The 54,647-nt window shown below is 66.3% G+C and carries 59 protein-coding genes, 1 tRNA gene and 2 pseudogenes (2 of these 62 running past the window's edge); 25 read left to right on the top strand and 37 right to left on the bottom strand.

Features of this window, described 5'->3' with window-relative positions; genetic code table 11:
- The 4 genes in view from N415_RS00610 to N415_RS00595 are tightly spaced (at most 14 nt apart) and all read right to left on the bottom strand, a layout consistent with a single transcriptional unit that may run on beyond the window.
- On the bottom strand, positions 1 to 46 hold the 5' portion of the coding sequence (locus N415_RS00610; protein WP_068175876.1) for an amidohydrolase family protein. 1,235 nt of this gene lie to the left of the window's left edge; 46 of the gene's 1,281 nt are visible here — the first part of the coding sequence; the start codon lies at positions 44 to 46; its stop codon lies beyond the left edge, outside the window.
- 14 nt (positions 47 to 60) lie between these two features.
- A complete protein-coding gene (locus tag N415_RS00605) occupies positions 61 to 1,275 on the bottom strand; it encodes an amidohydrolase family protein (RefSeq protein WP_068175873.1) in 1,215 nt (404 codons plus the stop codon).
- Between the two features lie 6 nt (positions 1,276 to 1,281).
- Entirely contained in the window at positions 1,282 to 2,085 is an 804-nt protein-coding gene (locus N415_RS00600; RefSeq protein ID WP_068175871.1) for an acetoacetate decarboxylase family protein, read from the bottom strand.
- Complete coding sequence (locus tag N415_RS00595) at positions 2,082 to 3,011, bottom strand: SDR family NAD(P)-dependent oxidoreductase (protein WP_239645409.1); 930 nt, start codon at positions 3,009 to 3,011, stop codon at positions 2,082 to 2,084. The genes N415_RS00600 and N415_RS00595 overlap by 4 nt, the downstream gene beginning before the upstream one ends.
- 65 nt (positions 3,012 to 3,076) lie before the next feature.
- On the opposite strand from N415_RS00595, the gene N415_RS00590 reads away from it, so the two are divergent.
- On the top strand, positions 3,077 to 3,988 hold the full coding sequence (locus N415_RS00590; protein ID WP_068175869.1) for a helix-turn-helix domain-containing protein: 912 nt from the start codon (positions 3,077 to 3,079) through the stop codon (positions 3,986 to 3,988).
- A gap of 47 nt (positions 3,989 to 4,035) precedes the next feature.
- Here N415_RS00590 and N415_RS00585 read toward each other — a convergent pair whose 3' ends face one another.
- From N415_RS00585 to N415_RS00540, 10 genes and pseudogenes are all read right to left on the bottom strand, one after another.
- Positions 4,036 to 4,347, bottom strand: coding sequence for a hypothetical protein (locus N415_RS00585; protein ID WP_068175866.1), 312 nt, complete (start codon positions 4,345 to 4,347; stop codon positions 4,036 to 4,038).
- A gap of 12 nt (positions 4,348 to 4,359) precedes the next feature.
- Complete coding sequence (locus N415_RS00580) at positions 4,360 to 5,205, bottom strand: TauD/TfdA family dioxygenase (protein WP_068175863.1); 846 nt, start codon at positions 5,203 to 5,205, stop codon at positions 4,360 to 4,362.
- A 39-nt stretch (positions 5,206 to 5,244) separates the two neighbouring features.
- Complete coding sequence (locus N415_RS00575) at positions 5,245 to 5,580, bottom strand: hypothetical protein (protein WP_068175860.1); 336 nt, start codon at positions 5,578 to 5,580, stop codon at positions 5,245 to 5,247.
- 2 nt (positions 5,581 to 5,582) lie between these two features.
- On the bottom strand, positions 5,583 to 6,851 hold the full coding sequence (locus N415_RS00570; RefSeq protein WP_068175858.1) for an aromatic ring-hydroxylating dioxygenase subunit alpha: 1,269 nt from the start codon (positions 6,849 to 6,851) through the stop codon (positions 5,583 to 5,585).
- Between the two features lie 42 nt (positions 6,852 to 6,893).
- Positions 6,894 to 7,637 (bottom strand): SDR family NAD(P)-dependent oxidoreductase, encoded by a 744-nt coding sequence (locus tag N415_RS00565; protein WP_068175855.1) that lies wholly within the window; start codon positions 7,635 to 7,637, stop codon positions 6,894 to 6,896.
- Positions 7,634 to 7,900: pseudogene (locus tag N415_RS00560) on the bottom strand (2Fe-2S iron-sulfur cluster-binding protein); the annotation flags it as partial. The pseudogene N415_RS00560 and the gene N415_RS00565, both read right to left, overlap by 4 nt.
- 108 nt (positions 7,901 to 8,008) lie before the next feature.
- The gene (locus tag N415_RS00555) at positions 8,009 to 8,461 is read right to left on the bottom strand and encodes a MarR family transcriptional regulator (protein WP_068102440.1); all 453 of its coding nucleotides are present in this window, start codon (positions 8,459 to 8,461) and stop codon (positions 8,009 to 8,011) included.
- 20 nt (positions 8,462 to 8,481) lie between these two features.
- On the bottom strand, positions 8,482 to 9,729 hold the full coding sequence (locus tag N415_RS00550) for an amidohydrolase family protein (RefSeq protein ID WP_068175849.1): 1,248 nt from the start codon (positions 9,727 to 9,729) through the stop codon (positions 8,482 to 8,484).
- Complete coding sequence (locus N415_RS00545) at positions 9,726 to 10,064, bottom strand: hypothetical protein (protein WP_081664990.1); 339 nt, start codon at positions 10,062 to 10,064, stop codon at positions 9,726 to 9,728. Before N415_RS00545 ends, N415_RS00550 begins: the two co-directional genes overlap by 4 nt.
- Positions 10,061 to 11,326, bottom strand: a complete 1,266-nt coding sequence (locus tag N415_RS00540) for an aromatic ring-hydroxylating dioxygenase subunit alpha (protein WP_068175846.1) — start codon at positions 11,324 to 11,326, stop codon at positions 10,061 to 10,063. Before N415_RS00540 ends, N415_RS00545 begins: the two co-directional genes overlap by 4 nt.
- Positions 11,327 to 11,421: 95 nt before the next feature.
- On the opposite strand from N415_RS00540, the gene N415_RS00535 reads away from it, so the two are divergent.
- Entirely contained in the window at positions 11,422 to 12,831 is a 1,410-nt protein-coding gene (locus tag N415_RS00535) for an aldehyde dehydrogenase (RefSeq protein ID WP_068175843.1), read from the top strand.
- 58 nt (positions 12,832 to 12,889) lie between these two features.
- Positions 12,890 to 13,711, top strand: a complete 822-nt coding sequence (locus tag N415_RS00530; protein WP_068175839.1) for an SMP-30/gluconolactonase/LRE family protein — start codon at positions 12,890 to 12,892, stop codon at positions 13,709 to 13,711.
- A gap of 61 nt (positions 13,712 to 13,772) precedes the next feature.
- On the opposite strand, the gene N415_RS00525 is transcribed toward N415_RS00530, so the two are convergent.
- The 3 genes from N415_RS00525 to N415_RS00515 all read right to left on the bottom strand — a co-directional run bounded on the left by N415_RS00525 (position 13,773) and on the right by N415_RS00515 (position 16,082).
- Positions 13,773 to 14,507, bottom strand: coding sequence for an SDR family oxidoreductase (locus tag N415_RS00525; protein ID WP_068175835.1), 735 nt, complete (start codon positions 14,505 to 14,507; stop codon positions 13,773 to 13,775).
- Entirely contained in the window at positions 14,494 to 15,393 is a 900-nt protein-coding gene (locus N415_RS00520) for a TIGR03619 family F420-dependent LLM class oxidoreductase (RefSeq protein ID WP_068175832.1), read from the bottom strand. The genes N415_RS00525 and N415_RS00520 overlap by 14 nt, the downstream gene beginning before the upstream one ends.
- 65 nt (positions 15,394 to 15,458) lie before the next feature.
- Positions 15,459 to 16,082 (bottom strand): NAD(P)-binding domain-containing protein, encoded by a 624-nt coding sequence (locus tag N415_RS00515; RefSeq protein ID WP_068175829.1) that lies wholly within the window; start codon positions 16,080 to 16,082, stop codon positions 15,459 to 15,461.
- A 95-nt stretch (positions 16,083 to 16,177) separates the two neighbouring features.
- On the opposite strand from N415_RS00515, the gene N415_RS00510 reads away from it, so the two are divergent.
- Positions 16,178 to 16,663 carry a MarR family winged helix-turn-helix transcriptional regulator gene (locus tag N415_RS00510; RefSeq protein WP_068175826.1) on the top strand — a complete coding sequence of 162 codons (486 nt, stop codon included), beginning with the start codon at positions 16,178 to 16,180 and terminating at the stop codon, positions 16,661 to 16,663.
- 46 nt (positions 16,664 to 16,709) lie between these two features.
- On the opposite strand, the gene N415_RS00505 is transcribed toward N415_RS00510, so the two are convergent.
- Positions 16,710 to 17,054 (bottom strand): hypothetical protein, encoded by a 345-nt coding sequence (locus N415_RS00505; RefSeq protein ID WP_068175823.1) that lies wholly within the window; start codon positions 17,052 to 17,054, stop codon positions 16,710 to 16,712.
- Between the two features lie 148 nt (positions 17,055 to 17,202).
- Between N415_RS00505 and N415_RS00500 the strand changes: the two genes are divergently transcribed.
- From N415_RS00500 to N415_RS00490, 3 genes are all read left to right on the top strand, one after another.
- Positions 17,203 to 18,609 carry an adenylate/guanylate cyclase domain-containing protein gene (locus tag N415_RS00500; RefSeq protein ID WP_068175820.1) on the top strand — a complete coding sequence of 469 codons (1,407 nt, stop codon included), beginning with the start codon at positions 17,203 to 17,205 and terminating at the stop codon, positions 18,607 to 18,609.
- Between the two features lie 132 nt (positions 18,610 to 18,741).
- The gene (locus tag N415_RS00495) at positions 18,742 to 19,551 is read left to right on the top strand and encodes a DUF1906 domain-containing protein (RefSeq protein ID WP_068175816.1); all 810 of its coding nucleotides are present in this window, start codon (positions 18,742 to 18,744) and stop codon (positions 19,549 to 19,551) included.
- A 201-nt stretch (positions 19,552 to 19,752) separates the two neighbouring features.
- Positions 19,753 to 20,943, top strand: coding sequence for a cytochrome P450 (locus N415_RS00490; RefSeq protein WP_081664989.1), 1,191 nt, complete (start codon positions 19,753 to 19,755; stop codon positions 20,941 to 20,943).
- A 20-nt stretch (positions 20,944 to 20,963) separates the two neighbouring features.
- On the opposite strand, the pseudogene N415_RS00485 reads toward N415_RS00490, so the two are convergent.
- The 4 genes and pseudogenes from N415_RS00485 to pgm form a co-directional block, all read right to left on the bottom strand.
- A pseudogene (locus N415_RS00485) lies at positions 20,964 to 22,076 on the bottom strand (N-acetylmuramoyl-L-alanine amidase); the annotation flags it as partial.
- A gap of 566 nt (positions 22,077 to 22,642) precedes the next feature.
- A tRNA-Ala gene (locus tag N415_RS00480) sits at positions 22,643 to 22,718 on the bottom strand.
- 56 nt (positions 22,719 to 22,774) lie between these two features.
- On the bottom strand, positions 22,775 to 23,926 hold the full coding sequence (locus N415_RS00475; RefSeq protein WP_343203445.1) for an MFS transporter: 1,152 nt from the start codon (positions 23,924 to 23,926) through the stop codon (positions 22,775 to 22,777).
- A gap of 71 nt (positions 23,927 to 23,997) precedes the next feature.
- Entirely contained in the window at positions 23,998 to 25,626 is a 1,629-nt protein-coding gene (pgm, locus tag N415_RS00470) for a phosphoglucomutase (alpha-D-glucose-1,6-bisphosphate-dependent) (RefSeq protein ID WP_068175807.1), read from the bottom strand.
- A gap of 81 nt (positions 25,627 to 25,707) precedes the next feature.
- Between pgm and crcB (N415_RS00465) the strand changes: the two genes are divergently transcribed.
- Together crcB (N415_RS00465) and crcB (N415_RS00460) are read left to right on the top strand one after the other, a co-directional pair.
- Positions 25,708 to 26,106, top strand: a complete 399-nt coding sequence (crcB, locus tag N415_RS00465) for a fluoride efflux transporter CrcB (RefSeq protein ID WP_068176149.1) — start codon at positions 25,708 to 25,710, stop codon at positions 26,104 to 26,106.
- Complete coding sequence (gene crcB, locus N415_RS00460; RefSeq protein WP_068175805.1) at positions 26,103 to 26,471, top strand: fluoride efflux transporter CrcB; 369 nt, start codon at positions 26,103 to 26,105, stop codon at positions 26,469 to 26,471. The genes crcB (N415_RS00465) and crcB (N415_RS00460) overlap by 4 nt, the downstream gene beginning before the upstream one ends.
- A gap of 8 nt (positions 26,472 to 26,479) precedes the next feature.
- Here crcB (N415_RS00460) and N415_RS00455 read toward each other — a convergent pair whose 3' ends face one another.
- Genes N415_RS00455 through N415_RS00445 form a run of 3 tightly spaced genes read right to left on the bottom strand, consistent with a single transcriptional unit; the run spans position 26,480 to position 28,354 of the window.
- Positions 26,480 to 27,109, bottom strand: coding sequence for a GNAT family N-acetyltransferase (locus tag N415_RS00455; protein WP_068175802.1), 630 nt, complete (start codon positions 27,107 to 27,109; stop codon positions 26,480 to 26,482).
- 14 nt (positions 27,110 to 27,123) lie between these two features.
- Positions 27,124 to 27,996 carry an LLM class F420-dependent oxidoreductase gene (locus N415_RS00450; RefSeq protein ID WP_068175798.1) on the bottom strand — a complete coding sequence of 291 codons (873 nt, stop codon included), beginning with the start codon at positions 27,994 to 27,996 and terminating at the stop codon, positions 27,124 to 27,126.
- A gap of 1 nt (position 27,997) precedes the next feature.
- Positions 27,998 to 28,354, bottom strand: a complete 357-nt coding sequence (locus N415_RS00445; protein WP_068175795.1) for a DUF488 family protein — start codon at positions 28,352 to 28,354, stop codon at positions 27,998 to 28,000.
- A gap of 47 nt (positions 28,355 to 28,401) precedes the next feature.
- On the opposite strand from N415_RS00445, the gene N415_RS00440 reads away from it, so the two are divergent.
- Positions 28,402 to 29,658 (top strand): HNH endonuclease signature motif containing protein, encoded by a 1,257-nt coding sequence (locus tag N415_RS00440; protein WP_068175792.1) that lies wholly within the window; start codon positions 28,402 to 28,404, stop codon positions 29,656 to 29,658.
- Here N415_RS00440 and N415_RS00435 read toward each other — a convergent pair.
- The 3 genes from N415_RS00435 to N415_RS00425 form a co-directional block, all read right to left on the bottom strand.
- Positions 29,620 to 30,336: a DsbA family protein gene (locus N415_RS00435; RefSeq protein ID WP_068175789.1), complete on the bottom strand. Its 717-nt coding sequence runs from the start codon at positions 30,334 to 30,336 to the stop codon at positions 29,620 to 29,622. The genes N415_RS00440 and N415_RS00435 overlap by 39 nt on opposite strands.
- A gap of 11 nt (positions 30,337 to 30,347) precedes the next feature.
- Complete coding sequence (locus N415_RS00430) at positions 30,348 to 31,268, bottom strand: CoA ester lyase (protein ID WP_068176146.1); 921 nt, start codon at positions 31,266 to 31,268, stop codon at positions 30,348 to 30,350.
- Between the two features lie 75 nt (positions 31,269 to 31,343).
- Positions 31,344 to 32,153 (bottom strand): hypothetical protein, encoded by an 810-nt coding sequence (locus N415_RS00425; protein WP_068175787.1) that lies wholly within the window; start codon positions 32,151 to 32,153, stop codon positions 31,344 to 31,346.
- A gap of 185 nt (positions 32,154 to 32,338) precedes the next feature.
- Here N415_RS00425 and N415_RS00420 point away from each other — a divergent pair, with 185 nt between their 5' ends.
- The 3 genes from N415_RS00420 to N415_RS00410 all read left to right on the top strand — a co-directional run bounded on the left by N415_RS00420 (position 32,339) and on the right by N415_RS00410 (position 34,825).
- A complete protein-coding gene (locus N415_RS00420) occupies positions 32,339 to 32,620 on the top strand; it encodes a WGxxGxxG family protein (protein WP_068175783.1) in 282 nt (93 codons plus the stop codon).
- Positions 32,621 to 32,766: 146 nt separating this feature from the next.
- Positions 32,767 to 33,333, top strand: a complete 567-nt coding sequence (locus tag N415_RS00415; protein WP_068175782.1) for a hemerythrin domain-containing protein — start codon at positions 32,767 to 32,769, stop codon at positions 33,331 to 33,333.
- 28 nt (positions 33,334 to 33,361) lie between these two features.
- A complete protein-coding gene (locus N415_RS00410; protein WP_068175777.1) occupies positions 33,362 to 34,825 on the top strand; it encodes a YdiU family protein in 1,464 nt (487 codons plus the stop codon).
- Between the two features lies 1 nt (position 34,826).
- Here N415_RS00410 and N415_RS00405 read toward each other — a convergent pair whose 3' ends face one another.
- Positions 34,827 to 35,420 (bottom strand): TetR/AcrR family transcriptional regulator, encoded by a 594-nt coding sequence (locus N415_RS00405; RefSeq protein ID WP_068175774.1) that lies wholly within the window; start codon positions 35,418 to 35,420, stop codon positions 34,827 to 34,829.
- A gap of 44 nt (positions 35,421 to 35,464) precedes the next feature.
- Between N415_RS00405 and N415_RS00400 the strand changes: the two genes are divergently transcribed.
- From N415_RS00400 to N415_RS00380, 5 genes are read left to right on the top strand one after another with little or no spacing between them, the layout of a single operon-like run.
- Entirely contained in the window at positions 35,465 to 36,295 is an 831-nt protein-coding gene (locus N415_RS00400) for a mycofactocin-coupled SDR family oxidoreductase (protein ID WP_068109644.1), read from the top strand.
- Complete coding sequence (locus N415_RS00395) at positions 36,292 to 37,101, top strand: mycofactocin-coupled SDR family oxidoreductase (protein WP_068175771.1); 810 nt, start codon at positions 36,292 to 36,294, stop codon at positions 37,099 to 37,101. The genes N415_RS00400 and N415_RS00395 overlap by 4 nt, the downstream gene beginning before the upstream one ends.
- Before the next feature lie 34 nt (positions 37,102 to 37,135).
- A complete protein-coding gene (locus N415_RS00390) occupies positions 37,136 to 37,936 on the top strand; it encodes a carboxymuconolactone decarboxylase family protein (RefSeq protein ID WP_068176143.1) in 801 nt (266 codons plus the stop codon).
- The gene (locus N415_RS00385) at positions 37,909 to 39,381 is read left to right on the top strand and encodes an aldehyde dehydrogenase family protein (RefSeq protein ID WP_068175768.1); all 1,473 of its coding nucleotides are present in this window, start codon (positions 37,909 to 37,911) and stop codon (positions 39,379 to 39,381) included. The genes N415_RS00390 and N415_RS00385 overlap by 28 nt, the downstream gene beginning before the upstream one ends.
- An 18-nt stretch (positions 39,382 to 39,399) precedes the next feature.
- A complete protein-coding gene (locus tag N415_RS00380; RefSeq protein ID WP_068175767.1) occupies positions 39,400 to 40,890 on the top strand; it encodes an NAD(P)-binding domain-containing protein in 1,491 nt (496 codons plus the stop codon).
- Positions 40,891 to 40,910: 20 nt separating this feature from the next.
- Here N415_RS00380 and N415_RS00375 read toward each other — a convergent pair whose 3' ends face one another.
- Positions 40,911 to 41,738 (bottom strand): LLM class F420-dependent oxidoreductase, encoded by an 828-nt coding sequence (locus N415_RS00375; RefSeq protein ID WP_068175765.1) that lies wholly within the window; start codon positions 41,736 to 41,738, stop codon positions 40,911 to 40,913.
- Positions 41,735 to 42,130 carry a DUF4267 domain-containing protein gene (locus N415_RS00370; RefSeq protein ID WP_068175763.1) on the bottom strand — a complete coding sequence of 132 codons (396 nt, stop codon included), beginning with the start codon at positions 42,128 to 42,130 and terminating at the stop codon, positions 41,735 to 41,737. Before N415_RS00370 ends, N415_RS00375 begins: the two co-directional genes overlap by 4 nt.
- A 394-nt stretch (positions 42,131 to 42,524) precedes the next feature.
- Between N415_RS00370 and N415_RS00365 the strand changes: the two genes are divergently transcribed.
- Positions 42,525 to 43,217: a TetR/AcrR family transcriptional regulator gene (locus N415_RS00365; RefSeq protein ID WP_152531182.1), complete on the top strand. Its 693-nt coding sequence runs from the start codon at positions 42,525 to 42,527 to the stop codon at positions 43,215 to 43,217.
- 122 nt (positions 43,218 to 43,339) lie between these two features.
- A complete protein-coding gene (locus tag N415_RS00360) occupies positions 43,340 to 44,002 on the top strand; it encodes a TetR/AcrR family transcriptional regulator (RefSeq protein WP_068175753.1) in 663 nt (220 codons plus the stop codon).
- 3 nt (positions 44,003 to 44,005) lie between these two features.
- On the opposite strand, the gene N415_RS00355 is transcribed toward N415_RS00360, so the two are convergent.
- Positions 44,006 to 44,257, bottom strand: coding sequence for a hypothetical protein (locus N415_RS00355; protein WP_068175748.1), 252 nt, complete (start codon positions 44,255 to 44,257; stop codon positions 44,006 to 44,008).
- Positions 44,258 to 44,366: 109 nt separating this feature from the next.
- Here N415_RS00355 and N415_RS00350 point away from each other — a divergent pair, with 109 nt between their 5' ends.
- The 3 genes from N415_RS00350 (at position 44,367) to N415_RS00340 (ending at position 46,320) form a co-directional block, all read left to right on the top strand.
- Positions 44,367 to 44,963, top strand: coding sequence for a DUF732 domain-containing protein (locus N415_RS00350; protein WP_068175743.1), 597 nt, complete (start codon positions 44,367 to 44,369; stop codon positions 44,961 to 44,963).
- Positions 44,964 to 45,156: 193 nt separating this feature from the next.
- Positions 45,157 to 45,624: a DUF732 domain-containing protein gene (locus N415_RS00345; RefSeq protein WP_068175741.1), complete on the top strand. Its 468-nt coding sequence runs from the start codon at positions 45,157 to 45,159 to the stop codon at positions 45,622 to 45,624.
- Between the two features lie 12 nt (positions 45,625 to 45,636).
- Complete coding sequence (locus tag N415_RS00340) at positions 45,637 to 46,320, top strand: N-acetylmuramoyl-L-alanine amidase (RefSeq protein ID WP_193376371.1); 684 nt, start codon at positions 45,637 to 45,639, stop codon at positions 46,318 to 46,320.
- Between the two features lie 6 nt (positions 46,321 to 46,326).
- Here the strand turns inward: N415_RS00340 and glnA are convergent, their stop codons facing one another.
- Complete coding sequence (gene glnA, locus N415_RS00335; RefSeq protein WP_068102970.1) at positions 46,327 to 47,763, bottom strand: type I glutamate--ammonia ligase; 1,437 nt, start codon at positions 47,761 to 47,763, stop codon at positions 46,327 to 46,329.
- Positions 47,764 to 48,064: 301 nt separating this feature from the next.
- On the opposite strand from glnA, the gene N415_RS00330 reads away from it, so the two are divergent.
- Complete coding sequence (locus N415_RS00330) at positions 48,065 to 49,825, top strand: NAD-binding protein (RefSeq protein ID WP_081665000.1); 1,761 nt, start codon at positions 48,065 to 48,067, stop codon at positions 49,823 to 49,825.
- Positions 49,826 to 49,851: 26 nt separating this feature from the next.
- On the opposite strand, the gene N415_RS00325 is transcribed toward N415_RS00330, so the two are convergent.
- On the bottom strand, positions 49,852 to 50,208 hold the full coding sequence (locus N415_RS00325) for a hypothetical protein (RefSeq protein ID WP_068175738.1): 357 nt from the start codon (positions 50,206 to 50,208) through the stop codon (positions 49,852 to 49,854).
- Positions 50,209 to 50,479: 271 nt separating this feature from the next.
- On the opposite strand from N415_RS00325, the gene N415_RS00320 reads away from it, so the two are divergent.
- Positions 50,480 to 51,088 carry a M15 family metallopeptidase gene (locus N415_RS00320; protein ID WP_239645406.1) on the top strand — a complete coding sequence of 203 codons (609 nt, stop codon included), beginning with the start codon at positions 50,480 to 50,482 and terminating at the stop codon, positions 51,086 to 51,088.
- A 7-nt stretch (positions 51,089 to 51,095) separates the two neighbouring features.
- Here N415_RS00320 and N415_RS00315 read toward each other — a convergent pair whose 3' ends face one another.
- The 3 genes from N415_RS00315 to N415_RS00305 all read right to left on the bottom strand — a co-directional run.
- Positions 51,096 to 52,619 (bottom strand): serine hydrolase domain-containing protein, encoded by a 1,524-nt coding sequence (locus N415_RS00315; protein ID WP_239645405.1) that lies wholly within the window; start codon positions 52,617 to 52,619, stop codon positions 51,096 to 51,098.
- A 64-nt stretch (positions 52,620 to 52,683) separates the two neighbouring features.
- A complete protein-coding gene (locus N415_RS32445) occupies positions 52,684 to 54,393 on the bottom strand; it encodes an N-acetylmuramic acid 6-phosphate etherase (RefSeq protein ID WP_239645404.1) in 1,710 nt (569 codons plus the stop codon).
- 43 nt (positions 54,394 to 54,436) lie between these two features.
- Positions 54,437 to 54,647, bottom strand: partial view of a UBP-type zinc finger domain-containing protein gene (locus tag N415_RS00305; RefSeq protein WP_068175732.1) — the 3' portion only. 143 nt of this gene lie beyond the right edge of the window; the window shows 211 of its 354 coding nt (coding positions 144–354); its start codon lies beyond the right edge, outside the window — the gene reads right to left on this strand; the stop codon is at positions 54,437 to 54,439.

Raw genomic sequence — 54,647 nt, 5'->3', positions numbered from 1 at the left:
CGTGGGTGTCCGCGGAGATGATGAGGTAGGGCGCAGCGTCGTTCATGGAGGTCCTCTCGCTTACCAGGTTCGGATCGGGTCGGGCTCGAAGACGGTGCTGCTCGCATCGGCGGGCGCGCCCGCCAAAGGCTCGGCAACCTCTGCCACGGTCGGGCCGATTCGCTCAACCAGGGGCGCCAACGCGTCGAGGTCGAAGCCGTAGACGGCCGCCGCATTCCCGCCCACGATGGCCGCCACCTCGTCAGCCGGCACACCGCTGAAGGTGTAGCGCAACGCTTCTCGGGTGTATGGAGCGGTGCCCTCCATGTGCGGGTAGTCGCTGCCCCACATGATCTTCTCGACGCCGATCCGGTGGCGCTCGGCGCATTCGACCGGCCGCATGAAACTGGCGCCTACGTAACACTGTCGGGACCAAAACTCGCTGGGCCGCAGGCTCAGCGAGCCGGCGGTGGGCCCGGCGAAGCGGGCGATCGCCGAATTCGCCCGTCCGTAACGGGCCGCCGCCACGTCGAGCGAGTCCAGGGTCGCCGGTATCCACCCGGCACCCTGCTCGGTGAAGACGACGGTGAGGTCCGGATGGCGATCCAGTGCGCCGCTGAAGATCAGGTGCCAGAGCGCCCGGTGCGCAAACCAATGCGTCTCATACACCCAGACCGCGAACGAGCTGCCCCATCCGTCCGTGGGGTTCGGTCCGGCGTTGCCGCCGTGGTGGTTGACCACTAGGCCCGCCTCCGCGCACGCCGCCCAGAGCGGCTCCCAATGCTCGGCGTAGAGCTGGGGAATGCCTGCGCCGGGCGGGATCCCGGGCAGCAGCACACCGCCGCGCAGGCCCAACTCGGCGATCTGAGCTATCTCGGCGACGGCTTCGTCGAGGTCCCCGAGCAAGATCTGACCCACCCCGGCGCGCCGCTCCGGCGACAACGAGCAGAAGTCGGAAAGCCAACGATTGTGCGCACGCAGGCCTGCCCAGCGCAGCTCGAGCTCTTGGGCGTCCACGGGTTGGGGGGCAGCCAGACTCGCCTGGGGAAAGAACGGCGGCACGGTATTGGGGAAGATGACCTCCCCCGCGACGCCTTCGGCATCGAGGTCCGAGTTCCGGCGCGCGCTGTTCCAATTGCGCTCCGCGTCGGCCTCGGTGAGGTCCCCGAACGGGTTGACGTATGCCTTTGCCCAGCCGTCGAATTCGTCCCTGTACTGAGGATCGAGGTACTGGCGATAGTCGAGCAGGTCAGCGCCCGCGTGGCAGTCGGCCGAGATGACCGTGTACCGGTCCATGGTGCGCTATACCCGCGTCGGCTCGGGACGTGGCGCGGCGAGCAGGGCCACGTCGTCGTAGCGCTGGTGCACGTACGGCAGCAGCCATTCCTGCGGTACCTGCGACGCGATCCGCCCCACCTGGATGGTGCGCCGGCGACACCACGTGATCGACGTGACCTGGCGGATCGCGATGTCGGCCACCGGGTCCAGCGGTGACTCGCCCAATTCCACGGTGCCGTCGATGTTCTCGAGCAGCTCGTAGTGGCGGTGGTATTCGCCGTAGACCAGGTGGGGGTCGGTGATGCCGCTGCCGTCGGGCGCACGCAGGAACTTGAAGTAGAACTCGGTGTTCACTTGGTCGGGCGGCAGCTCGGCGGCGCCGGTGATGCGCCCGTTCACTCGGATGAGCTGATAGCCCAGCCGGTCGACGACGGCGGCGACGCGATCGCCGTCGCGCTCCACCTCGATGTGGGCCAGTTTCTTTGGCTCACCGAATGTTTCGCGCCCGCCCGTGACCGACTGTTCGGTCGACTGGGGCATGAAGAGCGGGTAGTCGCCCGCGAGGTCGCCGTGCCGCGCGGTCACCGAGAACACCGCGGACCCGAACGGCGGCCTGCCTTCGATTTGGACGCGCTGAAGCTGGACCCGCACCAGCGGTTCGGCCGCCGACTCCAGCGGCTTGGGCAGCACGGCCGCGACGATCTCCGGATCGGTGAGGTAGGTGACGGTGATCGCCTCGGTGGCGATGGGCGCCTTGGTGGCATCGATCTCGTGATCGACTTGCGCCTCGGGTGCGCGAGGACCGTAGCGAATTTCGTTGGCGCTCAACGTGTTCCTCCTTCGGATTTCTCGGCATTCCGGCCGAGGACGTCAACCAGGTAGTCGGGTTCGCCGCGGGCGAGGATCGATGCCGCCTTCTTGCTGACGACTTGATCGGCCGGCGTGGGCGGCCCCATCATCCAGAAGCGGTCCGCCCGAATCCCTTCCACGACGAGGTCGGCGACGGTCTCGAGCGGGGTGAACTCGACATGTGCGCCGGCGGCCTCGAAGCGGGCCACCACGTTTTCCAGTGTCGCCTCCGGCGTGCGGCGTTCCTGCGTCGCGGCATAGCGCTCCGGGCGGTGCCGCCACGACTCCCAGATTCCGGTGTTCAGAAAGCCGCCGGGGAAGAGGACGTGCGCCCGCACCCGCGTCCCAGTCATCTCCAGGTGGGTGTAGAGGCTTTCGGTCAGGCAGAGCACCGCGGCCTTGGTCATCGGGTAGACCGCCGTGGCCGGGCCGCCCATGGCCCCCCGGGCGATCGGTGCGAATCCGCCATTGCCCGAGCAGGTGTTGACCACGTGCCCGTCGCCCTGCTCGAGCAAGATCGGCGCGAAAGCCTTGATGCCATGGATGACGCCGAGCACGTTGACGTCGATCCCCCAGCGCCAGTCGGCCAGGTCGTGCTCCCACATGTAGCCCTCGGAGACGCCGCCGGTGCCGGCGTTGTTGCAGACGACGTGCACCGCGCCGAAGCGAGCGAGCGCCTCCTTGGCCAGCGACTCGACCGAGGAATAGTCGGTGACGTCGGTGACCACGCCGACCGCCTCGAAGCCCTCGTCCACGAGCGCCCGGGTTGCCTCGTCCAGCGGTTCGGCGAGGACGTCGGCCAGCACCACCTTCATGCCCTCCCGGCCGAAGCGCCTGCCCATGGCCTGGCCGATGCCACCGGCTCCCCCGGTTACGACGGCGGTCTTGCCTCGAAGGTCAGACATTGTGGTCATGGTCACATGGTCGCGCATGCCACCGCAAGAAGTCGCATTATGCGACCATAGGCTTCATGCCTCCGCGCCCCTCCCCCCAGACCGAGCGGGTGGTGAAGCTGTTCGAACACCTGGCGGGTGATGGCAGCGGGGGGATGACATTGGCTCAGGTTTCGCGCCAGTTGAGCGTCCACAAGGCCAGCTGCCACTCGATGCTGTCCGAACTACTCCGGACCGGCTGGCTGCTGCGCGACCCGGTTCGCAAGACCTACCATCTCGGGCCCGCACTGGTGCGCCTCGGCCGAGAGGCAGCGGGCCGTTATCCCGCTTTGGTGTTGGCCCGCTCCGCGATGGCCGAGCTGTCGGCCGCGACGGGTGCGCACTGCGTTGCCTTTTCGGTGAGCGATGACTACTCGAGCGTCGTCGATCAAGTACGGAGCAGCCGCGGCGGCGGTAACCCGATGCCCGTCGGCACTCAGTTCCCGCACCGCCCGCCGTATGGCGCGTCGACCGTCGCCTGGGCCGGGCCGGAAGCTCGCGAACGCTGGCTGGCGACCCTGCCCGACGACGTGCGCGATCGCTACCGGCAGGCCATCGCCGCCGCCAAGCAACGCGGCTACGCGGTCGGCCTGCACATCCTGCCCGACCTGCGCCTGCGCGAACTGGCACAGATCGTCCGCAGTGCCGAGGTGCGTTCCACCCGGCTGAGCCAGCTGGCACAGGAATTGACCGACGAGCTGATCCATCAGGAGGAGTGGTTTCCGATCAGCCTGGAGCCGGACCGCACCTACGAGGTGAGCCACATCGACTCTCCCATTCTGGAGGCCGAATCTCGCATCGCCCTGATGCTCAGCCTGGTCCCCAGCGCCGAGCCGATGAGCGGCGCGGCGGTCACTCAGCTCGGCGCGCAGCTCGCCGCTGCGACCCGCCGGCTAAGCGAGGCGTTGACGGCAGAGTCCCAGCGCCCGGCGGGCCAAATAGGTTGGTAAGCAATGCCTACTCGGCGGTCGTCGGCCGGTCACGATGTGGCTGTCCGTCAGACAGTGGAGTCGCTGATCAGACTCAGGTAACGCATCACCGGTGGCGGTTCTGTCTCGACCGCAACCGGTTTGGACATGCGACCCTCGGCGAACGCCGCCCGTAGGTTGGTGCGCGCCGCGTCGACGTCGGTGTCGATCTCGTAGAGCGTGACGAACGAGTCACCATCGGTCTGCCAACGTCGGGCCGACACGAATCCATCAATTGTCAGCATCTCGGGCACATGCACCCGATCGTGCCAATGATGGTATTCCTCAACCAGTTCCGCTGACGCCGGCTTGCTCTCCACGAACAGTAGTGACTTTGTCATTCACGGTTCCCTTTACTGGATCGGCTCGTCGCCGAGGACGGTCGTGCGGAGCATTTCGCGGGCTGAACGGGGGTCGTAAGGAGCCGCGCGATGGAGGACCCCTCGGTTGTCCCAGATGACGGTGTCCCCGACCGACCAGGTGTGGCTGTAGACGTTCGCGGGCACGGTGGCGCGCTCGAGGAGTTCGGCCAACAGGGCACGCCCTTCGTCGAGATCCATTCCGACGACGTAGTCGGCCGATGCGCCCAGCACCAGTGACTTGCGGCCGCTGCGGTGTGTCCACACCAACGGGTGCTCGTGGGTGCGCCGGGATCGCCATCGCGCCAACTGTTCTGGGGTCGGATCCGGGGTGACGCTCCGTTGTGAGGCTTCCAGGGAGTGCACGACACGTAACGTGCCGAGACGGCGCTTTTCTTCGTCGCTCAGCCTGTCGTAGGCGGCGTATGAGTTGGCGAATTCGGTTTCGCCGCCACATTCGGCGACCTGCACGGCCGAAAGGACGGTGGCTTTTTGGGGATACTCGTCCCCTAGCGGGGTGCATCCGTCGATATGCCAGTCAAACGTCGCCCGAAGATAGTCCGCCGAGGAGTTCTTCGATTTGTCCAGCGTGATCGGGTATATCCCGGGCACGGGGTGGTGCCCGTCGGAGGAGTGATCGACCTCTCCGAGGCGGCGGCAGAAGGCGACCTGGGCCTCCGGTTGCAGCCGGAGCCCCGGAAAGACCAGAACACCGTTGTGCTCCAACGCATCCAGGAGGACTTCACCGACCGGGTCGTCGGAACTGAGGTGAGCCGGATCCAGGCCGGTGACTTCGGCGCCGACGGAGTCGCCGAGCTTGGTGATGGTGAGCAGACTCATGAAAATCCCTGCCTGGCCTTCCTTGTGGTCACGCGGATGTCACGGGACCGGTTCGTCGGTGCGGATCATGACCGCATCGGCGGCATCGGTCGGAATGGGCTGGTGCATGACCTCGACCGCCATGGCGACCATGATCAGCGAGTAGATCAGGTGGAGCAGGTTGAGCGCATCTTCGGGTAGGTCGTCGAGCGGGAACTTGTCGCAGTAGTCGATGGCCTCTTCGAGGCGCGGGAAGAACGCATCGTAGAACTCGTGCATTTCGGGCATGGTGCTGGCCACCCGCGCGTTCCAGCGCTCGGTCTCGGTGGCCAGGCACCAGATTTGGGCATAGCGCTCCAGCTCGGCGAATGCACTGGGCAGCAGGGCGTCCGGCATGATCAGACCCCCGCCGGCGCCGGAGCTTTTTCGCGTTGGTATGCCTCTACCCAGTCGACGATGACCTTGTGCAGGTGGCGCACCAGGATCTCCTGGTCGTTGAGCGGGAACTCGTCGACAACGCCGTACTCCAGTGCAGCCTGCGTTCCGCCGAGCATGCCAGCGTCCTGCAGCGCGAACTCCTTCAGCACCACCGCGGCGACTTCGTGTTCAATGCGTTCCCGGACGGTGCGCGCCGGGTGGAAGTAGGTGTAGGCCTCGAACCGGTGGGTGTTGTACGAAGTCGGCCAGTACCGGTACAGGAGATACCAGCCGCCGTAGATCAATATCTCGGTGTTCGGGAAGATCTGGAAGTTGCTGATTCCCCAGGGCTCAATGCCCCCGGGATTGAGGCCGGCCGGGAGCTCCCCGATATCCGGTGTGCGCCACGGGCCGACGAGGCCGCTCTTGGTGGCCCGCTCGATGGGATACATGAACTCCGGCGGCAGCAGCCAACGGCGCCGTCCCGCGGTCGACACGAGCCGGTGCGGGCCGTCGAGTTGGAAATGCCCACAGGTGAATCCGGACTTAGGGTCGCGCACCTCCGCCGGCACCTGTTGTGGGTGCAGCGACGGCACGTGGTAGTACTCTTGGAACGCATCGGCGAAGATTTTCCAGTTGCTGTTGTTGTGCGCCACCCACTCGTAGCGCTCGGTCAGCTTGCCGAACGGGTAGTCATCAAGGCCGGTGATCATCGGACCCAAGAACTCGCGCAGGCTTTGACGCGGTTCGGCATCAAAGTTGATGAAGATAAAGCCATTCCACACATCGCAATGCACCGGCCGCAATCCGTAGTCCGCGGCGTCGAGGTCGAAGAACTCTTCCGGCTGCTGCACGAATGTCAGCGCACCGTCGAGGCCGTAGCGCCACCCGTGGTACTTGCAGGTGAACTGACGACAGGTCCCGCGTGTCGCTTCACCGGGAAAGTCGTTCCATACCAACTTGTTTCCCCGGTGGCGGCAGACGTTGTAGAAGGCGCGAATGCGATCGTCGCGGCCCCTGACCAGAATCACCGACGCGCGGGCCACCTCGATTTCCTTGGTGACATAGCTGCCTACGCGCGGCAACTCCTCGACGCGGGCAACGTTCAGCCACGCCCGTTTGAACACGGCCTCGCGTTCCAGTTCGAAGAATTCCGGCGATGTTGAGTCTCGAAACGAGATGGGGCCGGTCCCCAGCTCGGGATAGTGCTCCGTCCAGGAGCCCTCCGAGGGCCTGCCGGACCGCGTCATCGTGAACCTCCCTGTGTCACCATGCTTTTAAGACCAACCTCGTCACATCACCGCTCCGCCGTTGACGCCCAGCACCTGACCGGTGATGAAGCCCGCCTCGTCGGAACACAGAAACCCGACCGCCGCGGCGATGTCGGCTCCGGTGCCCAGATGGCCCATCGGGATATTCCTGGCGATTTCCTCGTTGGACTTCACAAATCCCGCCTCCTGCGCCTGGAGCTGCATCGGTGTTTCGATGCCCGATGGCGGGATGTTGTTGACGGTGATCCCGTGCATTGCGTATTCGCGGGCCAGCGATTTGGTGAGGGTGATGACCGCGCCCTTGGACGCCGCGTAGTGGGCGGCGAACGGCGATCCACGCTGGGCACTTGACGACGAGATCATCACGATCCGGCCCCATTTCGCGGCGACCATGTCGGGAATAGCGACTTGGCAGCAGTGAAAGGTGCCCGTCAGGTTGACGTCGATGATCTTGGCCCATGACTCGACGGTGATCTCGGTGAACGGGGAGTGCCCGAACATGCCCGCGCTCGTCACCAGGATCGAGACCGGGCCCAGCTCACTGCGCACCTTGGCGAACGCCTGCTCGACGGCGCCTCGGTCGGTGACGTCGGCGCCGACTCCGATGGCCGTCACCCCCGCCGCACGCAAATCCTCGGTGACGCGTTGCGCCGCTTGCTCGTTGACGTCGAGAACCGCGACATGGTGGCCGCGCCGGCCCAGCTCGTGGCACGTCGACTCTCCCATGCCAGATGCGCCCCCGGTCACAACGCAGACCCTGTTCACTCGTACACCACCCGCACCGTGGGGCTAGTCGGCAGTGCCTGACAGGTCAGCACCCAGCCCTCCTCCACCTCGTCATCTTCAAGTGCGTCGTTGTTGATCATCCGGGCGCTGCCCTCGGTCAAGCGGGCCATACACGTTCCGCAGTTCCCGACTTCGCACGACGACGGGGGGCTCAGATCCGCCATGCGGGCCGTCTGCAGCAACGTGTCGCCGGGACTGTAGGTCACGGTGATGGTGCACCGGTCGAGCTCGATGGTCACCTCTGTTGTGACGACGTCGGCATCGGTCGGCTGCACCGTAGCGCGGGAGTCTTGCATCGTTCGCCACAGTATCAACTACTTGCGATTAATCTCAAGTACTAGAGACATGAATCAGCTCTCGATGTTGTCTTTGAACAACTCGTGGCCGGTGCCCTTTTCGACCACCCTTGCGAGCAGTTCACGCAGGGTTTCCTGCTCCTCGCCGCTGAGTACGCCGAAGACCTCCGCGTGTGCGGTCAGGGCGTCACCCAGCACCTTCGCCACGACGTCGCGTCCTTCGTCGGTGAGATAGGCCTGCAAGATGCGCTTGTGTTGGGGGTCCTGCTTGCGTTCAACCAGGCCGCGGCGCTCGAGCGCGGTGAGAGCCAGTTGAACACCCTGCGGGCTGATCAGCAGACGTCGGGCGAGTTCGGCGCCCGACAGCCCGGGTTCGTTGGAGAGCTGACGCAGCACACCGATCTGGGCCGTGCTGACACCGTGGCTGCTGATCGCGTCGTTCACGCTGGTCAGCGAGAAGTAGAACGCCTGCTTGAGCAACCACAGGAGGTTTTCGGTGAGTTCCATGCCGGTCTCCTTGTCCCGATTCACGCGGCCAGCTCCTTGAAAATCCGGCCGTCCTTCATGACGAATGAGACGTCCAGCGTGTTGGCGATGTCCTGAGACGGATCACCGGGTACGGCGATGATGTCGGCGAGGTAACCCGGCGCCAGCCGGCCCAACTCGTGGTCGGCCTCGACGAGTTCGGCCGCCACGACCGTCGCGGCCCGGATCGCTTGCATGGGGGTCATGCCGCGCGCCACCAGCGCCCCCAGCTCCTTGGCGTTCTGGCCGTGCGGGATCGCCGGTGCGTCGGTGCCGCACGCGATCCGCACTCCGGCCGCAATTGCTTTGGGCAGCATCGCCTTTGCGCGGGGAAAGACTTCCTCGGCTTTCTTCCGAAGTTCCGGCGCGATCCGGTCGATCGCCATCGCCTCCGTCAGATAGGTGGTGGAAACCAGGAAGGTGCCGTGGTCGACCATCATCTGGATCGTCTCGTCGGTGGCCAGAAACCCGTGTTCGATGCAGTCGATGCCGGCGCGAATGCACGCTTGGATCGCAGTGTCGCCGACGGCGTGCGCGGCGACCCGCACCCCGGCGCGGTGGGCCTCGTCGGCGATCGCGGCGAACTCCGCATCGGAATACTGCTGGGCGCCCGGAGCGGTGCTGTGCGACATGACGCCCCCTGACGCCGAGACCTTGATCAGCTTGGCGCCGTGGCGAATCTGGTAGCGGACGCAGGCGATGACGTCGGGCACACCGTTGGCGATGCCCTCGGCGATGGACAGCGGCATGATCCCGGGTGCCAGCCGCTGAAACACCGTCGGGTCCAGGTGCCCGCCATAAGGGGTGACGGCATGTCCCGCGGGATAGATGCGGGGCCCGATGTGCCAGCCCTGGTCGATGGCACGCTGCAGCGCGACGTCGAGCAGGTAGCCGCCGGTCTTGACCATGAGCCCGAGGTTGCGCACGGTGGTGAAGCCGGCGTCCAGCGTGGTGCGCGCGTTCACCGCGCCCCGGAGTGTGCGATACGCCGGATCGTCCTGCACGCCGTGCATCGGTGCCGGGAGGCCCTCGGGGCCGCCGGGGCCGCCGATCAGCAGGTTGAGTTCCATGTCCATCAGGCCGGGTAGGAGTGTGACGTCGCCGAGCTCCACCACGGTGGCCGGATCCGGCTGTGGCCCTTCGGGATTGACGGCGCTGATGCGCTGCCCGTCGATCACTACAACCGCCGGGGAGCGCACCCGACCGGCGTCGACGTCAGCCCAGCGCGCTGCCCGAAGGACAATTGTCACGGCACCGGCTCGAACACGCAGTCCAGGGTGGAAGCACCGGAATCGGGAACCCGTCGTTGCTTCCAGCACTCCACCGGAAACGACACCATGATCATCGAATACAGCAGGTGCATCAGGTTGAGGACGTCGTCCGGCAAGTCGTCAAGGGGGAACTTGTCGCAGAAGGCCAAGGCCTCCTCTGCGCGCGGGATGATCGCGTCGTAGAACGCCTTCATCTCGGTCATGGAACTGGCCAGCCGTTTGGCGTAGCGCTGGGGTTCGGTGGGCAGGCACCACTCCGCAAACGGCTCCAGGTCGGCGAATTCCGTTGGCAGCATGGTGGACACCGCGTTCACACTCCTGCCTTGGTTCGTTGATACTCATCGATCCAGGCCGCGGTCTCCTTGTGCAGGTGGCGCAACAGTATTTCCTGGTCGTTGAGCAGAAACTCGTCGATCGCCCGTGACTCGATCATGCTTTGGGTCGCCTCCAGGGTGTTGGCGTCCTGCAGTCCGTACTCCTTGAACGTCACCGCCGCGAGTTCCTGCGCGACGCGGTCACGCGGGGTGCGTGGCTGCGGGAAATACAACGTCCCCTCGAACACGTGGCTGTTATACGACGTCGGCCAGTAGTGGTAGGTCAGATACCAGCCTTGACCCCAGAACAGCATGACGAAGTTGGGAAACAGCTGGAACGAATCCAGGCCCCACGGATTGCATTTCGCGGGATTGAGCCCCGCCGGCATCTCCCCTAGGTCCGGCTTTTCCCAGGGGCCGAACAGCCCGCTGCGGCAGATGTCGTCGATGGGCTTACGCATCTCGTCCGGCATCTCCCAGGCCCGCACTCCCGACGTGCTGACCAGCCGGTGCGGACCGTCCAGGCGGTAGTGCGGGGCCTCGAAGCCGGCCTCGGCGGCCGCCTTGGAGTAGGCGGTCGGCGACTGGTTCGCATGCAGCACCGGCGCATGGTAGAACTCCTGGAACGCGTCCATGTAGAGCTTCCAATTCGCCTTCACCTGCGACCTGTAGTGCCAACGCGACGTCAGCTTCCCAAACGGGTAGCCCTCTAGCGCCGTCACCATCGGCCCCAGAAACTCGCGCAACGACTGTGCGGGCTCCTGCGCGAAGTTGATGAATATGAAGCCCTCCCAGACGTCGCAGTGCACCGGCACCAGCCCGTAGCGGCTCTTGTCGAGGTTGAAAAACTCCTCCTCCTGTTGCACGAACGTCAGGTTGCCATCCAGGTCGTAGCGCCAGGCATGGTACTTGCAGGTGAATTGCCGGCACACGCCGCTGGTCTCCTCCAGCGGCATGTCGTTCCAGACCAGCTTGTTGCCACGGTGCCGGCAGATGTTGTGGAAGGCGTTGACCTCTCCAGAAGCGTTGCGCACCAGAACGACCGACGTGTTGGCTACCTTGAGCTCCTTGGTGAAGTAGCTGCCCTTACGCGGAAGCTGTTCCACCCGGCCGACATTCAGCCACGCGCGTTTGAATATCGCCGCCCGCTCCAATTCGTAGATCTCCGGGCTGATGGAGTCTTCGTAGGACACCGGCCCGGTGCCCAGTTCCGGGTAATGCTGCGTCCAGCTGCCCTCCGAGGGCTTGGGGAAGCGAGCCACAACCTCTCCTATCTGTAGGAGTCCGTCGGGCCGACGGTATATGCTGATCACCCGAATCGCAAGTAGTTGATACTTGGCAGACGAAGGGTCAAAAGGTGCGGTCGCAGGCCAAGCTCATCGAAGTCATCTCACCCCACACCGAGCAGACAATCGCCGAAGTCCCTGCCGCGACGCCCGCCGACGTCGACGAAGCCGTCAACGCAGCGCGCACCGCCTTTGACACGGGAGCCTGGGGCGCGAGCAGACCCTCGGATCGCATCGCCGCGGTCCGCCGGCTCGCCGACGTCTACGACCAACGGCGCACTGAGATGGCCGAGACGATTACGGCCGAGATCGGCGCTCCCATCACCTTCGCCCAGCGCGCGCAGGTCGGTCTGCCCGCCATGATGATCAACGCATTCTGCGACCTGGCCGAGCGACATCAATGGCAACAGAGCCGCGCCGGCTTTTTCGGCGCCGATGTAGTGGTCCAGAAGCAACCGGTCGGCGTAGTCGCAGCGATTGTCCCGTGGAACATGCCGCAGTTTCTGATCATTACGAAACTGGTGCCCGCGCTGCTGGCCGGGTGCGCCGTGGTACTCAAGCCCGCACCCGAATCACCCTTGGATGCACTGCTTTTAGCGGAGATGATCGAACAAGCCGGTCTGCCTGAAGGCGTGGTCAGCGTGGTACCCGGCGACGCCGCGGTTGGCGAACTCCTCGTCGCGCACGCGAAAGTAGACAAGGTGTCGTTCACCGGATCCACGACCGCGGGGCGGGCGGTCGCCGCCGCGTGCGCCTCCAACCTGACCAGGGTCAGCCTCGAACTCGGCGGCAAATCGGCCGCCATCGTGCTTGACGACGCCGAACCTCACAAGGTGGCCACCGGCATCCGGTCGGCCAGCCTGTCCAACAGCGGCCAGATCTGCAACGCGCTGACCAGAGTGCTCGTACCCGCACACCGCCACGACGAGTACGTCGACGCGCTCGCAACCGAGATGGCCAACCTGATTGTTGGCGACCCGAACGATCCCGCCACCCAACTCGGCCCCCTGGTCTCGCAACGTCAACAACGACGCGTCCGCGACTACATCCAGGTGGGTGAACGAGAAGGCGCCCGGCTCGTCGTCGGGGGCTCCGGCATGCCCAACGGCCTCGAACGCGGGTGGTACGTCCAACCCACCCTCTTCGCCGCCGCCGACAACGCGATGCGCATCGCGCGCGAAGAGATATTCGGGCCGGTGATCACCGTCATCCCCTATCGCGACGAGGACGATGCGGTGGCCATTGCCAACGACTCCGAGTATGGCCTTGCCGGTTCGGTGTGGACCGCAGATACCGTGCGAGCCTTGGCGATAGCCGGGCGCATCCGCACCGGCACCTTCGGGATCAATGCGGGCTACACCATGGATCCCTTTGCGCCGTTCGGCGGCGTCAAAGCCAGCGGTTACGGGCGCGAACTGGGCCCGGAAGGCCTCGACGGCTACCTGGACACCAAGTCCATCGCGGTCTTGCCTGGCGGATGACCACGTACCAGCGGCTCCTCGACGAGCAACCACGCTATGCAGTCCTAGGATCGTTGCCATGCCCGACATCCATGTCCTGGTCACGGGGCGGTCCTTCTTGGAGGGTCCGCGTTGGCACGATGGGGCGCTATACGTCTCGGACATGCACGGTGACGCCGTGCTGCGCGTCGGGGAGGACGGTGAAGTTCGCACCGTGGTCGAGCTGGAGCAGCCGTCGGGGCTGGGCTGGCTCCCTGACGGCTCGATGTTGATCGCTTCGATGGCACGTCGCCACGTGATGCGCTTCGACGGTTCGGATCTCGCCGTCCACGCCGACTTGAGCCCATTCGCATCACACGAAATCAACGACATGTGCGTCGACCCCCGCGGCGGCCATGCCTTCGTTGGCCAGTTCGGCTACGACTACGCGGCAGGCGATGAGCCGGTGCCAGCCGCCCTGTTGCGTGTCGACCCGGATGGCTCGGCTCGCGAAGTGGCCGACGATCTCCAATTCGCCAATGGCATGGCGATCACGGCCGACGGGTCGACGCTGCTGGTGGCGGAGAGTTTCGGACGTCGCATCACCGGATTCGACCTTGCGGACGACGGCTCGCTTGATAACCGCCGAGTCTGGGCCGAGCTCGAGGATTTTCCCGACGGCATCGCCATCGATGAAGACGATGGCGTCTGGGTGGCCAGCCCGGCGTTTGACCGGTTCGTCCGCGTGATTGCCGGTGGCGCGGTGACGACAACCATCGACACGCCAGGTCGCCACGCGATCGCGTGCGAATTGGGCGGTGCCGACGGGCACACGCTGTTCATGCTCACGGCCACCACCCTTGGTCAGCGTGCCGAGTCGCAGACTGCGATGGGCGCTGCCATCGAGACGGCGCGCGTCTAGAGCGAGCGCTGCCGTCCGACCACGAATCTCCCTGTACGCGAACGGATTAGCACTGGCGTAGTCAGACTGCCGTGGTGCCGCCGTCGACCATCAACTCCATGCCATTGACATAGCTCGAGTCGTCTGAGGCGAGAAACAGTGCGACCGATGCAATCTCCTCAGGGCTGCCCATCTTTCCCCGCGGGATCATTGCCTCAAACTGCGCCTTGGTCTCCTCGTCGAACAACTGCTCCTGTATCGGCGTGGCGACCTGGCCCGGCGTCAGCACGTTGACCCGAATCCTTCTGTCTTTCAACTCGTTCAACCAGACGCGGGCGTAGGCATGCAGCACGGCCTTGCTCGCCGCGTACACACTAAAGTGAGGAAAACCCTTCACCGAAGCAATCGACCCGGTCATGAAGATCGAGCCGCCGTCGTTGAAAAGCGGCAATGCCTTCTGCACCGTGAAGAGCGTGCCACGCGCGTTCAGCCCGAAGGTCGCGTCGAAATGCTGCTCCGTGATCTCGCCGAGCTTGCCCTCCTCGCCCATCCCCGCACTCACCCACAACACGTCGACGGCGCCCTTTTCTTGCCTGACCGCGTCGAACAACCGGTCCAGATCGTCCAGGTTGGCCGAATCCGCTTGCACGCCCGTCACATTCCGGCCGATCAGCTCGACGGCTTCATCCAGCGCTTCCTTCCGCCGACCCGAGATGAAGACGTGAGCTCCTTCTTCAACGAACAACTTGGCACCGGCCAACGCCATCCCGCTTGATCCGCCCGTGATCACCGCTACCTTGCCGTCAAGCTTTCCCATCATCACCCCATCGATCGATTACCTGGCTGGCGAAGTCGAGCATCTCGCCAAGGCTAGAAAACATTGCGAAGGCATCCACGATTCCCTCATCAGCCCCCGACCGGGCGAGGCGCTCGAGCCTGAGCGCAACCGAGTCAACGGACGTGCCTGGTTCGAGATTGATCCGCATGGCCGTCTTCAGCGCGTCAGGATCGCGGCCGGCGTCCTTCGCCGCACGGCGCGCAATCGACCACAGGTGGTCGGTGACCTCGTCCTGCAGCCCCTCGACCCCGAGCCAGCCGACGCCGCTGCGGCCGACCCGGCGCATCGCGGCCTCGCTGGCACCTCCGATCCAGATGGGCGGACCGGCGGGCTGGACCGGGCGGAGGTCGGCATGGACCTGCGGCAGCGAGAAGAACTCGCTCTCCCAGGACACCGGGGTCGTCGTCCACCACTCGTGCAGGAACGCGAGCACGTCATCGAGCATCCGCCCGCGCCGGCGCCAGTCCGCGCTCCGGGCGATGTCGTGTTCGTCCTTCATCCACCCGATTCCCACGCCAACATCAAGGCGGCCATCGCTGAGCACGTCGAGCGTGGTCAGCAGCCGGGCCAAATGCACCGGCTCGTAGTAGAACGTGCTGAGCGTGCTGGCGTTCAGCCGCACCCGGCTGGTCGCCGTCGCAGCGACGGTCCACAGCAGCACCGGATCGAGGTAACGGCTCATCTGCGGCGGGTACGGCTGTTCCTTGCCCGGATAGGTGCTGTGCATATCGACCGGCGTGACGAATCGATCGCCGACCCACAGCGTGTCGTAGCCAAGGTCCTCGAGCCCGCGGCAGAACGCGCTCAGACCAGTGGCGCTGCTGATAGCGGGACCGACTATGGGGAGTGCGAAACCGAGCTTCATAGCGAATCCTTTCGGTGATCCATCAACCAGTCTTTGGGCGCACGGTGCCCCGGTGGGGTCACGGCTTAGCCGGGAACCGCGGCGCCGAGGGCGAAGTCGAAGTTCCCCACTCCGTGACGCGCGAGCCCCATCACGACCAGGCCCGTTCCCTCCAGCCAGTGCGCCATGTCCAAGCCGCCGACGTCCAGCGGGCGCAGCCCGAGGCTCTCGATGAACTCCGCCACCCTCGCCTTGGCGCGCGCATCGTCGCCGGCCATGAAGACGTCGAGTCGGCGCCCCTGGGCCAGCACGACGCCGAAGACGGTGTTGAATGCCTTCACCACGCTGGCGCTCGCCGGGGCCGCCTTGGCAACTTCCTGCGCGATCGAGGTGTCCTCGGGGATGGCCAGCCCGTCGGCCGCGGCGTTGAAGGGGTTGCTGATGTCGACGATGACCTTGCCCGCGAGGGCGTCTCCATATTGGACGACGACCGGAACGACGTTGGCGTACAACAGGGCAACGACGACGATGTCCCCGGTCGGGACGGCGCCGAACTCTCCCGTCGTGGCGCTGCCGCCGAGGGCCTTGGCCAGGTCAGCGGCCTTGGCTCGATCGCGGCCGATGACCTCGACGCTGTTGCCGCCCGCTACCGCCAGCGCGCCGATGGCGCGGGCCATGTTCCCGGTGCCGATGATGCTGATGCTGCTCATGAGGTGTCCTGTCCTAGTTGACGGTGGAAAAGGTTGACGTCTCAACCTTAAAGAATCTTTGTTGATGCGTCAACCAATTGGTAAGGTGGACGCCGATGGAACCGAACTGGCTGACCCCGCGTGAAGACCGCGCCTGGCGGGCCTTCCAGCACGCGCATCACCAGCTCGCCGTGCACCTGAACCGGGGCCTGCAGCAAGCGGGCCTCTCCGCGGCCGACTACCAGATCCTGGCGGTGCTGTCGGAGCACGACGGGGACCGCATGCCCGCGCACGACCTGTGCAACACACTGGGCTGGGAGAAGAGCCGGGTCTCCCACCAGGTGCGGCGCATGCAGGAGGACGGGCTGATCTGCCGCGAGCCCAACCCCGACGACGCCCGCAGCACCATGGTCCGCCTGCTGCCGGCCGGCCGCGCCGCCATCGAGAAGGCGGCGCCCCGCCACGTCGAGGACGTCCGCCGCAAATTCATCGATCTGCTTTCCCCGGCGGAGCTCGACATGCTCGCGGCCCTTAACGAACGCGTCCTGCACCACTTGGCCAACGACGACGACTCCGCCGAAGACGAGCGCTCACAGCCTTAATCAGCCGTGAGGCCTTGACCTTTACGCCGGCCGCGAGTTACAGCCCTCAGGACGACAACCCTTGGCCTCCAAGCCATAGCGGGGGCTCCTGGTCGTTGTACATGCTCTTGGGCCGCCATCGCTGTCTGCGCAGCAGACGACCGGCGTGGTGCTCGGCAACGTCCTTCAGGTACTCGACGTCGTCGCTGGTCCACGGATGCTGGCCGGTCCCGTCCAACCACCACCTCGGTTGGCCGTCCTGCTCATACCGGGTTATCCGGTAGCGCCAGGCGACGTGCCTACCCTTAGCGTCAATCTCCCAATCCAGCAGTCGCGGGCGGAGGGCCTCGGGCGTCGACTCGAGAGATTCCCAGGGGTGGGTTATGCGGATCTCGATGAACTCGCCACCCATGAATCAACCCTAATCGAATTGATCGAGGCGGCATCGGATCAAATTCGAAGCGACTGGTGTTGAAGTGCTTGACCGCGTCCTGTGACCCGGCACTGGTGTATCGACGAAGGCGCAGCAGGCAGCTTGCGCTGATGTTTAGGTTGGAATCATGAGCGACCTGCAGTCCCAATTTTCGGCCCTGAAACGAACCGCCGATCCGGACATCGCAGACGCTGTCGCGCTGCTGATCCAGGACGGCGAAGATCATGAGCTCAATCGAATCAACGCCCTGGACTTTTCCGAGCGCACCGGCTTCGACGAAGAGAAGGTGATTTCCGGCTTCCTGCATGCCTCGCGGCTTGGCCTGTTCGATCTCACCTGGAATGTGCTTTGCCCCGGTTGCAGCGGCGTGCTGGACGCGCACGACACGCTGAAATCGCTGCGTGATGACGACTATCGCTGCGGATTATGCGCGTGCGGCTATGAGCCTTCCGTCGACGAGCAGGTCGAGGTGGCGTTTACGGTCAGCCCCAAGGTCAGGCGGATTGGCGCGCACGATCCCAACACGCTCCCGCTATGGGACTACTACAAGCAGGTGTTCTGGAGTTCGGGCATCGATCTCGGCGAGGATTCTTTTGCCTCGCTGACCGGAGAAGCGACGTTGGATGCGATGGAGCTGGCTGCTGGTGAAAAGGCTGTGCTGTCGTTGGAGCTTCCGTCCCAATTCATCATCGTTTTCGAGCCGGTCACGCATTCCGCACATTTCATCGATGTTCAAGGCGAGCCGACCGAGGAAACTCAGCAGCTCGGGCTGACCTTCAATCAGGCGCATCCGCCGACCGAGTCGATCCCCTTGCGACCGGGTCCGTTGCGGCTCGTGCTCGACAACCGGTGCAGCGTGCGGACACTGCCCACCGTCTTCGTCGCCGACGCGCTCCACGACGTGCTGGCCAAGCGCAGGCCGTTCCTCACCGCCAAGCGGATGCTGTCGAACCAGACGTTTCGCGATGTCTTCAAGGCCGACAACCTCACCATCGATCAGCGCCTCAAAATCACCTCGTTGACCTTTTTGTTCACCGACCTCAAGGGCTCGACCGCGCTTTATGAGCGGGTCGGCGACCTTGCCGCTTTTGACTTGGTGCGCGCGCATTTTCACGCGCTTCTGGAAATCATCGCGGCCGAAAAGGGCGCCGTGGTCAAGACCATCGGGGACGCTGTGATGGCGACTTTTGTCCAGCCGGACCACGCGCTCGCCGCGGCCTTGCGGATGCGGGCCGCGATGGAAAAGCTCAATGCCGAACGCGGCAGGACCGACCTGATCGTGAAGATCGGCATCCATGAGGGGCCGTGTCTTGCGGTGATGCTGAACGAGCGGCAGGACTATTTCGGCCAGACCGTCAACATCGCGGCGCGGGTGCAGAGCCTGTCGACGGCGCAGGAGATCCACATCACCGGTCCCGTGATCGACGCGCCCGGCGTCGCCGCCATCCTTGAGAAGGAGTCGATCCGACCGGTTCGGAAGGAGGCCGCCCTGCGCGGCATCGCCGACAAGATGGTTGTGTACGAGATTCCGTAGCCCGGGTTCAAGCGCCGCGTCCCCTCATCCGCTGTGGCCATTAACTCGGGCCGGTGAACCGCAAAAACCGATTTGATATCGACTGCTGCCGGCTACTTCTGTTCGCAAAAGTCGAATACTTAACATCACGCGATGCAGGACTTGTCGGCAAATGTGTGTCTCCAGGGACTACGCGCTATTCCGCGGCGCGACGTATTGCGCTACGCCGCCGCTTTGTCTGTATTGCCAGGGTTGTATGCGGCATCGGCAGTTGTCACCGCCCGTGCGGCGGTTGGCACTACCCCCACATTGATCGACTTCGCCATGCGCCAGATTCCAGCGCAGCAGATTCGAGCTGCCGGCCACTCCGGGGTCATCAACTACGTCTCGCTATCGCGTCCCGGCTCGTCCATGGGTGCCAAGCCGATCACCCGGTCCTACGCCGAGCAGCTGACCGCTGCTGGGCTGATGATCGTCAGCAATTACCAATACGGAAAGCCAGGCGGGACGGCACCGTCGGACTTCAGGCGCGGGTTCGAGGGCGGCGCCGACGATGCTCGCACCGCCTGGAAGCTGCACACCGCGGCGGGTGGCGGTCAGAGTGCCCCGATCTTCTTCAGCGTCGACGAGGACATAAACCACGACACCTGGAACAACTTGGCACTTAAGTGGTTTCGCGGAATCAATTCCGTACTGGGAGTGCAGCGCACCGGCGTCTACGGCGGTATCGATGTGTGCCGATGGGCCGCCGCCGACGGCGTAATTGGAAATTCGCGCACCCCCGGTCACCGGTGGGCCTGGCAGACCCGGTCCTGGTCCCGCGGCCAGGTCGAGCCGACCGCGGTCCTCTACCAACGCGTGGTGAGTACAGCGTCGAATCCTGGCCCAGTCGTCGGAGGACTCGAAGTCGACGTCAACGACGTCCTTGCCGACGATTGCGGTCAGTGGAACCTGCATCCCTGAGCCTGGCGCTTTGCCGGCGATCGTCGACGAGTCTTGACTGACGATATGGTCGTATGTGACGATTTCGTCATCCGAAGGTGATGCAGCCAACGCGCCGTACACGCAACCGATTGTCGAAGCGCACCGCGGCGCGGTAGGCGTAGCACCCTCGTGCTGTCCGTGCCCGCGGGCGGGCATCGAACTCAACAATTAAGGCGATCTGTGGTGCACCGACCTCGCGACATCCCGTCGTACCGGCCTGACGTCTACAGCACATCGGCCATCCTCGACCCTTACTCGCACTACCGGACGCTTCGGCGCCTTGGTCCGCTTGTCTGGCTACCCCGCCGCCGCATGGTCGCTCTCCCCCGCTACGCCGAGTGCAAAGCCACCCTGCGCGCCGACGACTCATACCTCTCCGGACATGGTGTCGCCGCCAACGCTGCTGCCAACTGGTTGTCCCGCGGCACCACGCTCAACAGCGACGGCGCCGACCACGACCGGCGTCGTAAGCTCGTTGCCCATCGCCTGATGCCCAGGGCGCTGCGTGGGGTCACCACCTCCGTGGAAGACGCGGCAAGCGCCATCGTCGACCTCGCGCTCACCAGGCGCCGAGTCGACGGTGTCGCCGATCTAGCGACCGCACTGCCGCTCGCTGTGGTCCCGGATCTGGTCGGCTGGCCGCAGGACCAACGCGAGCACCTGATTCCTTGGGCCGCAGCAACCTTCGACTTCCTTGGCCCGCTCAACCATCAGGCGATCCGAGCCATCCCGCGCAGCATGCAGATGCTGCGCTTCGCGCGTGCTGTGGTGCGTGACCGAAACGTCCTGCCCGGCAGCATGGCTCACGAACTCTTGACCGCCGTTGATGAGGGCAATCTGTCGTTCGAAGACGTGCCGCCGCTGATCATTGACTACATTGCACCGTCATTGGACACCACCATCAGCGCGATCTCCAGCGCGATCTACCTATTCGCGACCCACCCTGATCAGTGGGAAATGCTCAGAGCAGAACCAGAATTGCTGTCTAACGCGATCAACGAGGTGGTGCGGTACGAATCGCCGGTGCGTGCGTTCACGCGGAAGACCGCCCGCAATACCTCAATAGCCGGAACGAACGTCCCTGCCGGAACCCGATTACTGGTGCTCTATGCCTCGGCCAACCGCGACGAACGCGAATGGGAGAACCCTGAGGTGTTCGACATCCGCCGTGACGCCGGACGGCACATCGGGTTCGGCAACGGCGCGCATGCCTGCGCCGGCCAGGGTCTGGCAAGGATGGAGACCGCCGCCATCCTCTCCGCGATGCTCGAACGCGTCAAACGCATCGAGGTCGATGGGACTCCAAAGTGGGCAGTCAACAACGTGATTCGCCGGCTCGAACGGCTGCCGGTCACGCTGATTCCGGCGTGACTTCCCGGGACTGGGCGCTGCTAGATGACGGGATTGCGTGCTACTGAGAACCGTTCGAGCTGCATCGGCGGTCCGCCCGCGGGCGGCGGTGGTACCACGCTGGCCACCCCGTCCACCACAGCCATGACGGTTGAGGTTTGCCGGTTGAAGCTCAGTGTGCCGTGCTGAAAGTTCTGCACGATCCACTCCGGCTCGTGAATCTCGGCGCTGGTCGGCAGGCCCAGCGGGCCGCGCTCGTAGCCCAGCGTGGCCCAGGCCTCGTAGATCCTGCCGGTGAGCGGCTGAGCCCCGGTGGCCGGTGACCAATAGATCGCGCCCTTGGCGAAGACAACGTAGCGGATCAAATCACCGATGGGTGCTTCGGGTGACGTCGGTGCGCCGAGGCCGCCGGTCATTCCGCCCGTCGCCTGCCAACGGTCGTAGATCGCGCCGCCGTTCAGCGACTGCGCAACATCTTCTGGGCTGGGCGGTTGCTTGTACCGGGCGGCGATGTCGCGGATCCTTTCCATGAACGCATACCCGGCGTTGCCGGGGCAGGCGGTTTCGCCGACGTCACGATGGGCGAAGATGCTCGGTAAGGTCGCCGTGGCACCTCTCGGGAAGCGCGTGTTAGGGCCGCCGGCGGAAGTCAGTGCGACGGTGTCCTTGGGATCCACCGTGTCCATCGCGAGCCGCCATCCCAGCAGCTGGCCGACCGCCCGCACTTGTTCGGGCGTGGGCGGCGCCTGGCTGAGATCGCCGATCATGCATACCGCCCAGGTGTCGGTGTTGAATCCGCCGGTGTGGACGCCCAGGACGGGTTTGGCGATGCCGCCGAACCGGCCCTCGAAGACCTGGCCGTACTTGTCGACCAACGCGTTGTAGCCGATGTCGCCCCAACCTTCAGTCAACGCGTGGTGCTCGTAGATCGAGCGCACGATGGCCGCCGAGTCTGTCGGCGCATAGTCGTTGCCAGTCGCGGAGTGGTGCACAACCCCGGCACGAATTCCATTGCCCCAGATAGGCCCTCCGCGCCGTAACGACTCATTGGCGCCCCATCCGGCGCGGGTGATGATGTTGATCGGCTGGCCTGGCGCCATCGCCGCTGACGACAAGTAGGGGTCCGCGGGTGCCCGCGCCGGGCCCACGAGCACGTCCGTGGCGATTCCCAAACCGAGGAGAACCGGCGCGGCCACAGCGCATTTCAGCACACTACGCCGGGAGGCCCGCGGTTGCGATCCACAGCTGCAGCGATGTTGCACGGCGACACGGTAACCCGCGTCCGGTCGAACAAAGTTTTGCCGCGCCGTTACCGAAACGAATGAATTGCGTACCCATTTCGAGTTGCGAAGCCGCTACACATCCCGTGGAGGCCGCCACCGCGGCACCAAACCGGTATCTCACGCGCTCACCGACCGCCAAGGCCCTCAACGTTTTCGACGATGACAACACAAGTTTGCAGTCTTATGCGGACCAACCTCGTCCATCCATCCGCAGCCGCGGCTCCCGGCCGTTGTATATACAGCTGTCGGCGCACTCGACGTCGTCCCTGGACCATGGGTGCTGAACGGTCCAGTCCAGCCACTACCTGGGTTGGCCGTCCTGGTTCGTCAATCCGTCGATCAGCCACCGCATCAAGCCCGACAAAAGCCACTGGCGCAACCAAAACAAACCCGGCCGATGGCCGGGCAATCTTTAGCCCAGAGGGCGACTCATCACATGGTGGAGCTAAGGGGACTCGAACCCCTGACCCCCACACTGCCAGTGTGGTGCGCTACCAGCTGCGCCATAGCCCCAAGAAGTTGTGCCCATCGAAGCTACACCACTGTCATCCAGCGTTCAAAGTCGCTGGTCAGGCGGGCTCGAGCGCCGTCCGCGTTTCCGGTGCCGGCAGCCAGGCGAGGGCGGCGACCAAAAGAACAATCCCACTGATGCCGAACGCCCAGCCGTAGCTGAGCCGCTCGGCGACCCAGCCGACCACTATCGAGCCGACGATCGCGCCCAGATCTGACGCCATCTGCACCGCGGCCACCGGAGTGCCCGCACGCGCCTCCCTGCCGAGGATGTCGGCGACGGCGGCCTGCATAGGTGACATGAAGATGCCCGTCGTCACGCCGGACACAAACCCCACGACCATGAACGCGGGCAGCGACGTCGCGACGCCCAGCCCGGCGGTGGCCACACCGGACGCCGCCAGGCCGACGATCAACAAGGTGCGCCGTCCCATCCGGTCCGACAAATAGCCGCTGGGAATGACGGCCACGGCGTTGCCGGCCGCGAACGCCGCGAGCACCACGCCGATGACGCCGACGCTGCGGCCCATCACGTCGGAAATGAACAGTGGGACCAGCGCGACGCGGAGCCCGAACGCCGACCAGCCCATCGCGAAGTTGGACAACAGCGCCGACCGATATGCGCGGAACCCCAACGCCTCTCGGATCGTCACCGTCGATCGTGTCGGCGGCAGGGGCGCGGCCAGCGCGGAGTTGCGCAAGCCGTAAAACAGCACCACGGCCACACCCAGCATCGCGGCGCCGTAGACGATGAACGGAGCCGTGAGCCCCCAGCCCGCCGTCAGGGCGCCGACCGCCGGCCCGCCGACCGCGCCGATCATGAACGAGCTGGTGAAAATGCCCGCGATCCGCCCGCGCACGTCGGGCGGGCTGATGTGGATCATCAGCGCCAAGGCCGAGACGTAAAACAGCGTCGACCCCAAGCCGCTGAGCGCGCGGAAAAACAGCAGTTGCCAGTACGCCTGGGAGAACGCGCACGCGGCGGTGGCCAGCCCAACGATCAGCAAACCACCGATGTAGATCCGCCGTTCACCCAACCGTTGTGCCAACAGTCCGCTTATCGGTGCGAAACACAGTCGGGTCAACGAGAAGACGGTGACCAAGAAGGTCACCGCTTCGATGCTGACCCCGAATGTACGGGCGAAGGCGGGCATCGCCGGCGAGATGACGCCGTAGCCCAGTGCCACCATGATGTTGGCCCAGCTGAGGATCCAGACTTCGCGCGGCAGCCGTTCAGAACGAGGACCACGCCCCCCCAGGCGTGTAAGGCGGAGGGAAAGGGTCACCCGATGACTTTATTCACCACCTCGCGCGCGGCTTCCTGCACCTCCGCCAAATGCTGCGATCCGTTGAACGATTCCGCGTAAATTTTGTAAACGTCTTCGGTGCCCGACGGCCGCGCAGCAAACCACGCATTGGCGGTCGTGACCTTGAGCCCGCCCAGTGGTGCGCCGTTGCCGGGGGCGCTCGTCAGCTTGCCGGTGATCGGCTCGCCGGCGAGCTCGGTGGCGGTCACCTGCTCGGGCGAGAGCTTGGAAAGCCGCGCCTTCTGGTCCCGGTCGGCCGGCGCGTCCACGCGCGCGTAGAACGGGGTGCCGTACTCGGCCGTCAGCTCCCGATAGCGCTGAGACGGGCTCAAACCGGTGACCGCCAGGATCTCGGAGGCGAGCAGCGCAAGGATGATGCCGTCCTTGTCGGTGGTCCACACCGAGCCGTCGCGCCGCAGGAACGACGCCCCCGCCGACTCCTCGCCGCCGAAGCCGATTGTGCCGCCGATCAGGCCGTCGACGAACCACTTGAACCCGACCGGCACCTCGACGAGCTTGCGACCGATGCCGGCGACCACGCGGTCGATGATCGACGAGCTGACCGCCGTCTTCCCGACCGCGATGCCGTCCGGCCAGGACGGCCGGTGGGTATAGAGGTAGTCGATGGCCACCGCCAGATAGTGATTCGGATTCAGCAGCCCGTGGTCGGGCGTGACGATCCCGTGGCGGTCGGAGTCGGCGTCGTTGCCGGTGGCGATCTGGTAGCGGTCCCGGTTGGCTATTAATGACGCCATCGCGTCCGGCGAGCTGCAGTCCATCCGGATCTTGCCGTCGTGGTCGAGGGTCATGAACCGCCACGTCGCATCTACCAGCGGGTTGACGACGGTCAGCTCGAGGCCGTGCCGCTGCGCGATCTCGCCCCAGTAGTCCACGCTGGCGCCCCCGAGCGGGTCGGCGCCGATGCGCACCCCGGCCTCGCGGATCGCGGCGACGTCGACCACGTTGGGCAGGTCATCGACATAGGTGCCCAGGTAGTCGTAGCGCTCGACGCTCCCCAGCGCGCGGGCCAGCGGGACCCGCTGTAAGCCCGATCCGCTGCGCAGAATTTCGTTGGCGCGCTTGGCGATTGCGTTGGTCGCGTCGGTGTCCGCTGGTCCCCCGTTGGGCGGGTTGTACTTGAAACCGCCGTCGGACGGCGGGTTGTGCGACGGCGTGACGACGATCCCGTCGGCCAGGCCGTCGGTGCGGCCGCGGTTGTAGGTCAGGATGGCGTGGCTGACCGCCGGCGTCGGCGTGTAGCGGTCGCGCGAGTCGATCATCGCGACGACGTCGTTGGCGGCCAGCACCTCCAGCGCCGACACCCACGCCGGCTCCGAGAGGCCATGGGTGTCGCGGCCGATGAACAACGGTCCGGTGGTGCCATGCGCGGCCCGGTATTCGACGATGGCCTGGGTGATGGCCAGGATGTGGGCCTCGTTGAACGCCCCGTTGAGCGCCGAGCCGCGGTGCCCCGACGTGCCGAACACCACCTGCTGAGCGACGTCGTCCGGGTCGGGCTCGATCGAGTAATACGAGGTGACCAGGTGCGGCAGGTCGACGAGGTCTTCGGGCTGGGCCGGCTGACCGGCGCGCGGGTGGGCCATGGTTATCAATTCTGCGCGCTGCTGCAGTCGCATGTCCCTCTATGCTGCGAAGCGTTCACCCGCCGGAAAGGAACCGAACGCGTGGCACGACCCGACTATCGCGAACTGGCCGCGGTTTTCGTCGGCGGAGCGATCGGCGCGCTGGCCCGGGCGGGTCTGAGCACGGTCCTCGTCCGTGACACGGATCAGTGGCCGTGGCCGACGTTCATCGTCAACATCGTCGGCGCCGCCCTGGTCGGTTACTTCACCACCCGACTGCTGGAGCGGTTACCGGTGTCGAGTTACCGGCGCCCGCTGCTCGGCACCGGGTTCTGCGGCGGCTTAACGACTTTCTCGACGATGCAGGTCGAGACCGTCCGGATGATCGAGCACGGCCACTGGGCCATGGCCGCGACCTACACGGTCAGCAGCATCGTGCTGGGATTCGTGGCCGTCTACCTGGCCACCGCCTTCGTTCGCCGGGTCAGAGTGCGCCGATGACGACCGTGTTGGTCTGGTCCGGCGTCGCGCTCGTCGGCGGCATCGGGTCGGTGCTGCGGTTCGTGATCGACCGCGCGGTGGCCCGCCGGGTGGCCCGGTCGTTTCCGTTCGGGACGTTGGCCGTCAACGTCAGCGGTGCCTTCCTGTTGGGTTTCCTTGGTGGCCTGGCGCTGAGCAAGGACGCGGCGCTGGTCGTGGGGACCGGGTTCGTCGGCGCCTACACCACCTTTTCCACCTGGATGCTGGAAACGCATCGCCTCGGTGAGGAACGCCAGACATGGACGGCGCTGGCCAACGTCGTCGTCAGCGTCGCCCTGGGCATCGCCGCCGTAGTCCTCGGCCAGTGGGCGGCAACGCAGGTTTGAGCCGGCGCTCAGGCCTCGCGGAGCTTGGGCACGTCGTCGGGGGTACGGGGCAGCGCATACAGCGCCATTCGCCGGTTCGACATGTCGTGCTCGCCCAGGAACGCGCAACCCGCGCGCTCGCAGAATCGCCGCGCGGTCTTGTTCCGGTAATCGGGATCGAACATGATCCGGCGACACCGTGGGTCCTGGCCGAGCACGCTCGCCACGAAGTACGGCAGTATGTAGCCGGCGATACCCCGATTCACGAACTCTTCGTCGGCGATGGCGGCATGTATCCCCAGATCGTAGGGGTCCGCCTCGTACCGCGTGGCGATGGAATCCTTTGCGGCCCGGTACAACTCAATGTAAGCGTGGTCTCGGCCATCCTGGCTGGCAAAAAACGGTCGGGAATAGCTACCGTCGAGTTGCGCGCTGAGGTATCGGTGCCAGCGCTGGGGCGGCCAGGCGTATTCCCATGATTCGGCGAGGGCGGGCCGGTTCATCCACTCCGAGATCATCTCGGCATCTTTGTCCGGGTCGGCAAGCCGGAAAGCATACGGTTCGGGAACGTCGGCGGTGCCGGGCGGCGGCGGCACGCGACGCACCTCTTCGCTGATGTCGGTCAGTTCCCGCGGCAAGATCACTTCGGGTTCGCTCATATCAAACGCGCAGCCTACCCAAGCGCCTCCGCCCACTTGTCGGCCAACGCGGAAACCCAGCCGGTAGCGGCCTCGGGGCGGTCAGGCGGCGCCGCTACCAGGACCAGTTCGTCGACGCCCGCCTCGCAAAGCGCGCCGATGTCGCGAACACGTGGATCCCGCAGCGCCACGGACACCCCCAGCTCGGCGCGGTCGCGGCCCTCGTCGGCACAGAGTCGCTCCAGCCTGTCGATGCGGTCGCGCACCGCGGCCGGCCCGTCGAGGTTGAACCCGTACCAGCCGTCGCCCCAAGCGGCCACGCGCCGCAGCGCCGCATCGCTGTTGCCCCCCAACACAATTGGGATGCGGCGTTCACGCAACGGCTTTGGGTTGACCCGGATCGCATCGAAGCGGACGAACGTCCCGTCGAACGAGGCGAGGTCGTCGCGCCACAACGTGCGCATCGCCGCCACGTATTCGGCGGTGCGGGCCGCCCGCTGCTCGAAAGGCACACCGAGAGCGGCGAATTCCTCCCGCGACCATCCGACGCCCACGCCCAGCGTCAGGCGCCCGCCGCTCAGCCGGTCCAGGCTGGCGGTCTGCTTGGCCACCACGACCGGGTTGTGTTCGGGGAGCAGGAGCACACCCGTCGCCAGGCCGATCCGGGACGACGCAGCGGCGGCGAAGCTCAGTGCGATCATCGGGTCGAGCCAATCCGCTTGCGCGGGAACGGCTATGACGCCGTCGTCGGAATAGGGGTAGCGGGATGCGGATCGATCCACCATGACGACGTGTTCACCGGCCCAGAGTGTGGCAAAGCCATAATTGTCCGCGGCCGATGCGACGGCGTCGATCACCGCGCGGTCGGCGCCGGACCCGATTCCCAGCGCGTGCAATCCCAACCGCATTTCAGTTGCCTTTGAGGAGCTTCGCCAGCACCGCCGCGTGACTGCCGTCCACTTCACGGACGGCGGTCACCAGGGTCACGACGCCGCTCTTGGCCAGCTTTCTCAGCTCCGCCAGCGCCGGGCTGTCGTGCAACTCGTCGGTGTAGCGCGCCGCGAATTCGTCGAACCGTTCCAGGTCATGGTGGTACCACTCGCGCAGCTCCTTCGACGGCGCGACGTCCTTGCACCAGATACCCACCCGGGGGTCGTCCTTGCGCACCCCGCGCGGCCAGATGCGGTCGACCAGCACCCGCTGCCCGTCGTTCGGATCGGTTTCGTCATATACGCGCGCCACACGAATGCGGCTTTTGGCGCCCACGGGCTCAGGTTAGCGATCTTGTCGGTGGCCCCGGTATAATCGAACGTATGTTCGAACCGAATGCCGACGAGGCCGCTCTCATCGAGAGGATCGCCGAGTTGGAGCGCGAAAAGTCGGCGGCCGCCGCGGGTCAGGCGCGGTTGGCCGCGGCCCTGGATGCGTTGCGACGCTCGAACGAAGCCGCCGCCGGGGTGCCGGCCGCGCAGCGCGGACGGGGGGTGGCCAGCGAGATCGCGCTGGCGCGACGCGATTCCCCCGCCCGGGGCGGCCGGCATCTGGGATTCGCGAAGGCGCTGGTGCACGAGATGCCGCACACGCTGGCCGCGTTGGAATGCGGGGCGCTCTCGGAGTGGCGGGCCACCCTGATCGTGCGCGAGAGCGCCTGCCTGGACGTCGAGGATCGCCGCACGCTGGACGCCGAGTTGTGCGCCGACCCGGAAAAGCTGAACGGCGTGGGCGACGCGCGGTTGGCCGCCTCCGCCAAGGCGATCGCCTATCGCCTGGACCCGCATGCGGTCGTCGAGCGAGCGGCCAAGGCCGAGAACGAGCGAACGGTCACCATCAGGCCGGCGCCGGACACAATGACCTACGTGACCGCGCTGCTGCCGGTGACTCAGGGAGTCTCGGTGTACGCGGCGCTGCGCCGTGAGGCGGACACCCGCTGCGACGGGCGCTCACGCGGCCAAATTATGGCGGACACCCTGGTGGAACGGGTCACCGGACGCGACGCGGCAATCCCCACCCCGATCGCGGTCAACCTGGTCCTCACGGACGCAACGCTGCTGGGCGGTGACAATGCGCCGGCGGACCTGGGCGGCTACGGCCCGGTTCCGGCGGCGGTTGCCCGGACCATGGTCGCCGGCGCGCTGGCGGACCGGCGCTCCCGGGCGACGCTGCGCAGGCTCTACGCGCATCCGCGTTCGGGGGCGCTGGTCGCGATGGAGTCGCGGGCGCGCCTCTTCCCCCGCGGCCTGTCCGTCTTCATCGAGATGCGAGATCAACGTTGCCGCACTCCTTATTGCGACGCGCCGATCCGGCACCGCGACCACGCCCGGCCGTGGGCTGCCGGCGGCCCCACCACCGCCGACAATGGGATGGGCTGCTGCGAGCTGTGCAACTACGCCAAGGAGGCCGCGGGCTGGCGGGTCAGGACCACCGTGGACGAAAACCATACGCACACAGCCGAGTTCACCACGCCGACGGGGCAGACGTACCGGTCGACCGCCCCACCTCGGGCTCCCACGATCGAGGTCAGCGAGATCGAATTACGAATCGGCGTCGCCATTGCCCGACACGCGGCTTAGTCCCTCGAGGTCGATGACTTCGCCGCGGTTGATGCTGACCCAATCGCGCCCATCGAGATACGGGCGCAGGCTTCGGCCGATGAGATCGAGATCGGCCGGCGCCTTGGGCCGCTGCAGTTCATAGACATGCGGCAACTCGGCCATCCCGGTCACGACGTTCCACAGGGTCAGCGCGGGAGGCCCAGTCGGCGGATCCACCAACACGGGTCCAAACAGGCACTGGCCTAACAGAAAAAGCGTGGGCACACCGAATCCGCCCGCGTCGAGGACGCGCTGATGTTCGTCGCGAATCTCGTCGTGGGTGGTGGGGTCGCCCAGCGCCTCGTCCAAAACCGCCGCGTCGACGCCGATGTCGCCCAGCAGTTTTCGCGCCACCGCCGGATCGTGCGGCTTGCCGCCCAGGGTATGCAGCTCGCGCCCGATCGTGCCGTACCACCGGTCCAGCAACGACATGTTGCTCCGCCGCAGCAGCGCCCCGATCCGCATCAGCGACCAGCCGTAGGACCACTCCCGTTCCCACGGGTGCTTTTGGCCCTCCGACCGATTGACCTCCTCGAGGCTGAAAAACCGCCAGTTGATGGTTATGCCGAGCTGCTCACGAACGTCGCGGATCCACAACGACGTTTGGTAGGCGAACGGGCACATGGGGTCGAAGTGAAAGTCCACCGTGGCGCTCATCGGACCGACTCCTAGTAGTGATACGTGTCCGAGGGCGCGGGCGAGTGCACGCGCTCCTCGTCGTCGAACTCCGACACCTCGATGCCGTAGGCGCGGGCCAGATCCAGGATCTTGGTGGCCCTCGCGATACGCGGCAGGTCGGAGCCGTTGCGGATCTCTCCCCCGTCACGTTCGAACTCGGCGAAAAACTCCTTGGCCCAAGAAATTTCGTCCTGGGATGGGGAGAGCCCCTCGTTCACCACGGCGCACTGATCTGGCGTCAGGCAGATTTTGCCGGTCATCCCGAATTCGACGGAAACGGCCGTGGCCTCAATGAGCTTCAAGGCATTCGAGCCGATCGTCGGCCCGTCGATCGCGCTGGGCAGGTTGGCCGCCTTCGCGGCGATCGTGAAGCGCGAGCGCGCGTACGCCAGGGTGCTCGGGTCCTCCCCGAAGCCGGTGTCGCGGCGGAAATCGCCGATCCCGAACGCGAGCCGGAATGTGCCCTTGGCCGCGGCGATTTCGGTGATGCGCTCTAGTCCCCGGGCCGTCTCGACCAACGCCACGATGGGCACGTTGGGCAAGCGTTGCGCGGTCTCGGTGACGTGGTCCACCGATTCGACCATCGCCAGCATTACCCCGCCGACGGGCGTACCGGCCAGTGCCGCCAAATCATCGGCCCACCACGGGGTGCCGAACCCGTTGATGCGGACCCAGTCGGTGTTTTCGGCGCTGAGCCAACGCACCACGTTCTCGCGGGCGGCCTGCTTGTCTTTGGGCGCCACCGCATCCTCGATGTCGAGGACGACGATGTCGGCGCGGGAATGCGCCGCCGCCTGGAAACGGTCGGCGTGCGCGCCGTTGACCAGCAGCCAACTGCGGGCGAGAACGGGATCGATGCGCCAGCCGATGTCGGCGGGATCCGGCGCCTGGTCGTCGACCTGTTCGTACATCTGATCTGTCGCCATGTTCATTCCGTTGAGTGAAATTCGTGTTTCTTAGACCGTAGTCGCCTGGCGAACCGATGATCACGCGGGCTTGTGCGAGCGTCGCCAGAGCAAGCCCCCCACAGCCAGGATGGCGAACACCAGGAGCGCGGCGAGCAACGACTGCATCGCAAAGACCGCGAAGTCGTTGACGTCGTACGAGTCGGCGTCACCGACACACTGGAAGCTCACGCTGGTGCCCGACTGGCCCGGCTTGTAGCTGTAGTGCGAGGTGTTGTACGCCATCGCGTATCCGCTGCGGCACACGATGGGACTCATCCACAGCGCGCTCGACGGGATGAGGGCGGTCGCCGCCGCCGCGATGCCTACGCAGAGGCCGATCCCCCCGCCGAGCAGCGCAACGATCGGCCCGATCCAACCGGCCCCGGAGAGCTTGCGCTGCGGCGCCGCGAAGCCCTGACCGCCATAGGCTCCCCGCGGGCGCGGTGCCAGGAAAACAGGGTCGGATGGGTCGCAACGCTGGTAGACCACTTGTCCCCCGACTTTGATCGTGCCGCCCGCGCGCAGGCCGGCCCGGTCGAGGACGTCTCTGTACTGCTGCTGCGACAGTCCTGCGTCGACGACGGCGCGTGAAAGTGCCTCCCGAAGCGGCGCCGGTCCGCCAAAGGGCTGCCTGCGGTCGGCCGCCAACGCTTGGGCCAGCCGGCGCGCGTGCTCGTCGATCGCGGCCAGCTGCACGGCGGAGACCTCGGCCGGACGCTCGACTGGCTGGCCGTCTCCCGCGGCCGCTCTCGCGTCGGCCAGCTGGCGCTCCAGCTCCGCGATGCGCTTCTGCTGCGCGAGCTGCAGCTCCAACTCGGCGATGCGCTGTTGCGCTTCCTGCTGATCCATCAGCAAACGATCGTACTTGGCAAAATCCTCGGGTGTAGTTTCATTCCTCTCACGCCGGGTAGCCATGCACTTGCGACGCATCGGGCCTTGTTTTCGTGTCGCTTTTCCGCGCGGGCTAGAAGCAACTGGTCCCGATCTGATGCTCGGTCTTCACTCGATCGAGCACAACAAATTCAGGAGCAAACATGCGTAAGACGATTGCGGTCATTTCTGCCACCGGAGCACTGCTGTTCGGCGGGGCGGGCGTCGCCAACGCCACCACTCAAAGTGCGCCGGCGCCGTCATCGACCACAACGACGCTGGCCGACAACAACAATGGCCAAAACACCGACCAGCGCAGCGACAACAACGGGCTGTGGGGGCTGCTTGGCCTGCTCGGGTTGGGTGGACTCGTGGGGCTCAAGCGCCGCAAGGACACTGACACCGTCGCCGCTGTCGGGACACCCACCACACGCGGCAACATCTAGCTGAATCCGCCGAAGCCCCCGTCGGATGCTGCAAGCGGTCCGACGGGGGCTCGCGTTTACCCGTCCCAGCGCCGGGTATTTCTGGCAAAGCGGTGCACAGCCCATAGCCCGCACCCCCGGATCCCCTATCGATGGAGGTATCGGCGATGGCCGACATGATTGTCCAATCTCCCGAGGAGGTCGTCGCGTTTCTCAAAGCGCAGCACAACCTCATCGAGGACATGTTTGACGAAGTGCTGCACGCATCGGACCCCAAGGCACGCGAGAAGCCGTTCGTGGAGTTGCGCCAACTGCTGGCCGTGCACGAGACGGCCGAGGAGATGGTGGTGCATCCGCGGACTCGCCGCGAGGTCGACGGCGGCGACGCAATCGTCGACGCCCGGCTCAAAGAAGAGCACGAAGCCAAGGAACTGCTGTCGGGGATCGAGAAACTCGACTTCACCTCGCAGGAGTTCGTCGACGAGCTGACCAAGCTGCGCGACGCCGTGCTCGACCACGCCCGGCACGAGGAGGACGAAGAATTCCCCCTGCTGCAGAAGGAAGTCGACGCGAACGACCTCAAGCGGATGGGCTCGGCGGTGCGTGCGGCCGAGGCGATAGCCCCCACCCGTCCGCATCCGGGCGTGGAATCGGCGAAGCTGAATTTCGCCGTCGGGCCGTTTGCCTCGATGCTGGACCGCGCCCGCGACTTGATCGCGCAGGCCATCGGCTAGGTACGGGACTTTCCGTAGTCTCGGTGAAGTGAGCGTTGCGCCGGATACCACCGTTGCTCTGCAGGACCGGTTCTTTCGCCAGCTGCCGGAGATGGCCGTCCGCTGGCAGGCCGAGCTGGCACCCGACCTGCGGCTGCTCGCGATCAACGAACCGCTGGCCGCCGAGCTCGGTCTCGACGCCGACTGGCTGCGGAGTCCCGACGGGCTGCGTTTCCTGGTGGGCAACCTCGTCCCCGGCGGCGCCGTTCCGGTGGCCCAGGCTTACGCCGGGCACCAGTTCGGCGGGTACGTCCCGCGGTTAGGCGACGGCCGCGCACTGCTGTTGGGCGAGCTCGTCGACGACGGCGGGCGCCTGCGCGACATCCACCTGAAGGGGTCCGGCCCGACGCCATTCGCACGCGGCGGCGACGGTCTGGCGGCGGTGGGCCCGATGCTGCGCGAGTACGTCGTCAGCGAGGCGATGCACGCGTTGGGCGTCCCAACGACCCGGTCGCTGGCCGTCGTGGCCACCGGGCGGCCGGTGCAGCGCGAGACGCTGCTGCCCGGCGCCGTGCTCACCCGCGTGGCCAGTAGTCACCTGCGCGTGGGCAGCTTCCAATACGCGTCGGCCACCGGCGACGTCGATCTGCTGCGCCGCCTCGCCGACCATGCGATCGCGCGGCACCATCCGAGCGCGGCCGAGGCCGAGCGACCGTACCTAGCTCTGTTCGAAGCGGTGGTGGGCGTCCAGGCGTCGCTGATCGCCCGATGGATGCTGATCGGTTTCGTGCACGGGGTGATGAACACCGACAACATGACGATCTCCGGTGAAACCATCGACTACGGGCCGTGCGCATTCATGGAGGCCTATGACCCGGACACGGTTTTCAGCTCGATCGATTTCTGGGGTCGCTACGCTTTCGGCAACCAGCCGGTGGTGGCCGGGTGGAACCTGGCGCGGTTCGCCGAATCGCTGATTCCGTTGTTGTCCAACGATGTTGACGAGGCGGTGGCGCTCGCCGAGGAAGCGTTCGGAACTTTCCGGCCCAGCTATGACGCGGTGTGGTCGGCCGGCATGCGCGCCAAACTGGGTCTGCCCGAGGACCTGGACGCCGGAGTCGTCGCGCCGCTGGCCGACGAGTTGCTCGCGCTGCTGAACGAAAGCCATGTCGACTACACGTCCTTCTTCCGCCACCTCGGGCGCGCGGCGCGCGGCGAATCGGAAGGAGCGCGCGGGCTGTTCATCAACCTCGCCGGGTTCGACGACTGGTTGGCACGCTGGCGCGCCCTCGGCCCGGACGCCGAATCGATGGACCGCACCAACCCCGTCTACATTCCGCGCAATCACCTTGTCGAGGAGGCACTGGCCGCGGCCACGGCGGGCGATCTCGATCCGCTCGGGCGCCTGCTCGACGCAGTCACCGCCCCGTATGACGAACGACCGGGCCTCGAGCGCTACGCCAGCCCCGCGCCGGAGGATTTCGGCGCGTACCAAACGTTCTGCGGCACTTGAACTATTGCGCGACGGCGCGGTTCTCGTAGGCCGCCGTCAGCCAGAACACGGCGCGCTCGATTCCGGGCACGATCTCGGTGACCTCGATCTCGCCCTGCGCAAAGCGTCCTAGGAAGCCGAAGACGACGCCCGTCAGGATCAGCTCGAGATCTTTCGCGTAATCCGAATCCACCTGGGCCGTAATCGATTTAGCAACGGGGACCACGGCGTCGACGCCACGCTGGATCAGCCGTTCGCCGCCCGGCCCGGATCGTGCGCGAAAGTACGAACGCAGCATCGTCGGGTGCCGCTCCCACGGCTCGAAAATCGTCCGCATCACAGCCATCAGGTCGGAGTAAAGCGATTCGCCGCTTTCGCCGGTGGCGGGTGACGGCAGGTTCGCGTAACGATTGGTGTCCATCCACCATTCGAGGGCGGCGACGATCAGCTCGTCGCGGGTCGCGTACCGCTTGTAGATCGTGGCGAGGGATACCCGTGCGCGCTTGGCCACCTCGCGGAGCTGCACGGCCTCGTAGCCCTGCGTGTCCAGCAGCTCGACCACGATCTCGATGATCGGATCCGGCTGGCGACCCCCTTCTGCAACCACAGTAACCATGTTACTCTACCGCTCGGGTAACCACGTTACTGAAGGGCAGCATCATGGGCCAACTGGAAGGCAAGGTCGCCTTCATCACCGGGGTCGCGCGCGGACAGGGCCGCAGCCACGCGATTCGCCTGGCGCGCGACGGGGCCAGCATCGTCGGCATCGACATCTGCGAAGACATCGCCGCCAACGGCTACCCGATGGCCAGTCGCGCCGAGCTCGACGAAACGGTGGCCCTCGTCGAGGCCGAGGGCGCCAAGATGCTCGGGCTGGTGGCAGACGTCCGCGACTTCCATCAGGTCAAGTCGGCGGTGGACGCCGGCGTCGAGCAGTTCGGCCGCCTCGACATCGTGCTGGCCAACGCGGGGATCGCACCGGTGGCCTTCCGCGAGCTGACCATCGAGGAGGAGCTGGAGCAGTGGAAGGCGGCGACCGGGGTCAACCTCGACGGCGCCTACCACACCGCGTGGGCGGCGATTCCGCACCTGCTCGCCGGTAATCGCGGCGGGGCGATCATCTTCACCAGCTCCACCGCTGGCCTGAAAGGTTTCGGCGGCCTGCAAGGCGGCGGCCTGGGCTACGCGGCCTCCAAACACGGCATCGTCGGGCTGATGCGGACACTCGCCAATGCGCTTGCGCCGCTGAACATTCGGGTCAACACCGTGCACCCGACCGCGGTCAACACCATGATGGCGGTCAACCCCGCCATGACCGAATTCCTCGAGAACTACCCCGACGGCGGCCCGCACCTGCAAAACCCGATGCCGGTCGGCCTGCTGGAGCCCGAGGACATCAGCGCCGCCATCGCCTACCTGGTTTCCGACGAGGCCAAGTACGTCACCGGCGTGACCTTCCCCGTCGACGCCGGATTCTGCAACAAGCTATGAGCGCGAACGGACGAGTCGCAGGCAAGCGAGTGCTGGTAACCGGCGCCGCGCGGGGAATGGGCCGCAGCCACGCGGTGCGCCTGGCCGAGGAGGGAGCCGACCTCATCCTGGTCGACATCTGCGCCTCACTGCCGGAGATCGAGTATCCCCTCGCCTCGCGCGCGGACCTCGAGGAAACCGCACGGCTGATCGAAAAGCATGACCGCCGCGCCGTCCTCCACGTGGTCGACATCCGCGACGCGGCGGGCCTGGCCGCGGCGGTCGACGACGGCGTCGCCGAATTGGGCGGCCTGGACGCCGCCGTGGCCAACGCCGGGGTGCTGACCGTCGGCACCTGGGACACGACGACGCCGGAGCAGTGGCGCACCGTCGTCGACGTCAACCTCATCGGCACCTGGAACACCTGCGCCGCCGCCCTCCCCCACCTCGTCGGCCAGGGCGGCAGCCTCGTCCTCGTCAGTTCGTCGGCCGGGCTGAAGGGCACCCCGCTGCACCTTCCGTACACGGCGTCCAAGCACGGCGTCGTCGGGTTGAGCCGCGCGCTGGCCAATGAGCTTGCCGCGCAGAGCGTTCGCGTCAATACCGTGCACCCGACGGGGGTGGAGACGGGAATGCGCCCGGAATCCCTGCAGGGCCTCCTGGCCGAGACGCGGCCCGACTTGATCCCCATCTTCCTCAATGCCCTGCCCACCCTCATGGCCGAGGCGATCGACATCAGCAACGCGGTGCTGTTCCTGGTGTCGGACGAGTCCCGATTCGTCACCGGGCTGGAGTTCAAGGTGGACGCCGGCGTCACCCTACGGTGACGGCCATCAAACCCCAACGCCGAGAGTGGGTTTCATGACAGAACGCTCCGAACTGGGCCGACACCGTTTCGCCGAGGTGATGACGGTGCCCCCGCCCGACGATCCGAGCCCCACGACCACCAGTGGCCTGATCGATTTCGTCTTCGCCGAAATCTGGTCGCGGCCGATCTTGAGCCGCAGGGACCGGCGTTTCGTCACGCTGGCCTGCGTCGCGGCCGCCGACGCCGAGGAACCCCTGCAGGATCACGTGTACGCGGCGTTGAACAGCGGCGACCTGACGATCACGGAGATGCGCGAAACGGTACTGCATTTCGCGGTATACGCCGGTTGGCCCAAGGCGTCCCGATTCAACATGGCCGTCGACGCGCAATGGGAACGGATCCAGCGCGAGCGCGGCCAGGATGTGCCGCCGCCCGAGCCGCTGCTGCCCTTGGTCACCCCGAGCGACGCGGAGAGCCGATTGGCGGGCGGGGAGGAATGCTTCAGGGCGGTCAACTGCATTCCGTTTGTTCCGATCCGCGACAACCCCTACTCCGGCGCGGGGATTTTGAACTTCGTGTTCGGCGAGATGTGGCTGCGGCCGGGTCTGGGAATCAAGGAGCGGCGGCTGGTGACGGTGGCGTGTGTGGCCATCCAGGACGCGCCTATCCCGATCCTCAGCCACGTCTACGCCGCGCTCAAGAGCCGCGACATCTCGTTCGACGAGATGGACGAATTGGCCCTGCATTTCGCCGCCTACTACGGCTGGCCGAAGGCCTCCCACCTGAGCCAGGTGATCGGCGAGCAGAAGCAGCGGGTGTCGGCGGAATGGCACGCGGAAGCCGCCGCGACGTGAGTTCGTCGCTGTCCGGAGAACTCCTGATCGGCGGCGACCGCGTGACCCGGTCGTCCGGCGGGGTCCACCAGCACATCTACCCTGCCACCGGCCAGCCCAACGCGAGCGTGCAATTGGCCGGCGCCGCCGAGATCGACGAGGCGGTCGCCTCCGCATGGGCGGCCCATCGAGAATGGATGTCGCTCACCGCCGATCGCCGGCGGGATAAGTTGATCGACCTGGCCGACGCGGTGCGCGACGATCTGGACGAGCTGGCCCGGCTCAACGTGCACGACTACGCCGTCCCAATCTCGCTCGCCGGCAACGCGATTCTGCTCGAACGGTTTTTGCGCCACTTCGCGGGCTACGTCGACAAACCGCACGGCCTCAGCACGCCGGTGGCCGAATCGTTCGACGTCAACCTCGTCGAGCGTGAGCCCTACGGCGTCGTCGGCGTCATCACCCCGTGGAACGGCGCGCTGGTGGTGATCGCGTCCTGCGTCGCCCCGGCGCTGGCGGCGGGCAACGCCGTCGTGCTCAAGCCGTCGGAGGTGGCGCCGTTCGCCGCCTTGCGATTCGGCGAGCTGTGCGTGGCGGCGGGCCTTCCCGCCGGGCTCGTCAATGTGGTGCCCGCCGGACCGGAAGGCGGTGACGCCCTCGTCCGCCATCCGGGTATCCGCAAGGTGCACTTCACCGGCGGCGTGGCGACCGCCCGCAAGGTTCTCGAGGCGGCGGCGACGAACCTGACACCGGTGGTCGCCGAGCTCGGCGGCAAGTCGGCGATGATCGTCTTCGACGACGCCGACCTCGATGCGGCCGCCATGCTGTCGGCGCACCAGGGCCCGCTGATCCAGTCGGGACAGAGCTGCGCCTGCGCCAGCCGGATCCTGGTGCACGAATCGGTCTATGACGCGTTCGCCGAACGCTTCGTGCGCGCCGTCACGAGCGCCAAGGCGGGCGACCCGTTCGACCTGGGCGTGGTGTTCGGGCCCGTCATCAGCCAGCCCGCCGCCGATCGCATCATCGCCGAGATCGATGGCGCCGTCCGCAGCAAAGCGGGTGAATTGCTCACCGGCGGAACCAGATTGGGCGGCGAGCTGGCGGCAGGATACTACATCGAGCCGACCGTGTTCGGCGACGTGGACAACGCTTCCACGCTGGCCCAAACGGAGACCTTCGGCCCGGTGGTGTCCCTGATGAAGTTCGGCAGCGAAGCCGAAGCGGTGCGCATCGCCAACGACACGCCATACGGCTTGAACGCCTTCGTGCAGACGCGCGACCTCGCCCGCGCGCACCGGGTGGCGCGCCGGCTCGAGGCGGGCTCGGTTTGGATCAACACGTTCAGCGACATCTCGCCGCAGGGACCGTACGGCGGTTTCAAGCAAAGCGGCTTCGGCCGCACCGGCGGCCTGGACGGCCTCTACGAATTCCTGCGAATCAAGAACATTCGAATCGCCATGGGCTGAAGCGTTTAGAGTTCCAGGATGGCTGGAAACGTCGCGGTGATCGGGGCGGGACCGGGTGGTCTCATCGCGGCGCGTTGGCTGCTGTCGCAGGGGTTCGAGCCGACGATCTTCGAGCGCTCGCCCGTGCTCGGCGGGCAATGGGCGGGCCTGGACGGCCGCAGCGGCGTATGGCCCAGCATGCACACGAACAGCAGCCGCGTCCTGACGGCCTTCAGCGACCTCGAGCACGAGACCGGCCTCGTCTATCCGTCCAACCGCGCCATTCTCGACTATTTGCGCCGCTTCGCCGAAAGGTTCGGGCTCGTCGAACGCATCCTGTTCGGGACTCCGGTCGAACTCGTCACGCGAGACGGCGCCCGCTGGCTCGTTCGTTATGCCGGCGGGGAGGAAAGTTTCGAGCGGGTCGTGGTGGCCACCGGAAGGTTCCACGCCGCAGCCATTCCAACTGTGCCTGGGCTCGAGACCTTCGCCGGCTCGGCCGGAGCGACCGCGACATATCACTACCGCGGGCCCGCCCCGTATCAGGGTAAGCGCGTTCTGGTGGCGGGCTGCGCGATCAGCGCGCTCGAGATCGCGACGGAACTCGCGCAACTCGGCGCGGCGCGCGTCGTGGTGACCCAGCGACGCCAGCGGTACGTGCTGCCCAAGTTCGCCGCCGGCGTCCCGTCCGATCACCGGGTCTATACGCGGTACGGAACGCTGGCCGACGAGACGCTGCAGCCGGCCGAGATCGACCGGCAACTCAAGGAGCTGGTGGTCGCGGCGGGAGGGAGCCCCCAGCAGTACGGCGCGCCGGCGCCGGACCCTTCCATCTCGGTGGCCGGCCTCACCCTCAACCAGCACTACCTGCCGCTGGTGGCCGAGGGCCGGATCTCGGTGCGCCCGTGGATGGCGTCGGTCGCGGGCACGACGGTGGCGTTCGCCGACGGCCGCACCGAGGAATTCGACGGGATCGTGTTCGGCACCGGGTTCAGTCTTTCGATGCCATTCCTCGGGGAAGACATCCGGCGCGTCCTCGACCTGGACTCGGTGCACCTGGACGCCGACCGCTACACCTTCCATCCCGACCTTCCGGGGCTGGCCTTCGTGGGCATGTGGGATCAGTCGGGCGGATACTTTGTGCCGCTTGAACTTCAAGCCAGGTGGATCGCGTACACATGGGGCGGCACCATCCCCTCGCCCACCGAGACCGACCAGCGGTCGGCGATCAAGGCCTACCGCTCGCGGCGAGGGACGTCGCAGAAGACGCGGATGAACGTGGTCGCGGTGACCTTCGCCCGGGCCGCTGGTGTCGAGCCGAAGCCGGATGACTGGCCGGAGCTGCGGCGCGCCCTGCTGTTCGGTCCCCTGGCGCCGAGTTGTTTCCGGCTCCAAGGCCCGGACGCGTTGCCCGACGCGCCGACCCGGTTCGCGCGCGACGCCGCCACCTTCGGTGCGATCACATCGAACGTGCTGACCGAGCGGGAACGCAACTACTGGTCGCTCGTGGAAGCGGCCCTGGTCCGATAGATCCCCTGCCCGGCAATGGTTTACGCCAATTGCGCGAACTCGGCCTGCAGCTCATCCAAACGCCGCAGCGTCTCGTCGCGCGGCTCGGTGGCCAGCTCCACCAAAACCTGCTCGACGCCCAGCGGCGGGTAACCCTCGAGCGCTTGCGCCGTGTGCTTCCCCATGTGCATGTTGATCACCGGGACGTCGTGCCCGGCAATGGCGCGCAGCTCCTCCAGCTGACCCGACAGGGCGTCCGCCGACCCGCTCATGGCGAGCCAGCCGGCGTTGAGCCGGGCGATGCGCTTGAAAGCCCCCGACCCGCCGCCCACGTACAGCGGCGGATACGGCTTCGTCAGCGGCTTGGGCCAGCTGTAGATCGCATCGAAGTTCACGAATTCGCCGTGGAACTCAGCCTTTTCCCGCGTCCAGATCTCGATCATCGCGTCCAGCCGCTCGTCCGCCGTGCGGCCGCGCACACCAGGATCGACGCCATGGTTGGCGATCTCCTCGCGCAGCCAGCCCACGCCCACACCAAAGCGGAATCGCCCCTGCGACACCAGGTCGAGCGAGACCACCTCCTTGGCCGTCAGGATCGGGTCTCGCTGCGGGACCAACGCGATCCCGGTGCCCAGGACGAGTTGCTCGGTCGCGACGGCCGCGGCGGTCAACGCCACGAACGGATCGAACGTCCGGTAGTACTTCCGCGGAATCGGGCCGCCCATCGGATACGGCGTCTTGGCGTCGACGGGGATGTGCGAGTGCTCCGCCAAGAACAGGGAGGCAAACCCGCGCTCCTCGAGTGCCCGGCCCAGCTCGACCGGGCCGATTCCTTCGTCGGTGATGAACGTCAGGACGCCGATTCTCATGGTTGCTCCCCTCGTCGCCCGACGACGTTACGCCGCGTCGCGCCCCAAAGCCCCACGCCGATACCGACGACGGCACCGCCGAGGCCGATAAGCCGCTGCGACGGCTTCAACTCGTCGTGCACGCTCATCCCGCCCAGCAGGTCGGCCGCGTCGGCACCGCCCGAGGCCAGGAACCAGCCGCGGGTGTCCTTGCCGCGCAGCGCCGCCGCGGCGAGCAGCCCGCCGATCAACGCATCGCGATAGCCCATGGAACGCAGCAACAGTCGCGCCGTCGGCGTCGGTTCCTCCGGGTCGCCCCACAGCCGGTTCGCCCGGAGCGGGTCGACGAGGAAGGAGATGCCCGACGCGAGTCGGATGCTGCCCGCGACAAGCGCGGCCCGGTCGATTGCCATGGCCGCAGCCTAGAGCCAATCGCTCCGGTGCACGAGCACGACGTTTCGCTTGTCAGTGAACTAGAGTTCACCGAAATGGTCGTTTTCAGTTATGAATTTTCGCCAGCAAGACGTTTAAGAAAGTTGCGGTACGTTGCTCGACTTCAGCAAACCCGTTCGGGTGAAACGCAATTGCCGCGTCGCCGTCTGCGACCCGCAAGACACGCCACCGAAACGGCCGAGACCAGCCACAAGTCCTCGAGAACTATTCGAGCGCGAACAATTGTGCATTTGTCTAATAGAAGGCTCGGCCAACATTTCCTTCGCGCTCGTACCTGCGCGACGTCAACTCGCCCGACACGGGGTTTCCGAAAGCGGGTGTGTACGAGCGATCAGCGGATTATTTTTACAAACTATGACGGGACAGGGGGATCCGCGAGCGCGTCCGCAGCAATATGCCAGCCACACGGTCACGCCACGCCGCAAGAAGCTTGCGCCCGACCCCGACGTGCGCCGTGCGATCGTCGATGCCGCGGCGAAATCGGTTCGCGAGCAGGGTGTTCGGGGACTCAGCGTGGCCACGGTGCTCGAACGCGCGCAGCTGAGCACCCGAGCGTTCTACCGCCATTTCGAGTCGAAGGACCAACTGGTGGCGGCGGTCTTTCTGGAGATGACGCGCAGCGAAGTGACGCGGCTGCGCGACAAGATGTCGCAAGCCACCGACCCGATCGAGGCGGTGGCCGCCTGGATCGACGGGCGGCTCGACCTCGCGTTCGACGAGGACATCAGGGCGGAGCTGCGGCAGGTGTCGCTGGAAGCCCAATCGAAAATGGTCTCGACTCCCGAGGCGGTGACACCCGCCTACGGTGCAATCCTCGAGCCGCTCGTCGAGCAACTCCAGCGAGGCCTGGAACTGGGCGTGTTCAAGGACATCGTCCCGGCGGTCGCGGCCAAGTCGATACACGGCGTCGTGTGGGCCGGCACGCAGCGGCAGTGGGCGACGAACCATTGGGACCGAGACGAGGTCCGCGACCGAGCCGTGCGGTTCTGCCTGCGCGGGTTGGGCGTGGCGCCGAACACCATCGAGCAAGTCACCGCCTTGGGCTAGCCAGAGATTTCGAAAACGTAAATTTTCGATCGGTCGATGTTTGGAGGTTTCCGCTGGCAATCACGCGGGGTACCTACGCACCTATGAAACGCCTGTATAACCGGACCACCCTCTTCTGACCCATGACTACCTCGTTGACGCAACGACGGAACAAGCTCGCCCCCGACCCGGACGTGCGGTACGCCATCCTGGACGCCGCCTCTCAGTCGATGCACGACTACGGCGTCCGAGGGCTTAGCGTCGCCGCCGTGCTGGAACGCGCGCAGCTCAGTACCCGCGCCTTCTACCGGCATTTCGACTCGAAGGACCAATTGGTTGCGGAGGTCTTTCTGGAGCTGGCCCGCATGGAGACCCAACGGTTGAGAGGCCGGATGGCGAACACCACCAACCCGGTCGAAGCCGTCGTTGCGTGGGTCGACGGGCGACTCGAACTCGCCTTTGAAGACAACGGCGAATCGGGTTCGCGCCGCCTGTCGTTGGAGGCTCACTCGCAAGCGCTCTCCTCGCCGGAAAAGGTGGCCCCCGCATACGGTGCGATACTCGAGCCGCTCATCGAGCAGCTCGAGCGCGGGCTCGAACTCGGCGTGTTCGAAGACATCGTCCCGTCGACCGCGGCGAAATCGATCCACGGCGTCGTTTGGGCAGGCACCCAGCGGCAGTGGGCCACCCATCGTTGGGACCGAGCTGTCGTCCGCGAACGCGCGCTGCGGTTCTGCCTGCGCGGACTCGGCGTTGCGCCCCAGACGATCGAACGGGTAACCGGGGACGACGCCGCGGCGGGTTAGCCGTTACTTGGCCGGGCACGCATCGGCGATTTGAATCGAAGCCGGCCACAGCGCCGCCGTCAGGCCAAATGCCGCGACGTCGGGGGCCGTCGGGAACACGGTTTCGAGTCGCGCCCGGATTCGCTGGGTCTCGTCGGTGTGCAGGACCGCCCACACGAAGCCGATGGACAGGTACGGGATCGCGAGCCACAGCGCCAGTTCGATCAGCGCCCCGACGCTGACCTCGTATTGCAGCACGCGCCGAAGCAAATCCATCGCGCGCTCGACGCGGCCTCCGGAAACTCCCCGGTCGTCCGGGTCGGCGTGGTGGTCAGGCGAGGCTGACATAGCGCGAGGTTCTCACAATCGCTCGGCGATGGCTACGATGGCCGTCATGGCCGAGCCGTCTCCGGCTGCCGACGAAACATTCGGGCTCAACCGCGCCGAGACGGTTGCCGTACCCAATCACGCGGCTTCGGATGAAGCCGACCGCACGTCGGCGCGCGACTACGACGATGTCCGGGATGAACCACCGGAAGACCGCCAATCATGGAGCGCCACTTGGCGAAAGGCCGCGGCGCTGCTGATGGGCGGCCTCGGGTTGGCGGGCGCGATCGTGCTGGTCTTCTGGTTCTTCAGCCCGTCGCCCAAGGGTCCGCAACCGGCCGCGCCGACGCCTGCACCGACCGCATCCACGGCGCCGCCTTCAGCGGCCGGGCCGTCGTCCATCGTGTCCACGCCGGATCAGGACAACAAGTACGTGCAGGACCTGAACGATCACGGCATCTCGTTCGCCAATCCCGAGGCCGCCATTCACAACGGGAAGGTGGTGTGCGACGACATCCGTCAGGGGATGACGGTGCCACAGATAGTCGGGGCGTTCCGGACGAGCAATCCGGGGCTCGACGCCGATACCTACGTGACGATCTCCGTCCACGCGTACTGCCCGCAGAACGCCAACCTGGTCGGCCCGGTGTCGTAGCGGTGTCTGTACGGACCGCCGCCGCCATGACAGACTTCGACATCGGCCATTGACGTGTCGTTGAACTCCGGAGCGTAAACGGTGCGATATTGATTGGACTTGGGGTTGCCTGGGGAGTCCGGGCGAGGGGTCGGCGTGATCCACGAAGCGCGTGCGCCCTTGGCGACCATCCGAGAGTCAGAGGAGGCCGCGCATGACGGGCAGCCAAACCAGGCAGACGCCGGTTGGGGTGCTCATTGGCGGGGCGGCTCTCGCGGTAGCCGCCCTGGCGGGCCTCATTTCGGTGGGGGTGTACCTGTCACGGGACAAAACGGCGATGTCGCCGGGCCCGCAAACCGTCACGGTCAGCGCCTCGAGCGCCGCCAACGCTCCGGCCGACGGCGCGGACGCACAATTCCTGTCCACGCTGGACAGCTACGGCATCAACGACAGCGGAAAGGCGGCCATGCGTCAGCGGTTCATGGAGCTTGGGCATCACAGCTGCTTCATGATGCTGCCGCCGCGGCCGGAGCCCATCGAGTCCACGGTGAACAACATCCTGGCCGCACAGAATCAGGACAGAGCCGCGGGTAATCCATGGCCGAAACGGTTCAGTCATGACGACGCCTTGCATTTGGCGCAGGCCGCCGTCTTTGCGTACTGCCCGAGTGCGGCGAAGTAGGAGCGCTGGCCCATGGTTGACCGCCGTCAGCTGCTGCGGCTGGCGGGCGGCATCGGCTTGTCGGTGTTCGGCGCGGGTGCGGCACGGACGGACGTCGCCTCGGCTGCTACGTCGGCGCAATTGCTCTGCCGAGACGCGTGGGGGGCGCGACCTGCCCGCGCCGGCGGGAAGCCCCACACCATCACCCGCATGACGCTGCACCACGAGGCGGTGGTCCTCGGCGAAAACCGCAACGCCCCAAGCCATTTGCGCCAAGACCAGCGGTACCACCAAGACGAGAAGGGCTGGATCGACATCGCGTATCACGTCGGCGTCGACCGCAACGGCAACATCTACGAGCTGCGAAGCACCGAATTCGCGGGTGACACCGCCACCGACTACAACACGACCGGCCATTTCCTGGTGCTCTGTGAAGGAGACTTCGATCAGGAAGCGGTGTCCGAGGCCCAGCTGCAGGGAGCCGCGCTCGCGTTCGCCTGGGCGGCGCAGAACTTTCGGGTCGCGAGCAACACATTGGCGGGTCATCGCGATTTTGCCTCGACGTCCTGCCCGGGCGCGAACCTCTATGCCCATCTCTCGTCGGGTGACCTCAAGCGCCGCATTGACGATCTGCTGGCCGCGGGCCCGGTGGACCTCCAGCGGTTTTGCGGGCCCGACGCGGCCGCAAGAGTCGCGGCCATCGAGGCGGGCAGCTGATCCGGCTCACACGTCGTAATACAGCGCAAATTCGTACGGGGTCACCCGGAGGTTGAACGGCGCGATCTCGTAGTCGCGCTTGTAGTTGATCCACGTCTCGATCAGGTCGGGCGTGAAAACGCCTCCCTCCGTGAGGTATTCGCTGTCCTCCTCCAGCCTGTCGATCACGGCGGACAGCTGGGTGGGAGCCTGAACGATTTCCGCGGCCTCCTCGGGCGGCAGCTCGTAGAGGTCCTTGTCGACCGGTGGTGGCGGCTCGATCTTGTTTTTGATGCCGTCCAGGCCGGCCATCAGCATGGCCGAGAACGCCAGGTAGGGGTTGCCCGACGAGTCGGGGCAACGGAACTCCAGTCGCTTGGCCTTCGGATTGTTGCCGGTGATGGGGATGCGCACGCACGCCGAGCGGTTGCGCTGGCTGTAGACGAGGTTGATGGGGGCCTCATAGCCGGGAACGAGGCGCTTGTAGGAGTTGACCGTGGGGTTGGTGAAGGCGAGCAACGACGGGGCGTGATAGAGCAACCCGCCGATGTAGTGCCGCGCGGTGTCCGACAGGCCGGCATAGCCCTCCTCGTCGTACATCAGGGGGACGCCGTCCTTCCACAGCGACTGGTGGCAGTGCATCCCCGAGCCGTTGTCGCCGAACAGGGGCTTGGGCATGAACGTCACGGTCTTGCCCGCCTGCCACGCGGTCTGCTTGACGATGTACTTGTACATCTGATGGTCGTCGGCCGCGTGCAGCAGCGTGTTGAACTTGTAATTGATCTCGGCCTGGCCGCCACCCCCCACCTCGTGGTGGCCCTTTTCCAGGGAGAATCCGGCGTTGGTCAGGTTCGTCAGGATCCTGTCGCGCAGGTCGACGTAGTGGTCGGTGGGGGCGACCGGGAAGTATCCGCCCTTGGGCCGGACCTTGTAGCCGCGGTTGGGGCTGCCGTCGGACTCCGTCTCTTCGCCGGTGTTCCACCACCCTGACGTCGCGTCCACCTTGTAGAAGGAGCTGTTGATGTTGGAGTCGAACTTGACCGAGTCGAAGATGTAGAACTCCGCCTCCGGGCCGAAGTAGGCGGTGTCCGCGATGCCGGAGCTGATCAGGTAGTTCTCGGCCTTGCGGGCGACGTTGCGCGGGTCGCGTGAGTACAGCTCGAGGGTGAAGGGGTCGTGCACGAAGAAGTTCACGTTCAGCGTCTTGGCCTCGCGGAACGGATCGATCGTCGCGGTCTCCGGGTCGGGAAGCAGCAACATGTCGGACTCGTGGATCGATTGGAAGCCGCGAATCGAGGAGCCGTCGAAGGCCAGGCCTTCCTCGAACACGTTCTCGTCGAACACGTAAATCGGAATCGTGAAGTGCTGCATGGTGCCCGGCAGGTCGCAGAAGCGGACGTCGACGTACTCGATGTTCTCGTCTTTGACGAGTTTGAAGATGTCGTCGGGCGTGTGTTCGGACACGGAATGCTCCTTCGCTCGCCACTATCAGACTGTTGTCGCGGGTAGCAGTGGCGCCAGGGTTTTGTACACCTCAACTATTTCGTCAGCGTGACGCGCCCGAGTCGAACCTGTTGCACCGCACGACTTTCTGCATCCGTACTCCTCAGGTGGCATGAGCCGCCACGGTGGCCGATAGTCATAGGAACGAAAAGCGAAAGGCCGAACCATGAAGACGATGTCGTCGGTTCCCCGGCTTAGGCCACAAATCGACCATCTCGACGGTCGCATGGAGCAACCCGTTTCCCAACCGGCGCGCGAGATCATGCATCGCGAAATCATCGTCGCCGGTGACGACGCTCTGTCGAGAACCATCGCCGAGGAGTTGCGAGGCGCCGGCGCGCGGATCATCAAGATCAGCACCGCCGCCGATCTGCTCGGTGCCGGAGTACATCGCGCGCGGGCAGTCGTCTGCGCCGGGCCAAACGACGCGATAAATCTCGAAATCGCATTGCTGGCAAGGCAATACAGCCCGGACGTCCGCGTGGTGGCGCGGCTGGCCAATGACGTGCTGCGCGAAGCGGTGTCGACCGTCAACGGCCCCGGCGCGATCCTGGACGTCGCCGAGCTGGCGACGCCATCGCTCGTCGAGGCGGTCCTTTCGCGCAACGCGCACCAGTTCGACACGGCCGGTATCGAATTCGTCGTCTGGGGAGCCGAGGCACCGCACGACGGGACACTGCGCGAGATATACGGCGACCTGGCACCGGTGGCGGTGGTCCACGGCAAGAAGTCACCCGCCCCCGGCGAGGTGGTGCCATGCCCCGGACGGGATCAGCGGGTCTACGCCGGCGACTGGACGTCGATGATCGGCGTCAAGGACGAGTTGGAAGCCCGGGGGATCAAGGTGCCCCCCGCGACCGCGACGCGCTCTCGCCACTCCCGGGTGCGGCGCATCATCGATGCCACGCGCGCCATGCGCGACGACATCAACCCGATGCTTTATCCCTCGTTGGGATTCGCGCTATTCCTCACGCTCGGTTCGACAGCCGTGGTGCACTTCGCCTACCGGAACCCGCGGATGTCGTGGATCGACGCCCTGTACTTCACCTCCGAGACGATTACCACCGTGGGCTACGGCGAATTCAACTTCACCCAACAACCCGTTTGGCTTCGGCTGTTCGCTGTGGGGTTGATGTTCAGCGGCGCGATCGTCACGGCCATCCTCGTCGCGTTCCTAGCGGACCTGCTGCTCTCGCGCCGCTTCGTCCAGTTGGCCGGACTCCGGCGAGCCCGGCAAATGCGCGACCACGTCGTCGTCATCGGGCTGGGTTCCGTCGGCATCCGCGTCGTGAGCGACCTGGCCGCGGCCGGATATGACGTCCTGGTCATCGAGAGCGACGAGAACAACCGCTTCCTGTCGACCGCTGCGGAACTCGACGTCCCAGTGATCTTCGGAGATCCGGCGATGCGCCAGACGCTGGAGTCGGCGCGCGTCGATCGCGCCCGAGGAGTGGCGGTGGTGACCAGCGACGACATGGAGAACATCGAGACCGGGATCGTGCTGCTCGAGATCCTCGGATCCGATACCAAGACGCCGATCGTGATGCGCGTTCAGGGCCGGGCGCTGGGCACCGCGGTGAATCGGCGGTTCGGCTTCGAAAACGTGCGGTCGATCGTCGACCTGGCGGCCCCCTGGTTCATCGGCGCCGCGATGGGCCTGCAGGTGCTGGGGACGTTCTGGGTCGGGCAGCGCTCGTTCATGGTGGGCGGGATGCTTGTGGCGGAGGGCAGCGAGCTCGACGGACTGACGATGATGCACATGTCGACGCAAACGCGCGTGATCGCGATCATCCGGCCGGAAGGACCGGTCAGGCTGCGCCCCCGCCGCGACGCCCGCCTGCAGGCGGGCGACACCGTCTACCTCATCGGCCCGTACCGCGAGCTGATCGCGACGCTGCGTAAGGGCCAGCCGCCGCCGCTTACCGCGATCAACGGCGGGACTGCGGCGACACTCGCCGCGGCGCGCTCGCCGCACAGCCGGGAACCGCGCCGGCCGCGATGGGCGCAGGAGACAGAGGTTTAAAGGCCCCGCACGCTCGATAGGGCCGCTCAGCCGGACTTTTCTTGCTCGTCGCCGTCCTCGGAGTCGTCCGACTGGTCGGAATCGTCGGACGCGTCGGAGTCCTCGGACTTGTCGGAGTCGTCGGACTTTCCCGAGTCGTCGGATTTGTCCGAGTCGTCGGATTTGTCCGAGTCCTCCGACTTATCGGAGTCCTCGGATTTGCCGGCGTCCTTGGACTTGTCGAGCTTGTCTGCGTATTTCGTCAATAGCCCACTCAATTCGCGGGCCTCGTCGGCCGCTAACAAGTCGTCGAATAACCGCTCGTCGCTCTCAGAGACGCGCTCGAGGTAGACCGCGTCGTCCTTGGTGCCGACGTCCCATCGGCCCCCTTCATGACCAGGCATCCGATGCCACCTTCCGATTACTGACGTGATTGGCCAAGCTGATGCCGGTTGTTTACCCACTTCTGCTGTAGCACAGGCTGCGATTTCCGTCCGCGGTAGCGTTGGCACCGGACTTGTCCGGGATAACGGTGAGGATTCATCTCCATTGACGCCCTTCCAGCGGCCCTGTGCCGTATTGGCGGAAGTGCTCGCGGCCGGCGTCGTGCTAGTGCAATGCACCGCCGCGCCGCCACCGCATGCGGCCACATCGTCTCCGTCGTGGTCGGCGGCCGTGTCGTCGTCACCCCCCGCGCCGTCGCCGGCGAGCGCGTCGCCGGCACCCGCGGGTGCGACGGTAGAGCCGGTCACCGCCGCAGAACTCGGCGCGACCTGGCGGCCGGGTTGTCCCGTCGAGCCCGAGCAGCTGCGACGGCTCGACGTCGACTACCTCGGTTTCGACGGCCAGACCCACCGCGGCCAGCTCGTCGTGCATCAGGAGCTGGCGCCGGAGGTCATCGCGATCTTCGAGCAGCTTTACCGGCTGGGCTATCCGATCGAGAAAATGCAGACGGTCGACCACTATTCGGACGCCGACGACGAGCTGTCGATGGAGGACAACAACACGTCGGCGTTCAATTGCCGACTCATCCCCGGAACCAATGAATGGTCACCGCACGCTTACGGGCGGGCTATCGATATCAACACGCTCGTCAACCCATGCCTCTACGCCAACGGGTATTTCGAACCGCGGAACGCCGCGGCTTATTTGGATCGCACCCGCACCGACCCGGGACTCCTTCATATCGGCGACCCGGCGGTGCGTGCCTTCACCGACCGTGGTTGGCGGTGGGGTGGCGAGTGGTCCGCTCCCCTCGACTATCAACATTTCGAGCGGACCTGAAGGCCCCTTAAAGACCCAACGCCCGCGCCGCCGCCGTCGCCACTTCGCCGCGCAAATCCGAGATCGGTTCACTGCCCCGCGTGTGGATCGAGTTGGCGAGCAGAACTACGTAGGTATCGGAGCGCGGGTCAAGCCAGAGTGAGGTTCCGGTGAACCCGGTGTGGCCGAAGCTGCCGATCGGAAAGATCATGCCCCGCGCCATCGAAAGGGGCGTATCGATATCCCAGCCAAAGCCGCGCAGGTTTTGGCCCGCGATCGCCGGATAGCGCGCGGCGAGCAGCGGATATGCGGGGCTTCGCCGCATTGCGAGGGCTTGGCGGGCGGCGTCGTTGGCCGCCTGGAGCTGCTGGGGCGTATGGCCCGGCTGCTGCGGAGTGGTCATCAACTCCAAAGTCGTTTGCGCCAAGGGAAATTCGCTGGGACGGCCCGCAAGCCGATCGAGCAGCGCCTGCGCGTAGATGCCCACATCGTGCGCCGTCGAAAAAACCCCGGCATGCCCGGCCACTCCGCCCATGCGCCGCGCCGTCGTGTCCTGCACGGTGCCCCGAATCAGGTAATCGAGATCGGGATTCTTGCCTGGATCGGCCCGGCCATCTTCGTCGCGCGCCGTCGGCGCGATGCGCGGCAAGAGGTCCATGCTCCACGCGCCCGCGGGACATCCGTTCGGAGTTGACGGGCCGGCCCATCCAATCGCGGCTCCCCGGACCGTGTGCGGGCCACAGGCTTTGTCCGCGGGGAGGTAGCGGGTGTCTTGCATGCCAAGAGGTGCGAGCACGTGTTCGGCAACGTAATCGTCTTCCGCCTCGCCGGTGATTTTCTCGATCAGCGCACCGAGCAGGATGAAGTTGATGTCGGAGTAGCGGAAGACCCCGCCGGGTTCCGACTCCAGCGGCGTCGTGAGCGCGCGATGGATGCCTTCCGCTTTGTTCGCTTCGTCCAGTCCCCATGGATCTTTGAGTTCGACGTCGCCCGTTTCGCCCGACGTGTGCGTCAGCAACATGCGAACGGTTACCTTTGCGCGCCGTGGGTCGTCCGTCGCGTTGAAGTCAGGCAGGTACTGCTGCACCGGGTCGTCGAACTGAACCTTGCCTTGTTCGTAGAGCTGCATGACGGCAGGGGCTGTCGCCAGGATCTTCGTCAGGGACGCCATGTCGAAGAGCGTGTCCTCGGTCATCGGCTCGGCCGGTGCGGGCGATCCGTCCAGCCCGGGTTCACCGGCGAGTTTGCGCGAGCCGTACGCCTGGTGGAAGACGACCTGTCCGGCGTGCCCGATCACGACCACGGCACCGGGCAGCCTGTTCGCGGCAATCGCGTCGTTGATCAGCTTGGAAACCGTTGCGAAATCAGGTGCCGGGGCCGCGTCGGGCGGTTTGGAGAGGGTTGGGAAGCTGGGCGCGGGAGCCGCGGCGGGCAACGGCGCCGGCGTCGTCGGCGGTGGCTGCGAACTGCCGATTACCGCCGTCTGCGATACATGGGCATGCGAGCAACCCGCCACGAGTACGACGGCTCCGACGGCGATGGCCCTTCGCATGCGCTTCATGTTGATCCCGCCATGATGTTGGGTCCGACAGCAAGGCTTGTCAAGGAAGCGGATTTCATTGCGGCGCACCCGTAATGAGCGCGTCCCGCACGCGTCCGCGGGCCCGGTCGAGCCGACGGGCGGCCTCGGCCGCGTCGACGCCGGCGAGCAGCGTGACGATCGCGGTCTTGGCGTGGCCGCCCGCGGCGGCGAGCGCGGCGACCGCGGCCTCTTCGTCGACCCCGGCCGCGTCGCGGACGATGCGCACGGCGCGGCGACGCAACTTGGCGCTGGTGGTGCGGACATCGACCATCCGCGGCCCGTAGGCTTTGCCGAGCGCGATCATGACGCTGGTCGAAAGCGCGTTGAGCACCACCTTCTGAGCCGTCCCCGCGGTCAGCCGGGTCGAGCCGGCGAGCACCTCCGGTCCGGTCAACAGCTCGACCATTATGTCGGCGGACGCCTCGCTGCCCGGGTTGTTGACGATCGCGACCGTCAGCGCTCCCACCGCTCGCGCATGCTCGAGCGCCCCCAGCACGTAGGGTGTCCGGCCCGACGCCGTGATCCCGACCAGCGCGTCGGCGGCGCTGAGATCGGCGAGATCGGCGGGGTCGAACGCGTCCTCGGCACCCTCGATCGCCTCGGTCAATGCCGCGCTCCCGCCGGCGATTACGCCACGCACGAGGTCGGTGCCGAACGTCGGCTTGCACTCGGCGGCGTCGAGCACACCCAGGCGTCCGGGTGTCCCGGCCCCGACATAGATCAGGCGGCCTCCCCGCTCGAGCCGCGCGACGATGGCTTCGGCCGCCGCGGCGATCCGCGGGACCGCCGCCGCAACCGCTGCGTGCGCCTCGCCCTCGGCGGCGACGAGCAGCGCCACGACCTCGCCGATCGGCCTCAGGTCCAGGTCGTCGAGGCCGGGTCGGGAACCCTCGGTGGCGAGCGCGTCGAGCCCGTTCCGGGGGGCGGCCGCCTGCACGCGGATCACGTGCGGCTCGTGAATCGCGGCGAGCCGCAGCGCGCCGTCGAGCGCGTCGCCGGCGGCCGGGATCAAGTCGAGCTGTTTACGCAGCGCTTCCACCCCCGCCAGGCCGCCGACCATCGCGACCGGCCCATCCCCGGCCGCGCGGGCGGTCGCGCTAAGCGACTCGGCGGCGGCGCCGACGATCGCCGACGCCACCGGGTCGTCTTGCGCGGCGAGGACGGCGGGCGCGAACGACGCGACCGCCGCCGCGTCAGTGAGCTGCGCCGGCCACGATTCGGGCGCACCGAATCGGGCGCGGGCGGCGTCCAGCAGCGTGGTGGACGGGCCGCGGCCGTCGTGGGCGCGCAGCGCCGCGCGCAGGCCCGCGGCGCCGATCCACGCGCCGCCTCCCTCGTCGCCCAGCCACGGGCCCCAGCCGTCGGCGGTGCGCAGCGCGCCGTCCGCGCCGATCGCGAGCGCCACGACTCCGGTCCCGGCGACCAGCACGACGCCCGGCTTGCCGTTCAGCGCGCCCGCGTGGGCGATCACGCTGTCACCTGTCACGGCGACCCGCTCGGCCCGCAGCGACGTCAGCAGCGACTCGGCCAGCGCGCGCGCCGCGGCCGGCGCATTCAGCGCCCCGGCGGCCCCCACGATCACCTCGTCGACCGGTCGGAAATCTCGCGCGACGGCGAGGATCGCCGCCTCCGCGGCCCGCACGCCGCCGGGCGTCGCGAGGCCGGGCGCGCCCGCCCCCTCGGTCCTCCGGCCGTCGCCGCAGGCGCGACACGACGTCTTGCCCAGGTCGATGGCGAGGATCATTGGACCCATATTTTCATCGCGGGTCAGCCGCTGACTGTGGGGCTCAGTCGTGTTGCTGACGGAGCAGTTCGGCCCAGTTGCGCGGCACCCGATTGCGGGGACCTGGGGCCGTCTGGTCCCGGGGACGGCATTCCGGCGGGGAGAGTTGGGGACCCTCGTAGTAGTCATTGGCCTCGTAGTCCCAAAACCAATCCTCGCCCGGCTCGAATGATCGGATGATCGGGTGCCCACTCTCTCGCCAGTGCTTCGTCGCG

The organism is Mycobacterium sp. UM_CSW, assembly GCF_000455205.1.
Classification (GTDB): domain Bacteria; phylum Actinomycetota; class Actinomycetes; order Mycobacteriales; family Mycobacteriaceae; genus Mycobacterium.
This window is presented reverse-complemented; position numbering and strand designations above follow the sequence as displayed.

Excerpts from the sequence above, each read along its gene's own strand:
- N415_RS00605 (WP_068175873.1), bottom strand. The coding sequence starts at position 1,275 with ATGGACCGGTACACGGTCATCTCGGCCGACTGCCACGCGGGCGCTGAC.
- N415_RS00595 (WP_239645409.1), bottom strand. The coding sequence starts at position 3,011 with ATGTCTGACCTTCGAGGCAAGACCGCCGTCGTAACCGGGGGAGCCGGT.
- N415_RS00590 (WP_068175869.1), top strand. The coding sequence starts at position 3,077 with ATGCCTCCGCGCCCCTCCCCCCAGACCGAGCGGGTGGTGAAGCTGTTC.
- N415_RS00585 (WP_068175866.1), bottom strand. The coding sequence starts at position 4,347 with ATGACAAAGTCACTACTGTTCGTGGAGAGCAAGCCGGCGTCAGCGGAA.
- N415_RS00580 (WP_068175863.1), bottom strand. The coding sequence starts at position 5,205 with ATGAGTCTGCTCACCATCACCAAGCTCGGCGACTCCGTCGGCGCCGAA.
- N415_RS00575 (WP_068175860.1), bottom strand. The coding sequence starts at position 5,580 with ATGCCGGACGCCCTGCTGCCCAGTGCATTCGCCGAGCTGGAGCGCTAT.
- N415_RS00570 (WP_068175858.1), bottom strand. The coding sequence starts at position 6,851 with ATGACGCGGTCCGGCAGGCCCTCGGAGGGCTCCTGGACGGAGCACTAT.
- N415_RS00555 (WP_068102440.1), bottom strand. The coding sequence starts at position 8,461 with ATGGAACTCACCGAAAACCTCCTGTGGTTGCTCAAGCAGGCGTTCTAC.
- N415_RS00530 (WP_068175839.1), top strand. The coding sequence starts at position 12,890 with ATGCCCGACATCCATGTCCTGGTCACGGGGCGGTCCTTCTTGGAGGGT.
- N415_RS00525 (WP_068175835.1), bottom strand. The coding sequence starts at position 14,507 with ATGGGAAAGCTTGACGGCAAGGTAGCGGTGATCACGGGCGGATCAAGC.
- N415_RS00520 (WP_068175832.1), bottom strand. The coding sequence starts at position 15,393 with ATGAAGCTCGGTTTCGCACTCCCCATAGTCGGTCCCGCTATCAGCAGC.
- N415_RS00515 (WP_068175829.1), bottom strand. The coding sequence starts at position 16,082 with ATGAGCAGCATCAGCATCATCGGCACCGGGAACATGGCCCGCGCCATC.
- N415_RS00510 (WP_068175826.1), top strand. The coding sequence starts at position 16,178 with ATGGAACCGAACTGGCTGACCCCGCGTGAAGACCGCGCCTGGCGGGCC.
- N415_RS00505 (WP_068175823.1), bottom strand. The coding sequence starts at position 17,054 with ATGGGTGGCGAGTTCATCGAGATCCGCATAACCCACCCCTGGGAATCT.
- N415_RS00500 (WP_068175820.1), top strand. The coding sequence starts at position 17,203 with ATGAGCGACCTGCAGTCCCAATTTTCGGCCCTGAAACGAACCGCCGAT.
- N415_RS00495 (WP_068175816.1), top strand. The coding sequence starts at position 18,742 with ATGCAGGACTTGTCGGCAAATGTGTGTCTCCAGGGACTACGCGCTATT.
- pgm (WP_068175807.1), bottom strand. The coding sequence starts at position 25,626 with ATGGCCCACCCGCGCGCCGGTCAGCCGGCCCAGCCCGAAGACCTCGTC.
- crcB (WP_068175805.1), top strand. The coding sequence starts at position 26,103 with ATGACGACCGTGTTGGTCTGGTCCGGCGTCGCGCTCGTCGGCGGCATC.
- N415_RS00455 (WP_068175802.1), bottom strand. The coding sequence starts at position 27,109 with ATGAGCGAACCCGAAGTGATCTTGCCGCGGGAACTGACCGACATCAGC.
- N415_RS00450 (WP_068175798.1), bottom strand. The coding sequence starts at position 27,996 with ATGCGGTTGGGATTGCACGCGCTGGGAATCGGGTCCGGCGCCGACCGC.
- N415_RS00440 (WP_068175792.1), top strand. The coding sequence starts at position 28,402 with ATGTTCGAACCGAATGCCGACGAGGCCGCTCTCATCGAGAGGATCGCC.
- N415_RS00435 (WP_068175789.1), bottom strand. The coding sequence starts at position 30,336 with ATGAGCGCCACGGTGGACTTTCACTTCGACCCCATGTGCCCGTTCGCC.
- N415_RS00430 (WP_068176146.1), bottom strand. The coding sequence starts at position 31,268 with ATGTACGAACAGGTCGACGACCAGGCGCCGGATCCCGCCGACATCGGC.
- N415_RS00425 (WP_068175787.1), bottom strand. The coding sequence starts at position 32,153 with ATGGATCAGCAGGAAGCGCAACAGCGCATCGCCGAGTTGGAGCTGCAG.
- N415_RS00420 (WP_068175783.1), top strand. The coding sequence starts at position 32,339 with ATGCGTAAGACGATTGCGGTCATTTCTGCCACCGGAGCACTGCTGTTC.
- N415_RS00415 (WP_068175782.1), top strand. The coding sequence starts at position 32,767 with ATGGCCGACATGATTGTCCAATCTCCCGAGGAGGTCGTCGCGTTTCTC.
- N415_RS00405 (WP_068175774.1), bottom strand. The coding sequence starts at position 35,420 with ATGGTTACTGTGGTTGCAGAAGGGGGTCGCCAGCCGGATCCGATCATC.
- N415_RS00400 (WP_068109644.1), top strand. The coding sequence starts at position 35,465 with ATGGGCCAACTGGAAGGCAAGGTCGCCTTCATCACCGGGGTCGCGCGC.
- N415_RS00395 (WP_068175771.1), top strand. The coding sequence starts at position 36,292 with ATGAGCGCGAACGGACGAGTCGCAGGCAAGCGAGTGCTGGTAACCGGC.
- N415_RS00390 (WP_068176143.1), top strand. The coding sequence starts at position 37,136 with ATGACAGAACGCTCCGAACTGGGCCGACACCGTTTCGCCGAGGTGATG.
- N415_RS00385 (WP_068175768.1), top strand. The coding sequence starts at position 37,909 with ATGGCACGCGGAAGCCGCCGCGACGTGAGTTCGTCGCTGTCCGGAGAA.
- N415_RS00380 (WP_068175767.1), top strand. The coding sequence starts at position 39,400 with ATGGCTGGAAACGTCGCGGTGATCGGGGCGGGACCGGGTGGTCTCATC.
- N415_RS00375 (WP_068175765.1), bottom strand. The coding sequence starts at position 41,738 with ATGAGAATCGGCGTCCTGACGTTCATCACCGACGAAGGAATCGGCCCG.
- N415_RS00370 (WP_068175763.1), bottom strand. The coding sequence starts at position 42,130 with ATGGCAATCGACCGGGCCGCGCTTGTCGCGGGCAGCATCCGACTCGCG.
- N415_RS00365 (WP_152531182.1), top strand. The coding sequence starts at position 42,525 with ATGACGGGACAGGGGGATCCGCGAGCGCGTCCGCAGCAATATGCCAGC.
- N415_RS00360 (WP_068175753.1), top strand. The coding sequence starts at position 43,340 with ATGACTACCTCGTTGACGCAACGACGGAACAAGCTCGCCCCCGACCCG.
- N415_RS00355 (WP_068175748.1), bottom strand. The coding sequence starts at position 44,257 with ATGGATTTGCTTCGGCGCGTGCTGCAATACGAGGTCAGCGTCGGGGCG.
- N415_RS00350 (WP_068175743.1), top strand. The coding sequence starts at position 44,367 with ATGGCCGTCATGGCCGAGCCGTCTCCGGCTGCCGACGAAACATTCGGG.
- N415_RS00345 (WP_068175741.1), top strand. The coding sequence starts at position 45,157 with ATGACGGGCAGCCAAACCAGGCAGACGCCGGTTGGGGTGCTCATTGGC.
- N415_RS00340 (WP_193376371.1), top strand. The coding sequence starts at position 45,637 with ATGGTTGACCGCCGTCAGCTGCTGCGGCTGGCGGGCGGCATCGGCTTG.
- N415_RS00330 (WP_081665000.1), top strand. The coding sequence starts at position 48,065 with ATGCATCGCGAAATCATCGTCGCCGGTGACGACGCTCTGTCGAGAACC.
- N415_RS00325 (WP_068175738.1), bottom strand. The coding sequence starts at position 50,208 with ATGCCTGGTCATGAAGGGGGCCGATGGGACGTCGGCACCAAGGACGAC.
- N415_RS00315 (WP_239645405.1), bottom strand. The coding sequence starts at position 52,619 with ATGCGAAGGGCCATCGCCGTCGGAGCCGTCGTACTCGTGGCGGGTTGC.
- N415_RS32445 (WP_239645404.1), bottom strand. The coding sequence starts at position 54,393 with ATGATCCTCGCCATCGACCTGGGCAAGACGTCGTGTCGCGCCTGCGGC.